Annotated in this window: 58 protein-coding genes, 1 tRNA gene and 1 pseudogene (2 of these 60 only partly in view); 33 read left to right on the forward strand and 27 right to left on the reverse strand. The window is 69.5% G+C overall.

The features are described 5' to 3' along the window. Nucleotides 1-330, reverse strand: the start of a protein-coding gene (locus PYV02_RS03670) for a DMT family transporter (RefSeq protein WP_275756302.1). 645 nt of this gene lie to the left of the window's left edge; only the first 330 of its 975 coding nucleotides appear in the window; it begins with the start codon at nt 328-330; its stop codon lies beyond the left edge, outside the window. A 23-nt stretch (nt 331-353) separates the two neighbouring features. Between PYV02_RS03670 and PYV02_RS03675 the strand changes: the two genes are divergently transcribed. Then, nucleotides 354-430 (forward strand) — tRNA-Thr (locus PYV02_RS03675). A gap of 48 nt (nt 431-478) precedes the next feature. Here the strand turns inward: PYV02_RS03675 and PYV02_RS03680 are convergent. After that, on the reverse strand, nt 479-904 hold the full coding sequence (locus PYV02_RS03680; protein WP_275756304.1) for a MarR family winged helix-turn-helix transcriptional regulator: 426 nt from the start codon (nt 902-904) through the stop codon (nt 479-481). Nucleotides 905-953: 49 nt separating this feature from the next. Between PYV02_RS03680 and PYV02_RS03685 the strand changes: the two genes are divergently transcribed. Next, entirely contained in the window at nt 954-1,328 is a 375-nt protein-coding gene (locus PYV02_RS03685; RefSeq protein WP_420833595.1) for a VOC family protein, read from the forward strand. A gap of 9 nt (nt 1,329-1,337) precedes the next feature. Here PYV02_RS03685 and PYV02_RS03690 read toward each other — a convergent pair whose 3' ends face one another. The 3 genes from PYV02_RS03690 to PYV02_RS03700 all read right to left on the reverse strand — a co-directional run bounded on the left by PYV02_RS03690 (nt 1,338) and on the right by PYV02_RS03700 (nt 3,391). Beyond that, a complete protein-coding gene (locus tag PYV02_RS03690; RefSeq protein WP_275756308.1) occupies nt 1,338-1,688 on the reverse strand; it encodes a YciI family protein in 351 nt (116 codons plus the stop codon). Further along, nucleotides 1,685-2,359, reverse strand: coding sequence for a dihydrofolate reductase family protein (locus PYV02_RS03695; protein WP_275756310.1), 675 nt, complete (start codon nt 2,357-2,359; stop codon nt 1,685-1,687). The genes PYV02_RS03690 and PYV02_RS03695 overlap by 4 nt, the downstream gene beginning before the upstream one ends. Nucleotides 2,360-2,488: 129 nt before the next feature. After that, nucleotides 2,489-3,391 (reverse strand): DsbA family protein, encoded by a 903-nt coding sequence (locus tag PYV02_RS03700; RefSeq protein WP_275756312.1) that lies wholly within the window; start codon nt 3,389-3,391, stop codon nt 2,489-2,491. A gap of 230 nt (nt 3,392-3,621) precedes the next feature. On the opposite strand from PYV02_RS03700, the gene PYV02_RS03705 reads away from it, so the two are divergent. The 3 genes from PYV02_RS03705 to PYV02_RS03715 all read left to right on the forward strand — a co-directional run bounded on the left by PYV02_RS03705 (nt 3,622) and on the right by PYV02_RS03715 (nt 8,317). Beyond that, nucleotides 3,622-4,722 (forward strand): ABC transporter ATP-binding protein, encoded by a 1,101-nt coding sequence (locus PYV02_RS03705; protein ID WP_275756314.1) that lies wholly within the window; start codon nt 3,622-3,624, stop codon nt 4,720-4,722. A 64-nt stretch (nt 4,723-4,786) separates the two neighbouring features. Next, nucleotides 4,787-6,079, forward strand: a complete 1,293-nt coding sequence (locus PYV02_RS03710) for a DUF4032 domain-containing protein (protein ID WP_275756316.1) — start codon at nt 4,787-4,789, stop codon at nt 6,077-6,079. A 3-nt stretch (nt 6,080-6,082) separates the two neighbouring features. After that, entirely contained in the window at nt 6,083-8,317 is a 2,235-nt protein-coding gene (locus PYV02_RS03715) for an MMPL family transporter (RefSeq protein WP_275756318.1), read from the forward strand. Nucleotides 8,318-8,466: 149 nt separating this feature from the next. Here PYV02_RS03715 and PYV02_RS03720 read toward each other — a convergent pair whose 3' ends face one another. From PYV02_RS03720 to PYV02_RS03730, 3 genes are all read right to left on the reverse strand, one after another. Further along, nucleotides 8,467-9,348, reverse strand: a complete 882-nt coding sequence (locus tag PYV02_RS03720) for a type IV toxin-antitoxin system AbiEi family antitoxin domain-containing protein (RefSeq protein ID WP_275756319.1) — start codon at nt 9,346-9,348, stop codon at nt 8,467-8,469. 223 nt (nt 9,349-9,571) lie between these two features. Then, a complete protein-coding gene (locus PYV02_RS03725) occupies nt 9,572-10,828 on the reverse strand; it encodes a dihydrolipoamide acetyltransferase family protein (protein WP_275756321.1) in 1,257 nt (418 codons plus the stop codon). Then, on the reverse strand, nt 10,828-13,017 hold the full coding sequence (locus tag PYV02_RS03730) for an alpha-ketoacid dehydrogenase subunit alpha/beta (protein WP_275756323.1): 2,190 nt from the start codon (nt 13,015-13,017) through the stop codon (nt 10,828-10,830). Before PYV02_RS03730 ends, PYV02_RS03725 begins: the two co-directional genes overlap by 1 nt. Before the next feature lie 119 nt (nt 13,018-13,136). Here PYV02_RS03730 and PYV02_RS03735 point away from each other — a divergent pair, with 119 nt between their 5' ends. The 7 genes from PYV02_RS03735 to PYV02_RS03765 all read left to right on the forward strand — a co-directional run bounded on the left by PYV02_RS03735 (nt 13,137) and on the right by PYV02_RS03765 (nt 19,917). Further along, nucleotides 13,137-13,667: a VOC family protein gene (locus PYV02_RS03735; protein WP_275756326.1), complete on the forward strand. Its 531-nt coding sequence runs from the start codon at nt 13,137-13,139 to the stop codon at nt 13,665-13,667. Between the two features lie 2 nt (nt 13,668-13,669). After that, entirely contained in the window at nt 13,670-14,335 is a 666-nt protein-coding gene (locus tag PYV02_RS03740) for a GntR family transcriptional regulator (protein ID WP_275756328.1), read from the forward strand. 26 nt (nt 14,336-14,361) lie between these two features. Then, complete coding sequence (locus tag PYV02_RS03745; protein ID WP_275756330.1) at nt 14,362-15,738, forward strand: NADP-dependent succinic semialdehyde dehydrogenase; 1,377 nt, start codon at nt 14,362-14,364, stop codon at nt 15,736-15,738. 126 nt (nt 15,739-15,864) lie between these two features. After that, entirely contained in the window at nt 15,865-16,899 is a 1,035-nt protein-coding gene (locus PYV02_RS03750) for a sugar ABC transporter substrate-binding protein (protein WP_275756332.1), read from the forward strand. Nucleotides 16,900-16,904: 5 nt separating this feature from the next. Next, nucleotides 16,905-18,440 (forward strand): sugar ABC transporter ATP-binding protein, encoded by a 1,536-nt coding sequence (locus tag PYV02_RS03755; RefSeq protein WP_275756334.1) that lies wholly within the window; start codon nt 16,905-16,907, stop codon nt 18,438-18,440. Beyond that, nucleotides 18,437-19,456 (forward strand): ABC transporter permease, encoded by a 1,020-nt coding sequence (locus tag PYV02_RS03760; RefSeq protein WP_275756335.1) that lies wholly within the window; start codon nt 18,437-18,439, stop codon nt 19,454-19,456. Before PYV02_RS03755 ends, PYV02_RS03760 begins: the two co-directional genes overlap by 4 nt. A 68-nt stretch (nt 19,457-19,524) precedes the next feature. Beyond that, on the forward strand, nt 19,525-19,917 hold the full coding sequence (locus PYV02_RS03765; protein WP_275756337.1) for a nuclear transport factor 2 family protein: 393 nt from the start codon (nt 19,525-19,527) through the stop codon (nt 19,915-19,917). Nucleotides 19,918-19,968: 51 nt separating this feature from the next. On the opposite strand, the gene PYV02_RS03770 is transcribed toward PYV02_RS03765, so the two are convergent. Then, complete coding sequence (locus PYV02_RS03770) at nt 19,969-20,997, reverse strand: ketopantoate reductase family protein (protein ID WP_275756339.1); 1,029 nt, start codon at nt 20,995-20,997, stop codon at nt 19,969-19,971. A 138-nt stretch (nt 20,998-21,135) separates the two neighbouring features. Between PYV02_RS03770 and PYV02_RS03775 the strand changes: the two genes are divergently transcribed. Together PYV02_RS03775 and PYV02_RS03780 are read left to right on the forward strand one after the other, a co-directional pair. Continuing rightward, on the forward strand, nt 21,136-21,447 hold the full coding sequence (locus tag PYV02_RS03775) for a Dabb family protein (RefSeq protein ID WP_275756341.1): 312 nt from the start codon (nt 21,136-21,138) through the stop codon (nt 21,445-21,447). After that, nucleotides 21,444-22,505 carry a zinc-dependent alcohol dehydrogenase gene (locus PYV02_RS03780; RefSeq protein WP_275756343.1) on the forward strand — a complete coding sequence of 354 codons (1,062 nt, stop codon included), beginning with the start codon at nt 21,444-21,446 and terminating at the stop codon, nt 22,503-22,505. The genes PYV02_RS03775 and PYV02_RS03780 overlap by 4 nt, the downstream gene beginning before the upstream one ends. A gap of 26 nt (nt 22,506-22,531) precedes the next feature. On the opposite strand, the gene PYV02_RS03785 is transcribed toward PYV02_RS03780, so the two are convergent. Beyond that, entirely contained in the window at nt 22,532-23,176 is a 645-nt protein-coding gene (locus PYV02_RS03785; protein WP_420833591.1) for a cupin domain-containing protein, read from the reverse strand. A gap of 307 nt (nt 23,177-23,483) precedes the next feature. On the opposite strand from PYV02_RS03785, the gene PYV02_RS03790 reads away from it, so the two are divergent. Then, nucleotides 23,484-24,866: a M24 family metallopeptidase gene (locus PYV02_RS03790; RefSeq protein ID WP_275756345.1), complete on the forward strand. Its 1,383-nt coding sequence runs from the start codon at nt 23,484-23,486 to the stop codon at nt 24,864-24,866. Then, nucleotides 24,818-25,732, forward strand: a pseudogene (locus tag PYV02_RS15360) (NAD(P)-dependent oxidoreductase); the annotation flags it as partial. The gene PYV02_RS03790 and the pseudogene PYV02_RS15360, both read left to right, overlap by 49 nt. A gap of 27 nt (nt 25,733-25,759) precedes the next feature. On the opposite strand, the gene PYV02_RS03805 reads toward PYV02_RS15360, so the two are convergent. After that, the gene (locus tag PYV02_RS03805; RefSeq protein WP_275756347.1) at nt 25,760-26,467 is read right to left on the reverse strand and encodes an SDR family NAD(P)-dependent oxidoreductase; all 708 of its coding nucleotides are present in this window, start codon (nt 26,465-26,467) and stop codon (nt 25,760-25,762) included. A gap of 196 nt (nt 26,468-26,663) precedes the next feature. On the opposite strand from PYV02_RS03805, the gene PYV02_RS03810 reads away from it, so the two are divergent. Then, complete coding sequence (locus PYV02_RS03810; protein ID WP_275756349.1) at nt 26,664-28,025, forward strand: amidohydrolase family protein; 1,362 nt, start codon at nt 26,664-26,666, stop codon at nt 28,023-28,025. Between the two features lie 68 nt (nt 28,026-28,093). Here the strand turns inward: PYV02_RS03810 and rlmB are convergent, their stop codons facing one another. The 4 genes from rlmB to PYV02_RS03830 form a co-directional block, all read right to left on the reverse strand. After that, nucleotides 28,094-29,098, reverse strand: coding sequence for a 23S rRNA (guanosine(2251)-2'-O)-methyltransferase RlmB (gene rlmB / locus PYV02_RS03815; protein WP_275756351.1), 1,005 nt, complete (start codon nt 29,096-29,098; stop codon nt 28,094-28,096). Further along, nucleotides 29,095-30,477 carry a cysteine--tRNA ligase gene (gene cysS / locus PYV02_RS03820; RefSeq protein ID WP_275756353.1) on the reverse strand — a complete coding sequence of 461 codons (1,383 nt, stop codon included), beginning with the start codon at nt 30,475-30,477 and terminating at the stop codon, nt 29,095-29,097. The genes rlmB and cysS overlap by 4 nt, the downstream gene beginning before the upstream one ends. A gap of 73 nt (nt 30,478-30,550) precedes the next feature. Further along, a complete protein-coding gene (ispD, locus tag PYV02_RS03825) occupies nt 30,551-31,705 on the reverse strand; it encodes a 2-C-methyl-D-erythritol 4-phosphate cytidylyltransferase (protein ID WP_275756355.1) in 1,155 nt (384 codons plus the stop codon). Nucleotides 31,706-31,755: 50 nt separating this feature from the next. Next, nucleotides 31,756-32,238, reverse strand: coding sequence for a CarD family transcriptional regulator (locus PYV02_RS03830; protein WP_275756356.1), 483 nt, complete (start codon nt 32,236-32,238; stop codon nt 31,756-31,758). 98 nt (nt 32,239-32,336) lie between these two features. On the opposite strand from PYV02_RS03830, the gene PYV02_RS03835 reads away from it, so the two are divergent. After that, on the forward strand, nt 32,337-32,831 hold the full coding sequence (locus tag PYV02_RS03835) for a hypothetical protein (protein WP_275756358.1): 495 nt from the start codon (nt 32,337-32,339) through the stop codon (nt 32,829-32,831). A 306-nt stretch (nt 32,832-33,137) separates the two neighbouring features. Here PYV02_RS03835 and PYV02_RS03840 read toward each other — a convergent pair whose 3' ends face one another. Beyond that, nucleotides 33,138-33,818 carry a response regulator transcription factor gene (locus tag PYV02_RS03840; protein WP_275756360.1) on the reverse strand — a complete coding sequence of 227 codons (681 nt, stop codon included), beginning with the start codon at nt 33,816-33,818 and terminating at the stop codon, nt 33,138-33,140. Further along, on the reverse strand, nt 33,815-34,969 hold the full coding sequence (locus tag PYV02_RS03845; protein ID WP_275756362.1) for a sensor histidine kinase: 1,155 nt from the start codon (nt 34,967-34,969) through the stop codon (nt 33,815-33,817). The genes PYV02_RS03840 and PYV02_RS03845 overlap by 4 nt, the downstream gene beginning before the upstream one ends. 170 nt (nt 34,970-35,139) lie before the next feature. Here PYV02_RS03845 and phoU point away from each other — a divergent pair, with 170 nt between their 5' ends. The 3 genes from phoU (at nt 35,140) to PYV02_RS03860 (ending at nt 37,189) form a co-directional block, all read left to right on the forward strand. Next, nucleotides 35,140-35,793, forward strand: a complete 654-nt coding sequence (phoU, locus tag PYV02_RS03850; RefSeq protein ID WP_275756364.1) for a phosphate signaling complex protein PhoU — start codon at nt 35,140-35,142, stop codon at nt 35,791-35,793. Between the two features lie 17 nt (nt 35,794-35,810). Next, nucleotides 35,811-36,737, forward strand: a complete 927-nt coding sequence (locus PYV02_RS03855; RefSeq protein WP_275756365.1) for an alpha/beta fold hydrolase — start codon at nt 35,811-35,813, stop codon at nt 36,735-36,737. A gap of 248 nt (nt 36,738-36,985) precedes the next feature. Then, the gene (locus tag PYV02_RS03860) at nt 36,986-37,189 is read left to right on the forward strand and encodes a hypothetical protein (protein WP_275756367.1); all 204 of its coding nucleotides are present in this window, start codon (nt 36,986-36,988) and stop codon (nt 37,187-37,189) included. On the opposite strand, the gene PYV02_RS03865 is transcribed toward PYV02_RS03860, so the two are convergent. Then, on the reverse strand, nt 37,186-38,061 hold the full coding sequence (locus PYV02_RS03865; protein WP_275756369.1) for an SDR family oxidoreductase: 876 nt from the start codon (nt 38,059-38,061) through the stop codon (nt 37,186-37,188). The two genes, PYV02_RS03860 and PYV02_RS03865, sit on opposite strands and share 4 nt — an antisense overlap. 11 nt (nt 38,062-38,072) lie before the next feature. Then, nucleotides 38,073-38,588: a MarR family winged helix-turn-helix transcriptional regulator gene (locus PYV02_RS03870; RefSeq protein WP_275756371.1), complete on the reverse strand. Its 516-nt coding sequence runs from the start codon at nt 38,586-38,588 to the stop codon at nt 38,073-38,075. A gap of 68 nt (nt 38,589-38,656) precedes the next feature. Between PYV02_RS03870 and PYV02_RS03875 the strand changes: the two genes are divergently transcribed. Both PYV02_RS03875 and PYV02_RS03880 read left to right on the forward strand, forming a co-directional pair. After that, entirely contained in the window at nt 38,657-39,988 is a 1,332-nt protein-coding gene (locus tag PYV02_RS03875; RefSeq protein WP_275756373.1) for an L-serine ammonia-lyase, read from the forward strand. A 3-nt stretch (nt 39,989-39,991) separates the two neighbouring features. Next, the gene (locus PYV02_RS03880) at nt 39,992-40,429 is read left to right on the forward strand and encodes a (deoxy)nucleoside triphosphate pyrophosphohydrolase (protein ID WP_275756375.1); all 438 of its coding nucleotides are present in this window, start codon (nt 39,992-39,994) and stop codon (nt 40,427-40,429) included. Here the strand turns inward: PYV02_RS03880 and PYV02_RS03885 are convergent. After that, a complete protein-coding gene (locus PYV02_RS03885; protein WP_275756377.1) occupies nt 40,349-41,431 on the reverse strand; it encodes an SRA domain-containing endonuclease in 1,083 nt (360 codons plus the stop codon). The two genes, PYV02_RS03880 and PYV02_RS03885, sit on opposite strands and share 81 nt — an antisense overlap. Nucleotides 41,432-41,540: 109 nt before the next feature. Here PYV02_RS03885 and PYV02_RS03890 point away from each other — a divergent pair, with 109 nt between their 5' ends. The 3 genes from PYV02_RS03890 (at nt 41,541) to PYV02_RS03900 (ending at nt 44,049) form a co-directional block, all read left to right on the forward strand. Beyond that, nucleotides 41,541-42,449, forward strand: coding sequence for a nuclease-related domain-containing protein (locus PYV02_RS03890; protein WP_275756379.1), 909 nt, complete (start codon nt 41,541-41,543; stop codon nt 42,447-42,449). A gap of 55 nt (nt 42,450-42,504) precedes the next feature. Then, entirely contained in the window at nt 42,505-42,648 is a 144-nt protein-coding gene (locus tag PYV02_RS03895; protein WP_275756380.1) for a hypothetical protein, read from the forward strand. A 99-nt stretch (nt 42,649-42,747) separates the two neighbouring features. Beyond that, nucleotides 42,748-44,049, forward strand: coding sequence for an HNH endonuclease signature motif containing protein (locus PYV02_RS03900; RefSeq protein ID WP_275756382.1), 1,302 nt, complete (start codon nt 42,748-42,750; stop codon nt 44,047-44,049). A gap of 116 nt (nt 44,050-44,165) precedes the next feature. Here PYV02_RS03900 and PYV02_RS03905 read toward each other — a convergent pair whose 3' ends face one another. The 3 genes from PYV02_RS03905 to PYV02_RS03915 are packed head-to-tail and all read right to left on the reverse strand — an operon-like array spanning nt 44,166 to nt 45,601. Next, entirely contained in the window at nt 44,166-44,906 is a 741-nt protein-coding gene (locus PYV02_RS03905; protein ID WP_275756384.1) for a phosphoglyceromutase, read from the reverse strand. Beyond that, nucleotides 44,903-45,268, reverse strand: coding sequence for an NAD(P)H-binding protein (locus PYV02_RS03910; RefSeq protein WP_275756386.1), 366 nt, complete (start codon nt 45,266-45,268; stop codon nt 44,903-44,905). Before PYV02_RS03910 ends, PYV02_RS03905 begins: the two co-directional genes overlap by 4 nt. Before the next feature lie 9 nt (nt 45,269-45,277). Continuing rightward, on the reverse strand, nt 45,278-45,601 hold the full coding sequence (locus PYV02_RS03915) for a hypothetical protein (RefSeq protein ID WP_275756388.1): 324 nt from the start codon (nt 45,599-45,601) through the stop codon (nt 45,278-45,280). Nucleotides 45,602-45,669: 68 nt separating this feature from the next. On the opposite strand from PYV02_RS03915, the gene PYV02_RS03920 reads away from it, so the two are divergent. Further along, nucleotides 45,670-46,446 (forward strand): class I SAM-dependent methyltransferase, encoded by a 777-nt coding sequence (locus PYV02_RS03920; protein WP_275756390.1) that lies wholly within the window; start codon nt 45,670-45,672, stop codon nt 46,444-46,446. Between the two features lie 54 nt (nt 46,447-46,500). On the opposite strand, the gene PYV02_RS03925 is transcribed toward PYV02_RS03920, so the two are convergent. From PYV02_RS03925 to PYV02_RS03940, 4 genes are all read right to left on the reverse strand, one after another. Next, entirely contained in the window at nt 46,501-47,613 is a 1,113-nt protein-coding gene (locus PYV02_RS03925; protein ID WP_275756392.1) for an FUSC family protein, read from the reverse strand. A 1-nt stretch (nt 47,614) separates the two neighbouring features. Next, nucleotides 47,615-48,643: a CAF17-like 4Fe-4S cluster assembly/insertion protein YgfZ gene (ygfZ, locus tag PYV02_RS03930; RefSeq protein WP_275756394.1), complete on the reverse strand. Its 1,029-nt coding sequence runs from the start codon at nt 48,641-48,643 to the stop codon at nt 47,615-47,617. Continuing rightward, nucleotides 48,633-49,229, reverse strand: coding sequence for a heme-binding beta-barrel domain-containing protein (locus PYV02_RS03935; protein ID WP_275756396.1), 597 nt, complete (start codon nt 49,227-49,229; stop codon nt 48,633-48,635). The genes ygfZ and PYV02_RS03935 overlap by 11 nt, the downstream gene beginning before the upstream one ends. A 150-nt stretch (nt 49,230-49,379) precedes the next feature. Further along, entirely contained in the window at nt 49,380-49,556 is a 177-nt protein-coding gene (locus tag PYV02_RS03940) for a hypothetical protein (RefSeq protein ID WP_275756398.1), read from the reverse strand. Between the two features lie 55 nt (nt 49,557-49,611). On the opposite strand from PYV02_RS03940, the gene PYV02_RS03945 reads away from it, so the two are divergent. The 6 genes from PYV02_RS03945 to pstA all read left to right on the forward strand — a co-directional run. Further along, complete coding sequence (locus PYV02_RS03945; RefSeq protein WP_275756399.1) at nt 49,612-50,307, forward strand: response regulator transcription factor; 696 nt, start codon at nt 49,612-49,614, stop codon at nt 50,305-50,307. Nucleotides 50,308-50,391: 84 nt separating this feature from the next. Next, nucleotides 50,392-52,563, forward strand: coding sequence for an RNA degradosome polyphosphate kinase (locus tag PYV02_RS03950; protein WP_275756401.1), 2,172 nt, complete (start codon nt 50,392-50,394; stop codon nt 52,561-52,563). After that, nucleotides 52,560-53,504, forward strand: a complete 945-nt coding sequence (locus tag PYV02_RS03955) for an NUDIX hydrolase (RefSeq protein ID WP_275756403.1) — start codon at nt 52,560-52,562, stop codon at nt 53,502-53,504. Before PYV02_RS03950 ends, PYV02_RS03955 begins: the two co-directional genes overlap by 4 nt. A gap of 134 nt (nt 53,505-53,638) precedes the next feature. Then, the gene (locus PYV02_RS03960) at nt 53,639-54,730 is read left to right on the forward strand and encodes a phosphate ABC transporter substrate-binding protein PstS (protein WP_275756405.1); all 1,092 of its coding nucleotides are present in this window, start codon (nt 53,639-53,641) and stop codon (nt 54,728-54,730) included. 130 nt (nt 54,731-54,860) lie between these two features. Continuing rightward, entirely contained in the window at nt 54,861-55,802 is a 942-nt protein-coding gene (pstC, locus tag PYV02_RS03965) for a phosphate ABC transporter permease subunit PstC (protein ID WP_275756407.1), read from the forward strand. Further along, nucleotides 55,802-56,020: the 5' portion of a phosphate ABC transporter permease PstA gene (gene pstA, locus PYV02_RS03970; protein WP_275756409.1), read on the forward strand. The gene runs 867 nt beyond the window's last position; the window shows 219 of its 1,086 coding nt (coding positions 1-219); its start codon is at nt 55,802-55,804; its stop codon lies beyond the right edge, outside the window. Before pstC ends, pstA begins: the two co-directional genes overlap by 1 nt.

A 56,020-nucleotide genomic window follows, 5' to 3' on the forward strand; every position in this document is an offset into this window, starting at 1 on the left:
CGCCGCGGTGAGCCCCTGCGAGAGCACGAACAGCCCGCCCGCGGCGCCGCCGGCCGCGTACCACCAGGGCGTGCTGCCAGTGCGGATGCGGTCGACGATCGTCGCGACGCCGCGGCGTGCCCCGGGAATGACGAGCACGATCACCACCATGATCAAGAACCCGGATCCGAACGAGATCACCGCGGCGAGATAGCCGTCGCCGAGTTCCCGACCCAGTTGCCCGTTGATGCGGGACTGCGCCGCGACGAGGCCGCCGCACACTACGGCGCCGATCATGGCGAGGCTGACGGCGAGGGGCGAATGGTGCTCGGGCACGGCGGAAGAACTCACTTGGCTACTATGGACCAGTCCACGCCCCCTTAGCTCAGCTGGCCAGAGCAGCGCTCTTGTAAAGCGCAGGTCGTCGGTTCGAATCCGACAGGGGGCTCCATCTCGCCGGTGGTCGAGCGAGGTCGAGACCGGCGCCGTGCCTGCCAACTCACTCGCCGAGCGCGCCGATGCACGCCGCGAGTCCGCCGGCCAGCGCTTCGCGCTCCCCCGCGGTCAGGCCCGACAGCATCCGCTGCTCGACCTCGTCGACGAGCGCCTGCGCGGCATCCAAGGCATGGACGCCCTCAGACGTCAGCACGGCGGGCAGGGCGCGCCCGCCGTCGGCCTGGGTGGGCCGCGCGACGAGGCCGCGGTCGATGAGCTGTTGCAGCATGACGTTCATCGACTGCCGGGTCACGAAGGTACGCCGAGCGAGCACCGCGGCCGAGATGCCGGGTTCGCGACGCAAATGGTGCAGACAGGAGTAGTGCGAAACCGTGAGCCCGAGCGGGCTCAGCGCCTCCTCCATGCGCAGGTGGAGCAGCGACTGCGCGTGCTTGAGTGCGTATCCGATCGATGCCGAAGCCTTGCTCATGTCAGTATTCTGACATACAGTGGATGTAAGTAACCTGACATAGGAGCACATCGTGACCGTGACCGGCCCAGACTTCATCGCCCTCCAGGTGCGCGACCTCGAGCGCGCCGCCACCTTCTACGAGGATGCCGTGGGGCTCAGCCGCGCCCCGTTCTCGCCGCCGCATGCGGTCGTCTTCGACACGCAGCCCGCTTTCGCGGTTCGCGACCCCGCGCCAGGCGTGGACCTGGATGCCGGCCCTCTCGGCCTGGGCGTCGCGTTGTGGCTGCACGATCCCGACGCCGTGGCGCTGCACGCCAGGCTCGTCGCCACGGGCGCCGTGGTGGTGCAGCCGCCCTTCGAGGGCCCGTTCGGCACGACCTTCGTCTTCCAGGATCTCGACGGCTATCACGTGACCGTGCATGATCGCGCGACCCGAGGCTGACGGCGCGGCTCAGGACTCCGGGTCGTACCCGAACACCCGCAGCTCCTGCGGGCACCGGCACGCGGCGGCGATCTTCGCCGCCCACTCCACCGCGGCCTCGCGCGACGGCAACCTGAGCACCGTGTGTCCGCCGGCCAGCCCGCTGAACTCGGGGTAGGGGCCGGGCGTCACGGTGCCGTCGGCGGAGACGCGCACGGGCTCGACGGACTCGTCGATGCCGCCGCCGAAGACGTACACGCCGGCATCCTTCGCCTCCTGGATGACGGCGTGCGAGTCTCGTACCACGTCGTCGAACTCCTCCGGTCGAACGACCATCGCGGCGCTCGGGAACGAGATCAGGTAATGCAGATCGGTGGTCATGACTCTCCTTCGACGGCCTTGCGGTTGAAGACGTAGTGCACGACGCCGGACGGCGACGCCGTCGCCTCCACGTCGAATCGTTGCTCGAGGCCCTCCTGCCCGTCCCAGACGCGCACGCCGCGGCCGAGCAGGATCGGCACGACGACGACATGCAGGTGGTCGACGAGGTCCGCATCAAGGAACTCCCGAACGACGGTCGGTCCGCCGCCGAGCCGCACATCGAGGCCGCCGGCCAGCTCGGTCGCGAGTGCGAGCGCCTCGTGGGGCGTGGCATCCCGGAACAGGAAGGTCGTCTCCCCCATCACCAGGTCGGGGCGTTCGTGGTGGGTCAGCACGACGACGGGCGAGTGGAATGGCGGCTCCTCGCCCCACCAGCCACGCCACGACTCGTCCTGCCACGGCCCCGTCTGCGGGCCGAACTTGCCGCGCCCCATGATCTCCGCGCCGATGCCGACGCCGGTCGCCGCCGCGAACACGTCATCGACACCCATCGTGCCGCCCCCGACCGCCTCGTCGTCGTGGCCGGTCATGCTCACGAACGTGCGCGTGGAAAAGAACCAGCGCATCAGCCTGTCACCCGCGTGGCCGAACGGCGCGTCGACCGCGGGGTTCTCACCGGTGGCGAATCCGTCGAGCGAGACGGCGAGGCTGTGCACACGAAGCCTGGTCATGCCACCGACGCTACTGGCCGATGTAAACGTTGTCCACATCGGGCCGGTGCGGACGCCAGACGAACGGCCCGCAAACGACTCGGGCGCCCAACCGAGACCGGCGGGCGCCCGAGGCTGAACGGCCGAATGCTACGGGGTCGGCGTGGGGGTCGGGGTCGGCGTCGAGTTCTCGACGAACGAGCTGCCGGCGACCTGCACGACGAAGGCCTGGAACGACGCGAGGTCGTTGACGGCGCCCTCGTACTTGACGCCGTTGACGATCACGGTCGGGGTGCCCTGCACCTTGTCGACGTTCGAGTTCGGGATCGGGCCGTTGAGGGCCCGAGCCGTGGCACTACCGACCCAGTTCTTGAACTGCTGGTCGCGGATGCACGTGGCGATGTCGTCCGCGTTCTCGACGCCGGCCTCCGTCGTCAGGGCGACGAGCTCGTCGTCGCTGAGTCCCGTCGTGTTCTCCGCGGGCTGGTTGGCGAACAGCAGGTTGTGGAACGCATAGAACTGGCTCGGCGACGAATCCGCGACGCACGCTGCGGCATTGGCGGAGCGAGTGGAGTACTTCGTGCCCTGCGACGCGCGGTCGAGGATCGCGATCGGGTGGATCTCCACGGTCGTGTTGCCGTTGTCGAGCAGGCTCGAGATGTACTCGCCGTTGGTCTGCTCGAAGGAGCCGCAGATCGGGCAGAGGTAGTCGACGTACATCTGGATATCGAGCACGCCTGCGGCCTCATCGCGCTCATGGGGCACCGGGTCTTCGCCCGCGGCGAGCGCGGGGGTCTCCGTCGCGACCGCGCCCTTGGTGAGCTGGATGCCGTCACTGGCCATGTTCGCGGGGCCGGGGCCGGCCGGCCGCACCGAGTTGAAGATCACGAGGGCGATCACGGCGACGATCGCGAGCGAGGCCAGGATGATGCCGCCCTGCAGCAGCACCTTCGTGCGGCGATCCTTCTTCCTCTGCTCTTCGCGCAGGATGCGAGCCTTCTCGCGCGCGGCATCGCGGCGCTCGTTCTTGGTCAGGCGGCTGTCGGAACTCAATCGAACCTCGTCTGCTGTGTCGTGAGGGCGCGCACGACGCGTGCGCCTTGGGAATTCTATGAGCAATCGGCTGGGAATCCCCCATGCTCGGGCTGAATGCGGGCCGTACCCGGCTCAGCGCGCGATGCGCGGGAGTGCCATACTGTTCGTTGGTGTCCTCTCGGGGCACCGCATTCCATTCACTACGGATCGTCCGGCACGTACCTGCCGGTGAAGGAGCAGTAATAGTCATGGCATCAGTCACGTTCGACAAGGCCACCCGGCTCTACCCGGGATCCACCCGACCGGCCGTCGACCAGATCGATCTCGAGGTCGCCGACGGCGAGTTCCTCGTGCTCGTCGGCCCCTCCGGTTGCGGAAAGTCCACCACCCTGCGCATGCTCGCTGGCCTCGAAGAGGTCAACAGCGGCCGCATCCTGATCGGTGACAGGGATGTCACGGACGTGCCCCCGAAGGATCGCGACATCGCGATGGTCTTCCAGAACTACGCCCTCTACCCGCACATGACGGTCGCCGAGAACATGGGCTTCGCGCTCAAGATCGCCGGCGTCAACAAGGAGGAGCGCGCCACCCGCGTGCTCGAGGCCGCCAAGCTGCTCGACCTGGAGCCCTACCTCGGTCGCAAGCCGAAGGCGCTCTCCGGCGGTCAGCGTCAGCGCGTCGCCATGGGCCGCGCGATCGTGCGCCAGCCGCAGGTGTTCCTCATGGACGAGCCGCTGTCGAACCTCGACGCCAAGCTGCGCGTGCAGACCCGCACCCAGATCGCCTCGCTGCAGCGCCGCCTCGGCGTCACCACCGTCTACGTCACGCACGACCAGACCGAGGCGCTGACCATGGGTGACCGCATCGCGGTGCTTAAGGACGGCATCCTGCAGCAGGTCGGCACCCCGCGCGACCTCTACGAGGCCCCGCAGAACGTGTTCGTCGCTGGCTTCATCGGCAGCCCCGCGATGAACCTGTTCGACGCCGAGGTCGTCGACGGCGGCCTGAAGTTCGGCACCGCGGTGGCGAAGGTCGACCGCGAGACCCTGGGCGAGACCAAGGCCAAGAAGGTCACGATCGGCGTGCGTCCCGAGGACGTGAAGGTCTCGAAGACCGGCGACGGCCTGCCCGTCGAGGTGGATGTCGTCGAGGAGCTCGGCGCCGACGGCTACCTCTACGGCCACACCGATATCGAAGGCAACCGCGTCGACATCGTCGTGCGCGTCGATGGCCGCTCGCACCCCGACGCCGGCGACAAGGTCGTCATCACGCCGGAGCCGAACCACATCCACGTGTTCGACTCCGAGTCCGGCCTGCGCCTGACCAAGAAGGCGATCGCCGCGGCGTAGTCACTCGACGATCGGGCTTGTCGAGATCGGATCTCGGCAAGCCCGATCACCGTTAAGGAGCACGATGGCCGGTTCACTGAACATCACGGCGGCAACCGTCGACCCGGCCCTGCTCGACCTGCCGTGGAACCTCCCGCTCGACGTGTGGCCGGAGGATTCGATCGCCACCCTGCCCAAGGGCATCTCGCGTCACCTCGTGCGCTTCGTGAACCTGAGTGGTTATGTCGTGGCGATCAAGGAGACCTCGGCGGAGCTCGCCCGGCGGGAGTACGACACGCTTCGCGCGCTGCAGCGCCTCGATCTGCCCTGCGTCGAGCCGGTGGCCGTGATCACGAACCGCACGGATGACGCGGGCGAGCCGCTCGAGTCCGTGCTGGTCACCCGCCACCTGCGGTTCTCGCTGCCGTATCGGGCGGTGTACTCGCAGAGTCTGCGGCCGGAGACGGCCACCCGGCTCGTCGACGCGCTCGCGGTGCTGCTCGTGCGCCTGCACATCTCCGGCTTCTTCTGGGGCGACGTCTCGCTCTCCAACACCCTGTTCCGCCGCGATGCCGGGGCGTTCGCCGCCTACCTCGTCGACGCCGAGACCGGCACGATCTACGACGGGCTCTCCGACGGACAGCGCGAGAACGACCTCGAGATCGGTCGCATCAACATCGCGGGCGAGCTGCTCGACCTGCAGGCCGGCGGCCGACTCGAGGAGCACATCGACCCGGTCGAGATCGCCAACGGCATCGTCGCCCGCTATCGCACGCTCTGGAAGGAGCTCACCGGCTCCGAGGAGTTCGATCAGTCCGAGCGCTGGCGCATCAACCAGCGGGTCGAGCGCCTGAACGACCTCGGGTTCGACATCGAGGAGCTCGCCATCAAGACGGACGAGACCGGCACGCAGGTGCGCATCCAGCCGAAGGTGGTGGATGCCGGGCATCACTCACGACGCCTGCTGCGACTGACCGGACTCGACGCGCAGGAGAACCAGGCCCGGCGCCTGCTCAACGACCTGGACTCCTACCGCGCCGCGTTCGAGAAGCAGGACCTCGACGAGGAGGTCGTCGCCCACGAGTGGACCGCGCGAGTGTTCGAGCCCGTGATCCGCGCGATCCCGAAGGAGCTCAAGGGCAAGCTCGAACCCGCCGAGATCTTCCACCAGCTGCTCGATCACCGCTGGTACCTCTCGCAGAACGAGCACCGCGACATCCCGCTCGCCGAGGCGGTGTCGAGCTACATCGACACGGTGCTGCGGCACCGGCGCGACGAGGCGACGATGATCAACCCGCCGACCGGCACGTTCACGGCACCGATCTCGGTCATCACCGCGCCGGAGCCCGAGGAAGACGACTGGCGCAGTAAGGTCTAGGCCGTGACCCCCACGGAGCCGACCGGTGCCCTCGCGGCCACGAGTCGGCTCGCGGCGCGGCATCCGTTCGTCACGATCGCGGCCTGGGCCGTGGTGCTGGCGGTCTCGATCCTCACCGCGCTCTCCGGCATCGGGGGCGAGAGCCTCTTCGACCGGCTCGACAGCGCGGCGCCGACCGCACGTGGCGAGAGCACCGACGCCGACGACCTCCTGGCCGGCACCGGTGAGCAGGCGCAGTCCCTCTCGTTGGCCCTGGTCGGTGTGGACCCGACGGATGCCACGGCCATCGCCATCACCGCCGACCTCGCCGATCGCGTGGCCGCCCTCGACCATACCGAGCTGCTCGACCCGCTCGCGGCCCCGCGCCTGCCGGACGGCAGCCCGCTGCCGGCCCTCGCCCCGCTCTTCGCGGAGGACGGCGACGGGTTCCTCATCACCGGCACGGTCACGGGGGTGGATGGCGGCGCGCCCGACGAGGACGAGCGGGACGCACTGCAGACCGAGCTCGAGGCCACAGCGACGCAGCTGCGCGAGGAGTTCCCGAACGCCACCGCGGAGGTCGGCGGCACCTCCCTGCTGGTGAGCTCGATCATCGCCATCTCCGAGCAGGACCTGCGGCGCGGCGAGTCCGTCGCGCTCCCGATCGCACTGCTGGTGATGCTCGTGGTGTTCGGCGGTTTCCTGGCGGCGGGCATCCCGCTCGTCGGCGCCGTCGTCTCCATCGTCGGCGGGCTCGGGGTGCTGTTCGGCTTCACCTTTGTCACCGACATCGACACGACCGTCGTCAACGTGGTCACCGCCGTCGGGCTGGGGCTGTCGATCGACTACGGCCTGCTGATGGTGAGCCGGTTCCGGGAGGAGTACCGGGCGGAGCTCGGGGCATCGTCCCCCTCCGTACACCGGGAGCACCTCATCGAGGCGATCGCGCGCACCGCGGCGAGCGCGGGACGCACCGTCACCTACTCGGGTATCACCTTCGCGATCGCGTCGCTGAGCCTGCTCGCGTTCGAACCGCGCCTGATGCGCGCGGTCGGTCTCGGCGCGCTCGCGGTCACCGCGCTGGCGATCGCCTCCGCGATCACGCTCGTGCCCGCGCTGCTCGCGCTCGCCGGTCCGCGACTGGCGCGTCCCGGCGCGCTCACCCGCATCCCCGGTCTCGGGCGGGTGCTGAGCCGGTTCGGCGATGTGGCGCCCGCCGAGGGGTTCTTCTCCCGGCTCACGCGGCGTGTGCAGCGGCACCCCGCGCTCATCACCATCGCCTGCGCCGCGGTGCTCGTGCTGCTCGGCAGTCCCCTGGCGAGCCTGCGGCTGGCGAACACGAGCGTCGATGCGCTGCCGCAGAGCTCCACCCAGTACGCCTTCGTCGACACCCTGCGCGAGCACTTCCCGCAGGCCGCCTCGCCACGGGTGGCCCTCGTCACCGAGACCGAGGCGGATGCGGTCGCCTGGGCCGAGCAGGTGCAGTCGCTGCCCGCGGTGCAGTCCGTCGCTCCCCCGGTGGCGGCCGGGGACGGCTGGCGGGTGAACGTGCGGGTCGACCCGGCCGACGGCATCCCGCTCGTGGAGCGGATCCGGGCCGAGCGCCCGGACTTCCCGGCCTGGGTGACCGGCACGGATGCCCGTACCCTCGATCTCTCGCAGGCGCTCCTGCGCGGGGTGCCGCTCGCCGTGCTCATCGTCGCCCTCGGCACGTTCGTGCTGCTGTTTCTGATGACCGGGAGCGTGGTCATCCCGATCAAGGCGCTCATTGCGAGCGCGCTCTCGCTCGGCGCCTCGATCGGCGTGCTCGTCTGGGGCTTCGAGCAGGGCAACTTCGCCGGGATGATGGGGTTCAACGCCGCCGACGTGCACGGTGTCGACGTGCTCGTGCTGGTGCTCACGTTCGCGTTCGGCTTCGGGCTCGCGATGGACTACGAGCTGTTCATCCTCTCCCGCGTGAAGGAGCTCAAAGACGCCGGAGCCAGCGACGAGGAGGCCATCGCGCTGGGCCTGCAGCGCTCCGGCCGCATCATCTCCTCCGCCGCGCTCATCATCATCGTCGTCTTCGCCGGCTTCGCCACCGGCGACCTCATGGTGATCAAGCAGCTGGGCACCGCCCTCGCGGTCGCCGTGCTGCTCGACGCCACCCTCGTACGCTGCCTGCTGGTGCCGGCCCTGATGACGTGGCAGCGCCGCATCATGTGGTGGTCACCACGCTGGATGAAGCGGCTGCACGCCCGCTTCGCGCTGACGGACTAGGCAGCGTCGCTCGCCACCTCGCATCATTCAGGAGGCTCTGTGGTGGGTGTGGCTGACGTGGGTGCGGCAGACCACGCAACGCGCCGATTCACCCTCCGGTCACACGAGCTCCTGAATGTTGCCAGGCGGCGGGGGATGAGGGGGCGCGTTCAGCGCTGCGCCAGCGCCGCGAGCACCACCCGCTCGCACCAGGCCCAATCGGACGCCACGCGCAGATAGCTCAAGCGGATGACGGTGTAACCGCGTGCCACGAGTTCGGCGTCCCGCCGTCGGTCCTCCTCGAACGCGTCGGGATCCTGGTGATAGGTGCGGCCGTCGACCTCGACCACCAGCCACCCGTCGATGACCATGTCGACGCGTCCGGCGCCGGAGACCTCGGCCTGCTGCACGATCGAGAGCCCGAGGCGCCGCAGCCGACGACAGGCCAGGGACTCGATTCCGGATTCCGCGCCGACCGTCGCGAGCGCGGCAAGGCGACGCGAGCGAGCAGGCTCGCGCGCGAACATCCCGAGCAATACCGGTCGGGTGATGTGCAGCTTGGTCAGCGCGGAGTCCAGACAGGCGAGTGCGGTCTCCTGGTCGCACCATCGCACCGTCTGCCGAAGCGCGGTGGCGAGATCCACGCGCCAGCATTCAGGACCGAGTTCCGGCACCGCGCCGTCGCGCATCCAGTGCAGGCGGATGCGCGCGCGGGGCCGGTCAGACCAGACCGAGGTCGTGAAGCTCGGCGGCACCGCCGTGCGCAACCGCGACGAATGATCACCGACCACGACGTGGATGATGCGCGAGAAGCCACCCCAGAGGCCGTAGCTCTGTGCGGCGGTCGGACCGGCGAGCCGACCGCCGACCCGTGCGGCCACGACGGCGGCGTGCGACGTCTCCGGTACGACGTACCGAGCCTGCCGCACCCGTCGCACGGATCCGTTGCGAACGGCACGGGTGATCGCGTAGCCGTCGATCCCTGCCGCGATCAGCTGCTGCCGGGTCGCGACCCCACCGACACTTCTGACCACCGAGGCCGGGTCTCGCATGCAGAGAGCATCGCGCCGAAGCAGGGTGCCGATGCGCCCGTGGGTCGGATCGGTGGATCCCCCGGGGCTGTGGAACACGGCCGTAATTCAGGAGATCGCGTGGCCAGTGGTGCTCTCGGCGGCTCGTGAGGTCACTCGCGCCTCAACGACCCCACCAGCCTCACAACCTCCTGAATGAAGCCAAGGGGGCCAAGGGGGGCAATGGGGCCAAGGGGGCCAAGGCCTAGAGCAGCATCCCCAGGGGGTTCTCGATCAGGGCGACGAACGCCGCCATCCACTCGGCCGCGACCGCGCCGTCGATCACCCGGTGATCGGCGGAGAGCGTGACGGTCATGACCGTGCCGACGGCGAGCTCGCCGTTCTCGACGACCGGCTGCTGCTTGGCCGCGCTGACCGCGAGGATGCCCGACTGCGGCGGGTTGAGGATCGCCGAGAACTCGTCGACGCCGTACATGCCCAGGTTGGAGACCGAGAAGCTGCCGCCCTCGAGCTCGTGCTGCTGCAACCGACCGGCACGCGCGCGCTCCGCGAGATCGACGACCGAGGCCGCGACCGCGCCGAGCGAGAGCGAGTCGACGCCGCGCACCACCGGGGTGAGCAGCCCGCCGTCGATCGCGACGGCGACCGCGAGATCGACATGGTCGAACCGGCGGATGCCGTCGCCGAGCCAGATCGCGTTCGCCGCGGGCACGCGCATGAGCGCCCCCGCCACCGCCTTCAGCACGAAGTCGTTGACGGAGATCTTGCGCGGAGCGGTCTGGTTGATCTCCGCCCGCAATGCGAGCAGCTTGTCGACCCTGCAGTGCGCGGTGACGTAGAAGTGCGGCACCGTGGTCTTGCTCTCGGTGAGTCGGCGCGCGATCGCGCGACGCATCCCCGTCAGCGGCACATCGGTGTAGCCGCCCTCGGCCGGCGCTGCCGGCGCAGGTGCGGCCTTCGGCTGGGGTGCCGGTGCTGCCTCGAGGTCGCGGCGCACGATGCGGCCGCCCGGTCCGGTGCCGACGAGCTGCTCGAGCGCGATGCCGCGCTCGCGAGCCAGTCGCCGCACGATGGGGCTCGCGAAGTGACGACCGCCGCTCGCAGCGGCGGCGTCGGGTTCGGGTGCCGTCTCCGGCTCCGGCGCGGCGGGGGCCGCGGTGACGGTGGGCTCCGGCGCGGGGGCCGGAGAGGCGGCGGGGGGCTCGGCGGCGGCGCCGACACCCGCGGCGGCGAGGGCGGCGTCGAGCGCGTCATCCCCCTCCCCCGTGGCCAGGATGACGGCGATCGGCGCGCCGACCTCGATGTTCTTGCCCGGCTCGGCGAGCAGGCGCCCGACCGTGCCGCCGGTCTCGGCGGCGTACTCGACCACGGCCTTCTCAGTCTCGATCTCGGCGAGCGGCTCACCGACTGCGATCGACGAACCGACCTCGGTGAGCCAAGTCTGGATGGCACCCTCGGTGGCCCCCGCGAGCGCGGCGGGCATGCGCACGACGGTGGCCATCAGCGTGCTCCCATTCCGCGACGGATCGTCTCGATGCCGGCGACGACCTCCTCGGTGCGGGCGATCGCCGCACGCTCGAGCACCTTGGAGATGCTCGGGGATGCCTCCCCTCCCGAGACGCGCTCGATCGGCTGGTCGAGCCAGTCGAAGTAGCGCCGCTGGATCTCGTCGGCGAGCCAGCCGCCGTAGGAGGTGCCGCGTGCACCCTGTTCGACGATGAGCACGGCGTTGGTCTTCTTGATGGACTCGCCGATGGTGTCCCAGTCGATCGAGGCGCGGTCGAGCCAGCGCAGGTCGATGAGGTCGGCGGAGACGCCGGTCTGGTCGATCGCCTCGATGGAATGCGCAACCATCGAGAGGTAGCTGATGATCGTCACGTCGTCGCCCGTGCGGCGCAGCGCCGCCTTGCCGGGCGGCAGGATGTAGTCGAGGTCGCCGGCCGGCACCCTGTCGGCCGTGTTGTAGAGGTCGACGTGCTCGATGACGAGCACCGGGTCGTCGAGCGCGAGGGCCGCGTTCATGAGTCCCACGTAGTCCGCAGCGGTCGAGGGCGCGACGATGCGCCACCCGGGCGCGGTCGCGAAGATGCCCGCGGGATCCATCAGGTGCTGGGAGCCGTAGCCCGAGCCCATCGCCACCTTGGTGCGCAGCACGAATGGCACCGGGTTGTCGCCACCGAACATGTGCCGCGCCTTGCCGACCTGGTTGAACACCTGGTCGGCGGCGACCCACATGAAGTCGGGATACATGAACTCGACCACGGGACGGTAGCGGCCGTCGAGGGCGAGCCCGCCCGCGAGTCCGGTGAAGGCGTTCTCGCTGATCGGGGTGCCGAGCACGCGTTCCGGGCCGAACTTCTTGGCCAGGCCCTTGGTCGCGCCGTTCGTGCCGCCGGCGAGGCGGTGCACGTCCTCGCCCATCACGACGATGCGGTCGTCGACCTCCATGCGTCGCTCCATGACCCCGGCGACGGCGTCGACGAACTTCGTCTCGCGCCACTCGCCCGTGTGGTCCAGCGGGTCGGCCACGGTCAGGCTCGCCAGCTCGCTGCCGTCCCCGCGCACGCCGACGTTGACGAATCCGGGGTCGGGCCACAGGTCCGGCCGGATGCGACGCTTGCCCTGCTGGTCGGGATCGGCTTCGAGCAGCTCGGCGATGGCCGCGGTCATCGCCGCCTGCGCTCGGGCGCGCAACGCCGCGACGCCGGCCTCGTCGATCAGACCGAGCTTGATCATCTCGCGCGCCATGCGGTCGAGGGGGTCGCGGGCACGCCACGCTGCCTCCTCCTCCTTGGTGCGGTAGCCGAAGGCGCTGCCCGGGTACGGGCCGTTCTGGTGGAAGAAGCGGTAGACCTCGGCCTCGACGACCGCGGGGCCCTGGCCGGAACGCATGTGCTCGGCGGCCTGTTCCATTGCGAGGTACACCGCGAGCGGGTCCATGCCATCGACGCGCCAGGCACGGATGCCGAAGCCCTGCGCCCGAACCGAGAACCGCGGATCGGCCGAGGCCTCGTCGGCCTTGGTCGAGACGGCATAGAGGTTGTTCTCGATGAAGAAGCACACGGGGAGCTTCCAGGTGGCGGCGAGGTTCATCGCCTCGAGCACCGAGCCGATCTGGGATGCGCCGTCGCCGAAGTAGTTGATCGTGAGGTCGGTGGCGCCCGAGTGCTTCTGCGCCCAGGCGTTGCCTGCCGCCATCGGTGCGCCACCGCCGACGATCGCGTTCGTGCCGAGCGCGCCCGCCTCGAACCACTGCAGGTGCATCGAGCCGCCGCGACCGCGGCAGTAGCCCTGGGCGAGACCGAGGATCTCGGCGAGGGTGCGCTGCAGCACCTCCTGCACATCGGCCGAGACGTCGGCGGCGGGATCGATCGCGCCGCCGGTGACGTGGTTGATGGCCTTGGCGAGGAACTGGTGGTGGCCGCGGTGCGAGCCGTTGACGGCATCCGTCGATCGCAGACCGACGATGGAACCGACCGCACCGCCCTCCTGACCGATGCTGGAGTGGGCGGGGCCGTGCACGAGGCCCTCGCCGGCGAGTTCGAGCACCGTCTCCTCGAACGCGCGGATCAGATGCAGCTGGGCGAGCATGGTGCCCAGCAGGGCGGGGTCGGCCGCTTTCCAGTCGGTGGCGGTGGTCGAGAGCTCGATCCACTCCACTCCGGTTTCGAGACGTCGCTGTCGGGGCATGGCAGTACGGTACCCCAGGATTGTTTCCAATTCAATGCTGTATTGCGAGATGCACTGGATTTTCCCGGCGCTCGGCGCCAGAATGTATCCAATCAAGCTTCGAGTCGAAGGAGACGGTGATGAGTGGACTGCCAGGCATGCGAGGCATCGACCACATCGGCATCACCGTGCCGGATCTCGATGAGGCCGAGCGCTTTCTCGTCGACGTGCTCGGCGCCCAGCACATCTACACGCTCGGCCCGAAGCAGGCCGACGACGACTGGATGCAGGTGACGCTGGGCGTGCATCCGCGCACCGTGATCCGCGAGATCCGCTTCTACCGGCTCGGCAACGGCAGCAACATCGAGACCTTCAAGTACGAGGCCGCCGACGGCCAGGCGCCGCAACCGCGCAACAGCGACATCGGCGGTCATCACCTGGCGATCTACGTCGACGACATGGATGCCGCGATCGCGCACCTGCGCGCGCACGACGTCGAGATCATGGGTGAGCCCACCGCCAGTGCGGGGCCAGCGGCGGGCCAGCGCTGGCTGTACTTCCGCAGCCCGTGGGGCATGCAGTTCGAGCTCGTGAGCTTCCCGGGCGGCAAAGCCTACGAATCGGGGGCCGAGGTCAAACTCTGGCACCCCGGGCATCCCGCAGAATGGTGACCATGACCGACGTCGCGCCCGCCCGCCACGGGGCCGCCGGCGTTCGCATCGCCGACGGGCTGCGGCGCGCGATCCTGTCCGGCGAGTACGAGCCGGGTGCCCGCATCCGCCAGGACGATCTGGCGGACCTCCACGGCGCGAGCCGGCTGCCGGTGCGCGAGGCGCTGCGGATGCTCGAAGGCGAGGGTCTGGTCACCCTGGTCGCGAACACGGGGGCCTGGGTCTCCAGCCTCAGCCTTGCCGAGTGCGAGGAGATGTACCAGATGCGCGAGCGCATCGAGCCACTGCTGCTGCGCTACAACGTTCCGCTGCTCAGCGAGCAGCAGATCGACGAGCTCGAGCGGCTCGCGACCGTCATGGAGGGCGCGAACGACCTCGAGGACTTCATCGCGCTCGACCGCGAGTTCCATCTCTCGAGCTATGCCGTTGCCGAGACGAGCGTGCTCGGCGACACCGTGCTGCGGCTCTGGAACCGCACCCAGCACTACCGTCGCGCGTTCATGCGCGTCTTCCGCACCGAGGGCGACCGCAGCGTGCACCTCGAACACCATCTTCTGGTCTCGGCGATCCGCCGCCGCGACCTCGACGAGTCCGAGCGCGTGCTCACCGGGCACATCCGGCGCACGCGACTCGAACTCGCCCGGCACCCCGAGGTCTTCTCCGCCTAGGAGAGCCCAACCCACGAAGGAGCACCATGGCCATCGCCACCATCAATCCCGCCACCGGCGTCACGGAGAAGACCTTCGAGGCGCACGACGCCGCCGAGGTCGAACGTCGCATCGCCCTTGCGGATGCCGCGACGAAGGCCATGCGGCAGACCTCGTTCGCCGAGCGTGCAGCCTGGATGCGCGCTGCCGCCGACCTGCTCGAGGCCGACGCCGACGACATCGCCGTCATCATGACCACCGAGATGGGAAAGCCCCTCGCGCAGGCGAAGGCCGAGGCCCTCAAGTGCGTGAAGGGCATGCGCTTCTACGCCGAGCACGCCGAGGGATTCCTCGCCGACGAACCGCTCGACGATCCGTCGAAGGTCAACGCCTCCGCCGCCTACGCCGTCTACCAGCCGCTCGGCGCCGTGCTCGCCGTCATGCCGTGGAACTACCCGCTGTGGCAGGTCATCCGCTTCGCGGCACCCGCCCTCATGGCCGGCAACTCCGGCCTGCTCAAGCACGCCTCCAACGTTCCGCAGTCCGCGCTCTACCTCGACACGCTCTTCGAGCGCGGCGGGTTCCCGGCCGGCGCGTTCTCGACGCTGCTGATCGGGTCGCGCGAGGTCGCCGCCGTGATCCAGGACAGGCGGGTCAAGGCCGTGACGCTCACCGGTTCCGAGCCGGCCGGCCGCGAGGTCGCCGCCAATGCGGGCGGGCAGATCAAGAAGGCCGTGCTCGAGCTGGGCGGCTCCGACCCGTTCATCGTCATGCCCTCGGCCGACCTGGAGAAGGCCGTCACCACCGCCGTCACCGCACGCGTGCAGAACAACGGCCAGTCGTGCATCGCCGGCAAGCGCTTCATCGTGCACGCCGACGTCTACGACCAGTTCGCCGGCCTGTTCGCCGAGAAGCTCAAGGCCCTGGTCGTCGGTGACCCCATGGATGCCGCGACCCAGGTCGGCCCGCTGGCCACCGAGTCCGGCCGTGACGAACTGGCCGAGCTCGTGGACGACGCCGTGAAGCACGGCGCGACGGTGCTCACCGGCGGACGCGCCCCCGAGCGGCCCGGGTGGTTCTACGAGCCCACCCTGATCGCCGACCTCCACGACGGCATGCGGCTCGTGCTCGAGGAGGCCTTCGGGCCCGTCGCATCCCTCTATCGCGTCGAGAGCCGTGAAGAGGCGCGCGACATCGCCAACCAGACCACCTTCGGCCTCAGTTCCGCGGTCTGGACGACGGATGCCGACGACGAGGAGTTCTTCGTGAACTCTCTCGATGCCGGCGCCGTGTTCATCAACGGCATGACCATCTCCTACCCCGAGCTGCCGTTCGGCGGCATCAAGGACTCGGGCTACGGGCGCGAGCTCGCGGCCGCGGGCATCAGGGAGTTCTGCAACCTCAAGACGGTCTGGAAGGGCTGAGCGACGCAGCAGGCTCGCTGTTCATATTTCACTCGGAGTGCACGGGTTGTATAGTGACGCTTGAAAGTACCAGCCGGGATCGCTGACGATCTCTGGTTCAGTTGCGGTTTCAAAGGAGAAATCACCATGAGGCAATCACAGTCCGTGCGGTTCCGGCGCCCGTTGGCCATCGCGGCCGCGGCCACCGCGGCATTCGCACTCGCAGCCTGCTCCACCCCCGCGTCCGACGGCGGGGACTCCTCGTCCGAGGAGACCCTCCAGATCGCGTACATCTCGTTCGCGGTCGCCAACACCTACGACGAGCCGATGCTCGCGGAGGCCCAGAAGGTCGCCGACGCGAACAACGCCGAACTGACGGTGTTCGACGGCAACCTCGACCCCGCCACCCAGGGCACGCTGATCGAAGACGTGATCGCCTCGGGCCAGTACGACGGCATGATCGTGCAGCCGATCTACGGCCCCGCGATCTACGACGTCGTGAAGGAAGCCATCGACGCGGGCATCACGGTCGTCAACATCGACCAGATCCTCGGCGACGACTTCACGAGCGGCGCGACGCAGCTCGAGGGCCTCTCCGCGAACGTCGTGTTCGTCGGTTCGATCCTCGGAGAGAAGTTCGGCAAGGAGACGGTCGCCGCGTGCGCGTCGCAGAACCTCGACCCGTGCAACGTGGCGTACCTGCACGACCTGAAGACCTCCGCGGTGAGCATCGCGCTGTGGGACGCCTTCAACGAGGTCACGGCCGGCACCCCCGTCAAGGTCGTCGCCGAGGGCGAGACCTTCTGGAACCCGGCGGCCGCGCAGACTGCCGTCGCCGACATCCTGACCGCCAACCCGGACATCGACGCGATCGTCACGTCTGACCAGGGACTGCAGGGCGCGGCCCTCGCGATCGAGGCGGCCGGCAAGTCGCTGACCGACTACCTGCTGGTCGGGTACGGCGGATCGGTCTGGGGCCAGGAGCACGTCGCCGACGGCACCGTGTTCGCCGACGTACTGATGGCGCCGGCCACGACGGGCCGACTCGGCATGGAGGCGCTCATCGACGCGCTGCGCAACGGCAACAACCACGGCGATGTCGACCCGTTCGCGGACTTCCCGAACAACGGCGTCATCACCAAGGACACCGCCGACCAGTTCACCGGCGAGTGGGCCGGCTAAACACAATGCCCCATACGGCATCGTCCGACGCCCCGCAGCACGTTATCGAGCTGCGGGGCGTCGGCAAGTCCTTCGGCGGCCTGCCCGTGCTCAGCGACATCGACCTGCGGCTCGAGCCCGGCTCGGTGCACGCGCTGGTCGGTGAGAACGGCGCCGGCAAGTCGACGCTCAGCAAGATCATCGCGGGCATCTACACCGCCGACACCGGCGTGCTCCTCGTCGACGGTGAGGAAGTGAGCTTCAGCACCCCGCGCGAGGCGCTCGACCGCGGCATCGCGACCATCGCGCAGGAACTCGCTCTCGTGCCCGGACTCTCCGTCGCGGAGAACGTCTTCCTCGGACGCGAGCCCCGCACTGCCGGCTGGGTGAGCCGCCGCAAGCTGCGCAAGGCCTACGTCGAACTGGCCAAGCGCACCGGCTTCACGCTCGACCCCGACACACCGGTGGGGTCGCTGCGCACCGCCGACCAGCAGAAGGTGGAGATCCTCCGCGCCCTCGCGCGTGGGGCGTCGCTCATCATCATAGATGAGCCGACCGCCGCGCTCTCGGCGCACGACACCGAGCTCCTGCACGGCGTGGTGCGTCAGCTCGCGGCATCCGGCCATACGGTGCTGCTGATCTCGCACTTCCTGTCGGAGGTGCTCGAGCTCTGCGACACCGTCACGATCCTGCGCGACGGCCGACTGATCCGCACGGCGCCGGCCGCCGACGAGACCGAGTCGACCCTGATCGAGGGGATGCTCGGCCGCACGCTCGGCTCGGTGTTCCCGCCCAAGCCGCCGACCCCGCATGACGGGGAAGAGGTGCTCACGGTCACCGACCTCGTCGGGCCGGGCGTGAACGGCGTCTCGCTCTCCATCCGCGCCGGGGAGATCGTCGGCCTCGCCGGCCTCGTCGGCGCCGGGCGCAGCGAGATCGCGCACGCCATCTACGGATCGGCGCGACGCTCGGGTGGAACCGTCGAGGTCGCGGGCCGCGAGTGCGGCGCGTCGGTTCCCGCCGCGCTCGACAACGGCATCTTCCTCATCCCCGAGTCGCGCAAGGAGCAGGGGCTCGTGCTCGGACGACCCATCCGCCAGAACGTGACGCTGTCGAATCTCGGCCAGGTCGCCACCGGCGGCTGGTTGCGGCCGGCCCGCGAGCGGCGTCAGGCGCGCGACATGCTCGATCGGGTGACCGTGGCCGGCGACGACCGCAGGAACGTCAACGCCCTCTCCGGCGGCAACCAGCAGAAGGTGCTCTTCGCACGCGCGCTACAGCGCCCCCGGAAGGTGCTGATCGCCGACGAACCGACGCGCGGCGTCGATGTCGGCTCGCGCCGCGCCATCTACGACCTCATCGTCGACCAGGCGGCACAGGGCATCGGCGTGCTGGTCATCTCCTCCGACGTCGAGGAGGTGCTCGGCCTGGCGCACCGGATCCTGGTGATCCGCGGCGGCCGCGTCGTCGCCGAGTTCTCGGGCGAGAACATGACCGAGGAGAACATCATCACCGCGGCCTTCGCGGATCCGATCACGACGGAGAACACCCGAGCATCATGAGCAACGACACCTCACTCCAGACCCCCGCAACCGGCATCGCGTCGCGCAACTTCGTGCAGCGCATCCCGTGGCGCTCCGTCGCGATCGTCGTTCCGTTCCTGGCGGTCTTCATCGCGCTGTCGATCGGCAGCCCGGCGTTCCTGAGCTTCCAGAACATCGGCAACGTGCTCGACCGGCAGTCGGGCATCCTCATCATCGCGGCGGCGAGCACCCTCGTGCTCATCGCGGGCGGCATCGACCTGTCGATCGGTGCCACCTACATGTTCACCGCGGTGATCTGCGGCACGATCATCGTCAAGGTCGGCGGCGTCGCCGGTGCCGGGCTGGGCATCGCCGCCGGCGTGCTCGCGGGCCTGCTCGTCGGCATCGCGAACGGCCTGATCATCACCTACCTGAAGATCAATGCGCTGATCGCGACGCTGGCCATGAGCTTCATCATCCTGGGCGCGACGAAGCTCGTCTCCCAGTTCGGCAAGCAGGGCGTCGGGCAGATCCGCGTCGACGTGCCCGAGTTCCGCTGGCTCGCGACGACCGAGCCCCTGGGCATCTCGCTTCCCACCTGGATCGCCTTCGTGATCCTGGTGATCCTGGGCGTCGTGCTGTGGCGCACCACCTTCGGCCGCTACATCTACGCGGCGGGCGGCAACGCGGAGGCGGCACGGCTCGCGGGCATCCGGGTGAACCTGGTGCGCATCTCCACCTTCGCCCTCGCCGGCCTCGCAGCGGGCATCGCGGGCGTGCTCGACCTCGCACGCACGCCGTCGGTGCCGGAGAACGACGCGATCGCGACCACGCTCACGTTCACGGTGCTCGCCGGCATCGTGGTCGGCGGCACGTCCATCCTCGGCGGCGAAGGGGCCGTCTGGCGCACCGTGCTCGGCATCCTGTTCATCGCGATGCTCTACAACGGCTTCACCCTGCTGCGGGTCGATCCGCTGTTCCAGGGGATCGCGCTCGGCACGATCATCCTCGTCGCCGTCGGCTTCGACGCGTGGTCGAAGTACCGCCGACGCTGAGTTCTGGGCGAGCACGACCATGCCGCACACCCGGCGACCCGATATGAGAACGAGAGGACGGGCGAGTCATGTCACTCACTGTTGACGAATGGATCGATGGCTACCGCAGGGCATGGGAGAGCCGCGACGCGGATGCCGCAGCGGCACTCTTCACGGCGGACGCGAGCTACCGCGAGACCCCGTACTCCGAGGCCGCCCGCGGGCAGGACGGCGTGCACGCGTACTGGACGCGGGTGACCTCGACCCAGGACGAGGTGACAATGCTCACCGGCACCCCGGTCGTGCAGGGCGACCGCGCCGCCGTCGAGTGGTGGGTCACCATGCTCAACGGCGGCGTCGAGGTCACCCTCGCCGGCGAGTTCCTGCTGCGATTCGACGAGAACGGTCTCTGCCGTGAACTGCGCGAGTACTGGCACTTCAGCGAGGGACGCCTGACGCCGCCGGACGGCTGGGGCCGGTAGCCGTCGCGCACGCGCCGAAGCACGTAGGCCTGCTGCTCACCCTGCCGTAGTTCAGACGAGCGCCCGGGCCATCTCCGCCAGCAGGGAGGGGTCCGGGTGCAGCTCGCCGTGCTCGATGCGGTGGGCGAGCTGCACGACCGCCGCGTTGACGGGGGTGGCCACCCCCACCTCGAGCCCGCGCGCGACCACGTGACCGTTCAGATCGTCGACCTCGCTGTGCCGACCCTTCTCCCAGTCCTGCAGCACGGTGGTCGTCGCGCCCGGCACGACGAAACCGGCGAACAGCTTGTCGGTCATGATCTCCACGACCTCGTCGGGGTTCGCGATCTCCTGCTCGGTGAGCCCGAAGATGGGCAGCACGGGATGCCCCAGCGCCACGCCCACGGCGAGCGCCTCGTTGCCCGCCGCGACCATGACCTCCCGGTAGCCGGGAGTCTGCAGTGCATCCAGCATGGGCAACCCGAGGATCGCCGAGGTGACCAGCAGCGTGCTGTTGCTGACGAGCTTCATCCACTTCGCGGCCTGGATGTCGTCGAAGCGCTGCACGGTGCCGGAGTGGCGCAGCAGCGCGGCAACCTCCTCGGCGCGATCGACGGGCCCGCCCGGCAGGGCGCCGACGGCGAACCAGGATCGGGGCACGCCGGTGTGGCGGTGCACGACGCCCGGCTCGTCCATGGTCGCCGAACACTCGATCACGGCACCGACGGTGCGCTCGGCGCCGACGACCGACTCCACGGTCTGGGCGGTCATGCCGTTCTGCACGCCGACCATCAGCCCGTCCGCGGCGAGGTAGGGGCGCACCAGCTCGGCAGCCCAGCGGGAGTCGTAGGCCTTCATGAGCATGAGCACGACGTCGAACTCCTGCTTGAGTTCGGCGACCTCGCACAGGTGCATCGTGCGGGGCCGCACGTGCAGTTCCCCCTCGGGCGAGAGGATGCGCAGGCCATCGGCGCGCATCGCCTCCACGTGCGCCGGCCATTGCTCGATGAGCACCACGTCGCGGCCGGCCGCCGTGAGGTCCGCTCCGATCGAGGCACCGTTCGCTCCGGCACCGAGCACTGCAATCCGCGGGTCGCTCATCGGCTCCCTTTCCGTCGTTGGCGAGCACGAGAATACAGCATCGATGTACACGCGCCGCCGGGATCCTGGTACTTTGGAGCCAGAATCGCAGCAACGTTAATCATTGCTGGACACCTCGACGAGGAGAGCAGGAGACCAATGATCCTCCACATCGCAACGTTCCGCTGGAAGGACGAGGTCACCGAGGCCGACGTCGCCGCGCTCACCGAGGCCCTGTTGGCGATGGCGACGAACATCCCGCAGATCCGCTCTTACGCGGCCGGCACCAACCTGCACCTGCGCCCGGCGGGCGCCGACTACGCGGTCGCCGCGATCGTCGACGACGCGGCCGGCCTCGACGCCTACCTCGATCACCCCGACCACAAGGCGGTCTACGAGAACTTCATCGGATGGATGCTCGCCGAGCGCAGCGCAGCGCAGCTGCCGATCGCCGAGGGCTCGTTCGCATGACCGGCATGCGCGCCGCGGTGCTCCACGCCACCGGCGACCTGCGCGTGGAGGAGAAGCCGGTTCCCACGCCCGGCCCGGGTGAGGTGCTCATCCGCGTCGCGGTCTGCGGTGTCTGCGGCAGCGACGCGACCGAGTTCGGGCGCGAGCTCGTGCTCGCCGCGCCGCCGGTCGCGCTCGGCCACGAGTTCGTCGGCGTCGTCGAAGCGGTCGGCGACGGGGTGACCCTGCCGATCGGGGCGCACGTCGTCAGCGGTGCCGGCATCTCCTGCGGCGAGTGCAAGCCGTGCCGCCTCGGTAGGACCAACCTCTGCCGCAGCTATACGACCATCGGCTTCCACCACGACGGCGGACTCGCCGGCTACGTGATCTCGCCGGCCAGCATCGTGCTGGATGTCACGGACACCGGACTGCCCCTCGACACCCTCGGCCTCACCCAACCGATGGCGATCGCGGTGCACGCCGTACGACGCAGCGGCCTGACCGCGGGACAGGACGCCGTGATCCTCGGCGTCGGCGGGATCGGTGCGTTCATCACCGTCGCGGCCGCGGCGACCGGGGCCCGCGTGCTGGTCGTCGACCTGAACGACGAGCGGCTGGAACTCGCGCTACGGTTGGGCGCCACGGCGACGCTCAAGGCGGGCACGGCATCCCTCGCGGACCGGCTCGCAGAGCTCGACATGGATGTCGACGTGTTCTTCGAGGTCAGCGGCTCCGCACCGGGGCTGGCATCCGTGCTCGAGGCGGCCAAGCCCGGCGCGACGATCGTGCCGGTCGGCATCCAGCGCGGCGAGCCGGCGCTGCCCCTGGGCCGATGGACGCTCAACGAATACCTGATCGTCGGCACCGTCGCGCACGTGTTCAAGGACGACTTCCCCGAGGCCGTGCGTCTGCTCGGCACGAGGCCGGACTGGTCCGACATCGCGAGCGAGGTCATCCCGCTGGATCAGGTCGCCGACGAGGCGCTCCAACCGCTGCTGGAGGGGCGCACCACGCAGATCAAGACGCTCGTGGACCCGTGGATCACGGCATCCCGACCCGCGGTGCACCGCCGGGACTGAACGGCAGCAGCCGGAACCGAATGGGATCAGACGGCGAAGTCGTCCATCGCGCGCAGCACGTCGACAGCACTGCCGACCGTGCCGCCGGGCAGGGAGGATTCGCTGCCAGGCGCATCGCGCATCGCCTGATTGTGCTGGCGACGACCGAAGACGAACCAGACGCCCTTGGCGATGGTCTTGCCGCGATTCGAGTACAGGTGCGGACGCACCGAGTCGAACTGCAGCGAGTCCCCCGGGCCGAGCGTGTAGGTGTCGAAGTCGAGGTGCAGCGTGAGCTCCCCCTCGAGCAGGTACGCGTACTCGATGCCCGCGTGGCGCATGAGCTTGTCCTCGACCGAGCTGCTCGCCCCGGGCTGATAGGTGACGAGCAGGGCGTCGGCGGGACCGCCCGCGCCGGCGGCCAGTCGCTCCCAGCGCACGCCGTTCTCCATCTCGATCACGGGGTTGTCGGCGGCGCGCTGCACGTTCGGCTGCGGGATGCCCGCTGCACCCGCGATCGACGGCTGGCCGTCGTCGGGGGTCGTGATGCCGAGCAGATCGTCGAGCGAGACCCCCAGGTGGTTGGCCATCGCATAGAGCGTCGCCACCGACGGCTGCGTCTTGCCGATCTCGACCTGCGAGATGAGACTCGCCGAGACTCCGAGCGATTGCGCGACACTGCGCAGACTCAATCCGCGTTGCGTTCGTGCCTCGCGGAGACGTGCACCGAGACCGTCCGGCATGCTTGCTCCCAAAATGAATCGAATCTGGGCCGCCCAAACCATCGCCGGTCCGGCTGCTGCTGCCATTGTAGAGGTGGACTGTCCACGGCTTGTCAAGTGGCAGACGATGCGCGGGGGCGCGCCGGCGGTCTCAATCTGCGACAGTCGGCGCTCGAGGAGATTGCCTGAGGACGGGACGAATGCCCCCTTCGAGTGTTAAGCTGTGCTGTACGACCGTGAAGTGCGGCGTGATTGTTTGGGGACACAGGAGGACTCGATGAAGAGCACCGGCACGACCGGAATGAACGCCGTCGACTGGGAGGAGCGCGTCAACTTCGAGCGACTCCGCGACGAGCGGCTCGCGCGTCTCAAGGCGCAGCTCGATCGCTCCGACCTCGGCGCCGTGCTCGCGTTCGACTTCTCGAACATCCGCTACATGAGCGCGACCCACATCGGCACGTGGGCGATGGACAAGCTCATCCGATTCGCGCTGCTGACGCGCAACACCGATCCCATCGTGTGGGACTTCGGCTCCGCGGCCAAGCACCACAAGCTCTACAACCCGTGGCTGGACACGACCACGGCGGAGATGGACGCCGATCCCAACTCGCCGCACGAGGGCGCCAAGCGCCCCCGCCTGGAGAGCGGCGCCCGCGCCGGCATCTCGACGCTGCGCGGCGCGTTCCCGCCGGACGCGGGCATCGCCGAGGGCGTCGCCAAGAAGGTCAAGCGCGAGCTCGAGAAGTTCGGCGTCGCCGACCAGCCGCTCGGCGTCGACGTGATCGAGCTGCCGATCCTGTTCGCCCTGCAGAAGGAGGGCATCCAGGTCGTCGACGGCCAGCAGGTCTTCATGGAGGCTCGCCGCATCAAGACGCACGACGAGATCCGCCTGCTCACCCAGGCCGCCTCGATGGTGGATGCCGCCTACGAGAACCTCTACGAATTCCTGCGCCCGGGCGTGCGCGAGAACGAGGCCGTCGGGGTCGTCGCCAAGACGCTCTACGACCTCGGCTCGGAGTACGTGGAGGGCGTCAACGCGATCTCCGGCGAGCGCTGCTCCCCGCACCCGCACGTGTTCTCGGACCGGCTGATCCGGCCCGGCGACCCGGCGTTCTTCGACATCCTGCACAGCTTCAACGGCTACCGCACCTGCTACTACCGCACGTTCGCGGTGGGCTCGGCGTCGAACGCGCAGCGCGACGCCTACACCCGTGCACGCGAGTACATGGATCGCGCGATCGCGCTGGTCAAGCCCGGCGCGACCACCGCCGACATCGTCGCGGTATGGCCGAAGGCCGAGGAGTTCGGTTTCCCGGACGAGGAGGCCGCCTTCGCCCTGCAGTACGGTCACGGCGTGGGTCTCTCCATCTGGGAGAAGCCGATCTTCTCGCGACTCACCTCGTTCGATCACCCCGAGGAGCTGCAGGAGGGCATGGTCTTCGCCCTCGAGACCTACTGGCCGTCGGCCGACGGCTGGGGCGCCGCCCGGATCGAGGAGGAGGTCGTCGTCACGGCCACCGGATGCGAGGTCATCACCAAGTTCCCGGCCGAAGAGCTCATCGTCGCAGGCAAGCGGTACTACACGATCGATGGACCGCTGAACCTCAACCGGGACTCGCAGTCCCACCTGAACACCACGTGGGGGCGCGGCAACGCATGAGCGCGCTCGGCTTCCTCGGCCTCGGTTCGATGGGCAGCGGTATGGCCCGGCGTCTCGTCGACGCCGGGCATGACGTCACCGTCTGGAACCGGTCCCCCGCGGCGGCCGACGCCCTCGTGGCCGCCGGTGCGCACCGCGCCACCGAGGCATCCGAGGCGCTCGCCGCGGATGTCTCGTTCTCCATGCTCGCGAACGATGCCGCCGTGGAGTCGGTGTTCGACGCCGAGACCATCGCATCGATGGCCGGTCGCACGCACGTGATGATGGCCTCGATCAGCCCCTCTCTCGCCGGGCGGCTCTCGGCGGGGTTCGCGGAGGCCGGCGCCACCTACGTCGCCGCTCCCGTGCTCGGCAGGCCGTCGGTGGCCGCCGAGGGGCAGCTGAACATCCTGGCGGCCGGCCCGACCGCGGCCCTGGACGCCGTCGAGCCGTATCTCGCCGTGCTCGGCAAGCGCACCTGGCGGCTCAGCGAACAGCCCTCGGTGGCGAACTCGGTCAAGGCCGCCGTCAACTACAACATCATCCACGCCCTGCAGGCGCTCGGCGAGACCGTGGCGATGACCGAGCGGCAGGGGGTCGACCCCGTGCTGTTCACGGAGCTGCTCTCGAGCACGCTGTTCGGCGGGGTCGTGTACACGGTCTACGGCGACCTCATCGCCCGCAGCGACTACGAGAACCCGGGCTTCCACATCGAGCTCGGTCGCAAGGACCTGGCGCTCGCGCAGGAGGTGGCCGAGGCATCCGGTGTGCACCCCGCGACGCTGCCCGCGCTCATCGAGGTGTTCGACCGTGCCCTCGCCGACGACGAGCTCAAGAACTACGGCTGGGAGGCCATCGCCGAGGTCAGCCGGCGCGACCTGCACTGAGCGGGTCGGCCGGCTTCGGCATCCGGATCAGGTGATCGCCCAGCCGCGGTCCACGTAGAGGTTCACTGCCGAGACGCCGCGGTTGCGCAGCAGGAACTGGGTGGCGCCCACCACGTCCTCCATGGTGGCGAGCTTGCCCCCAGGGGTGCGGTTCTCGTACTGCTCGAGCACGCCGGCGGGCTTGCCCGCCCAGAACGGGCTGTCGCCGATGATGCCGGGATGCAGGGCGTTCACGCGGATCGGCGCGAGCTCGAGCGCGAGCGTGTTGAGCAGGCCCATGACGCCGCCGTTGATCGACGAGACGGTCGTCGATCCGGGGTACGGCAGGTCTTTCGCGCGGCCGCCGAACAGCACGATCCCGGTGTCGACCGAGGGCTCGAGTCGGTCGAGCAGTGCGTGCACGGTCTCGGTGTAGCCCACGAGCTTGAGGGTCACCAGCCGGATCGCACGCTCGATGTCGTAGTCGCGGATGGTGTTCTGGTCGCGCTCGATCGCGGCCAGCACGAGTCCGTGCACCTGACCGATCGGCTTGAGCTGCTCGGCGATCGTGTGGGGCTCGGAGATGTCGAGCGCGACACCGGTGGCCTGCGCACCGAGGGTTGCGGCGATCTCGTCGGTGCGCGCCTGGTCGCGGCCGGTGATCACGACGCGGTCGCCGCGGGCAATGCAGTCCTTTGCGATCTCGAGGCCGATGCCGGACGTGCCGCCGGCGATGACGATGGTTCTGTCGCTCAAGTTGCTTGCCTCCGTTGGATGAGTTCTGGTCGATCGGGGATCGAGAACCAAGTGGCACTGGACATCACTGTGCAGCAGCACTTAACCTTAGTCGGCACGCCCGTACATCATCAAGGAGGATGACGCCACAATGTCCGGTACCCCCACGCCCAAGTCAGGCCAACCGATCGTTTTCCGCAACGGCATCGTCCTGACCATGGATGACTCCCACACGGTGCTGCCCGAGGGTGACGTGCTCGTCATCGACGGCAAGATCGCCGAAGTCGGTGTGGACCTCGCCGTGCCGGATGGCACCGTCGAGATCGACGCCAAGGGCGGCATCGTCATGCCCGGCATGGTCGACACCCACCGCCACATGTGGCAGACCGCCATGCGCGCCTACGGCGCCGACTGGACCCTCACGCAGTACTTCGTCTGGTACTACCTGCAGCACGGCATGAAGTTCCGTCCGCAGGACTACGCGGCCGGCAACCTGATCTCCGCGCTCGACGCCGTCGAGTCCGGTGTCACCACGAGCGTGGACTGGTCGCACGGCTTGCGCACCGTCGAGCACGGCGAGGCCGCGTTCGACGCGCTCGTGAACTCCCCCGGCCGGTTCGTCTTCGCCTACGGCAACATCCACCAGTCCCCGTGGGAGTGGACCGCAGATCCGGCCGTGCAGGCGCTGCTCACCAAGTCGCGGGATGACTCGCGCATGTTCGGCACGCAGATCGCGTTCGACGTGCCCAACCAGGACGACAACTTCCCGGAGCTCGCCGCCTACCAGGTGGCGAAGGAGCTCGGTCTGCGCGTGACCACGCACTCCGGCGTGTGGGGCGCGACCAACGACTGGGGCATCAAGAACGCCTACGACGCCGGCGTGATGGAGGAGGGCTTCACCTACGTGCACGCCGCCTCGCTCTCGGCGGACTCGTACCTGAAGATCGCGGCCACCGGCGGCAACGTCTCGCTCGCGACCGAGTCGGAGGACACCTGCGGCCAGGGCTACCCGCCGATTCACCAGCTGCGCAAGTACGGCATCCCGGTGTCCCTCTCGGTGGACACGAGCGTGTGGTTCAGCGCCGACCTGTTCTCCGCGATGCGGGCCACGGTGAACGCGGACCGCGCGCTCGAGCACTACCTGGCCCACCAGCTGGAGCCGGCGGAGACCGTCACCCACGTCAAGCTGCGCGCCGAGGAGGTCGTGCACATGGCGACCCGCGGCGGCGCGCTGGCGATCGGCAAGGAGAAGGAGATCGGGTCGCTCGAGAAGGGCAAGCTCGGCGATGTCGTGCTGCTCAAGAACGAGGACTCGCCGACCTGGGCGCCGCTCATCAACCCGTGGGGCCAGGTCGTCTACCAGGCCCAGCGCGGCGACGTGCACACGGTGCTCGTCGGCGGCGAGGCCGTCAAGTGGGAGGGCAAGGTCATCGCCGGCGACCTGAAGGGCGTCAAGGCCAAGCTCGACGACACCGTCGCCTACCTCGAGCGCGAGGTCGGCGACGACTGGATCGCAGGGCAGTTCCCCGAGATCCCCGAGCGCGAAGTGCTCTTCAACCCGTACCAGTACAAGAAGTAACGCCTAGCTCGCGCCGAGTGGCGGGAGGATATCGCGATCGCCCGCGATGCCCCCGCCACTCGTCGTGGTTAAGCCCTCGTGACGGCGATCTGGTAGAGCGCCACGCTCGCGGCGATGCCGGCGTTCAGCGATTCCGTGCCGGAGCTGATCGGGATGGAGACGATCGCATCGCAGTTCTCCGTCACCAAGCGAGACAGCCCCTTGCCCTCGCTGCCGACCACGATCAGCACGGGCTCCTTGGCCAGCTGCAGGTCGGGCAGACTCATCGAGCCGCCGCCGTCGAGGCCGAGCACGAAGACGCCGCGCTGCTTGTAGCTCTTGATCATCGCGGTGAGGTTCGAGGCCATCGCGACCGGGGTGCGTGCCGCCGCTCCCGCCGACGTCTTCCATGCGGATGCCGTCAGCCCCACCGAGCGGCGCTGCGGCACGATGACGCCCTGCCCCCCGAACGCCGCGACCGAGCGGATGATCGCGCCGAGGTTGCGCGGGTCGGTGACACCGTCGAGCGCCACCAGCAGCGGCACCTGGCCGCGGGAGACGATCTTGTCGAGCAGTTCGTCGGGGTGCGCGTACTCGTACGGCGGCACCTTGAGCACGACGCCCTGATGCACCGAATCGAAGCCGGCGAGCCGATCGAGCTCCGGTCGCATGATCTCCAGCACGGGGATGCCGCGCTTGGTCGCCAGCGACAGGATCTCCTTCACGCGGTCGTCGTACTCGATGCGCGAGGCCACGTAGAGCGTCGAGGCCGGGATCTTGGCACGCAGCGCCTCGAGCACGGAGTTGCGGCCCGTGACCATCTCGGCGTCGTCGCCCTTCGCGGAGCGGCCGCGCTGGGTGCGCTGCGGAGCATCCGTGCTGCCCGCGGCCTTCTTGCGACCGCCCACGGTCGCCTCGTAGCGCTCCTGTGCCGCCTTGCGCTTGCCCGCGGGGTGGTACGGGCGGTCCTCCGCCTTCGGGGTGGGCTTGCGGCCCTCGAGGGCCTGCCTGCCCTGTCCGCCGGAGCCGACCTGGGGCCCCTTCCGCGTCTTGCGCACGGCGCCGGGGCGCGGCTTGTTGCCGGGTGATTTCACTGCAGACTCCAATGTGTTCCGCCGGCGCCGTCTTCGACGGTGATGCCCGCTGCGGCAAGTTCATCACGAATCCGGTCGGCGACGGCGAAATCCTTGTTCGCCCGCGCCGCATTCCGGTCCGAGATCAGCGACTCGACGAGCGAGGCGAGCGCCAGTTCGGTGGGTTCGGATGCCGCGGCACCCCACTGCGGTGACAGCGGGTTGATGCCCAGCACCTCGCTCATCGCGAGCACGGCGCCGCGGGCGGAGGCCACGGCATCCGCATCCCCCGCGTCGAGCGCGGCGTTCCCGGCCCGTACGGTCTCGTGCAGCACGCCGAGGGCGGCGGGCACGGAGAGGTCGTCGTCCATGGCGGCGGCGAAGGCATCCGGGATCTGCTCGGCCGCGGTGTGACTCGCGGCGCTGCGGGTGAGGAAGGTGCCGATGCGGTCGAGCGCGGCCTCGGCCTCGGCGAGCGAGCCGTCGTGGTAGTCGATCGTGGAGCGATAGTGCGCCGAGCCGAGGAAGTAGCGCACGACGATCGGCTGTGCGCGCCCCAGCAGGTCGGCGGCATAGACCGAGTTGCCGAGCGACTTCGACATCTTCTGGCCGTTGACGTTCACGAGGCCGTTGTGCACCCAGTAGCTGGCGAACGGATCCCCCGCCGCGGTCGACTGGGCGAGCTCGTTCTCGTGGTGGGGAAAGCGCAGGTCGAGCCCGCCGCCGTGGATGTCGAACGCGGCTCCCAGGTAGCGCGAGCTCATCGCCGAGCACTCGATGTGCCAGCCGGGGCGTCCGGCACCCCACGGCGACTCCCAGCGCGCGGTAACCGGCTCGGTGGGTTTCGCGCCCTTCCACAGCGCGAAGTCGCGGGGATCGCGCTTGCCGCGCGGATCCGCGTCCGTCGCGGCCTCCATGTTCTCGGGTCTCTGCCTGGTCAGCTCGCCATAGGCGGGCCACGACGCGGTGTCGAAGTAGACGTCACCCTCGGCCGCGTAGGCGTGGCCTGCGTCGATGAGGCGCTGGATGATCTCGATCATCTGCGGGATGCTCGCGGTCGCCCGCGGCTCATAGGTGGGCGGCTGGATGCCGAGCGCGGTGTACCCCGCGGTGAACTCGAGCTCCATGCGGTAGGCCAGCGCCCACCACGGCTCGTCGTCGGTGGCGTTGTCGAGCACCTTGTCGTCGATGTCGGTGACATTGCGCACGAGCGTCACGTCGAAGCTGCGGTAGTTGAACCAGCGCCGCCAGAGGTCGTAGACGAGCGCGGAGCGCAGGTGGCCGATGTGCGGGCTCGACTGCACCGTGGGTCCACAGACGTAGATGCCGACCTTGTCCGCGGTCAGCGGCACGAAGTCGACGAGCGCCTGCGCCTTGGAGTCGTAGAGCCGGATCGTCACGGGGCAAGTTTACGGGGGTCGCGGTCCACGAGACCGGGATCTCGGTTGCGCATCGATCACCGGGCTCGCTCGGTCATCGATGCAGCAGCGCGGTGGCGATCACCGCGACGCCTTCGCCCTTGCCCGTGAAACCCAGACCGTCGGAGGTCGTGGCCGACACGCTCACCGGCGCCCCGACCAGCGTCGAGAGGTGCGCCTCCACCTCGGTTCGCCGCGCGCCCAGGCGCGGGCCGTTGGCCACGAGCTGCACCGCGACGTTGCCGACCTGGTAGCCCGCGCCGATGACGAGCGCGACGGTCTCGGTGATGAAGACGTCACCGTGCGCGCCCGCGAACCGCGGGTCGTCGGTGCCGAACTTGCTGCCGATGTCGCCGAGGCCGGCCGCGGAGAGCAGCGCGTCGCAGATGGCGTGGCACATGGCATCCCCGTCGGAGTGCCCGGAGAGGCCCACCTCGTCGGGCCAGTAGAGGCCGCCGAGCCACAGCGGCTCCGCGGCGTCGTAGGCGTGCACGTCGATACCGATTCCGGTGCGGGTCCCGGCCGCACTCGGCCATCGTTCGGTCATCGTCTCCCCCAGGTGTCGTTCGGCGCGGTGCAGGTCGGCGGGCGTGGTGATCTTGAAGGCCGCGGCCTCGCCGGCGACGGCGTGCACGGTGTGGCCCGCCGCGGTGAACAGCGCCGCGTCGTCGGTGAACTCCTCGTCGGCGTCCAGGTAGGCGGCGACCAGTTCGGCGCGCGGAAAGCCCTGCGGCGTCTGCACGTGCACGAGGCTGGAGCGGTCGACCGTCTCGAGCACCGTGGCATCCGCGTCGACGCGCTTGATCGTGTCGCTCACCGGCAGGGTTGGGATGACCCCCGCCCCCGTCTCGCGCACCGCCGACGCCACCCGGTCGAACTGCCCGGCCGTGGTGAGCGCCCGAGCCGCGTCGTGCACGAGCACGACCTGCACGTCGGGTGCGACCATCACGAGTCCGGCCGCGACGGAGTCCTGACGCGTGGCGCCACCGGGCACGATCACCACGTCGTCGCGAGCGATCGCACGGGCGGCATCGAGGTGGCTGGTGGGAGCCACGACGATGACCTGAGCCGTGGCATCCCAGTCGTGCACGGTGCGCAGGGCGCGCTGCAGGATCGGTTCGCCGGTCAGGTCGACGAAGGCCTTGGGCATGCCCGCGTCAAGACGTGCGCCGCTGCCGGCGGCCACGACGATCACGGCGACGGTTGGCATGTGACGAGCCTACGACCGCGCGCCGCAGGGGCGGCGGCGCGCGAGGGAACTCAGGAGGCGAGCACCTCGTCGAGCACGGTGGAGGCCTTCTCCTCGTCCGTCTTCTCGGCGAGCGCGAGCTCGGAGATGAGGATCTGGCGGGCCTTGGCGAGCATGCGCTTCTCGCCGGCCGAGAGGCCGCGGTCCTGATCGCGACGCCAGAGGTCGCGCACGACCTCGGAAACCTTGATCACGTCGCCGGAGGCGAGCTTCTCGAGGTTGGCCTTGTACCGGCGGCTCCAGTTGGTGGGCTCCTCCGTGAACGGGGCGCGCAGCACCTCGAAGACCTTGTCGAGGCCTTCCTTGCCGATCACGTCGCGAACGCCGACGAGGTCGACGTTCTCGGCCGGAACCTCGATCGTCAGGTCGCCCTGGGTGACGTTGAGCTTGAGGTACAGCTTCTCTTCGCCACGCACCGTGCGCTTCTTGACTTCGGTGATGGTTGCTGCGCCGTGGTGGGGGTAGACAACGGTCTCGCCAACCTCAAAAAGCATGGGGGTCCTTTCGAAAGACGACCAAGTTTACCACAGTGAGGTTCGAGTAAGGCTGCCCTAACTCCGTTCACCGCGGCCTCGTTCGGTAGGATGACGCTGTGACAGCACGCACTCGCGCGGCCAGGGCCGCAGCCGCCCTCATCCTCGCCGGTGCCATGCTCGTCGGCACCGCGGGATGCACCTTCCTCACGCCCACCGCAACGCTCACGGAGTACGTGCCCGGCGAAGGCATGAACCTCACCGTCGGCGACATCGCGATCCGCAACGCACTCGCGTTGCCCAACGAGGACGGCAGCGTCGTCTCCCTCGTGGTCACGATCACGAACCGCTCGTCGAACGGCACCAAGCTCAACCTGCAGTACGACAACGGCGACGAGCAGGTCGATGAGACGATCATCGTGGGCGGCGGCACGACCGTCGTCTTCGGCGGCACGCCCAAGCAGAAGCAGTTCCTGCTGCAGACCACGGATGCCATGGCCGGCAGCCTGCTGCCGATCTACGTGCAGCACGGCGACGACCCCGGCAAGGTGCTGCTCGTGCCCGTGCTCGACCCGAACCAGCCCGAGTACGAGGGTCTCGCCCCGCGCGAGTAGTCGCGCTCGGGCCCGGTCGGCCCCTCCCGACCCGTCGAGCACGTCTCGGCTCCCGGTCGGATGCCGCTCCTCCGTGCGGCGATGCGACCGCGCCGGCGCGCTCCGGGCTCTTGGCCGGTTCGAACCCCTCGGCAGACTCGGAAAACCAAGGACATTGTCCTTGAACTCCCGAGTCTGTGCCGACCCTTCCCGCGAGCGAGGGCATCGCACCAGTGCGGGGGCGTCGCGCGGGCGGACGGACGAGCGGACGTGCGGGCGAGCGGGCGGGCGCAGGTGCCAGCCCCGCCGGGGGCAACCAGACGCGCCCTAGGCTTCGAACCGGTAGCCGAGCCCGCGCACGGTCACGAGCATCACCGGCTCCGACGGCACCTTCTCGATGCGCGAGCGGATGCGCTTGATGTGCACGTCGAGTGTCTTGGTGTCCCCGAAGTAGTCGGCACCCCACACCCGGTCGATGAGCTGTCCACGCGTGAGCACGCGACCGGCGTTGCGCAGCAACAGCTCGAGCAGCTCGAACTCCTTGAGCGGCATCGCGGTCTCCACCCCGTCCACGGTGACGGTGTGCCGTTCGACGTCCATGCGCACGGTGCCGGCTTCGAGGATCGCGTCGTCCGTGTCATCCGTCTCCACGCGGCGGCGCAGCACGGCACGGATGCGCGCCAGCAGCTCGCGGGTCGAGTAGGGCTTGGTGACGTAGTCGTCGGCTCCGAGCTCGAGCCCGACCACGATATCCACCTCGGAGTCCTTGGCGGTGAGCATGATGATCGGCACGCTCGAACGGTTGCGCAGCTCGCGGCACACCTCCGTGCCCGGCAACCCCGGCAGCATGAGGTCGAGCAGCACCAGGTCCGCTCCGGCGCGATCGAACTCGGCGAGCGCGGACGGGCCGTCGGCGGCGATCGCGGTCTCGTATCCTTCTCGCTCCAGCAGGAACGCGAGGGGCTCGCTCAGGGAGGATTCGTCCTCCACGATCAGGATCTTGGTCATGCACGGGCCTTCTCTTGGGGTGTTGCGGATGCCGCCGCCGAGGGCAGGCGGATGGTGAACGTGGAGCCGCGACCGGGCTGCGACCAGACGCGGATGTCGCCGCCGTGGTTCTGCACGACGTGTTTGACGATGGAGAGCCCGAGCCCCGTGCCGCCGGTGTTGCGGCTGCGAGCCGGGTCGCTGCGGTAGAAGCGCTCGAAGACGCGCTCCACCTCGTCCTCGGGGATGCCGACGCCCTGGTCGGTCACCGCGATCTCGACGACGCCGTCGCGGTCGGAGACGCCGATGCCCACGCGCGAGCCGTCCGGGGAGTACTGGATGGCGTTGGCGATCAGGTTGTTGAGCGCCACCCCCAGCAGAGCCTCGTCGCCGAACACCTCGGTGCCACGGTCCCCGCCGCTGGCCAGCGTCACGTTGTGTCCCTCGGCGACGATGCGGTTCTGATCCACCGCGGCGGCGACCACGGTGTCGATGTCGACGAGGTCGGCCTTGGTGAGGGCATCCGTCGCCTGCAGGCGGGAGAGTTCGATGATCTCCTGCACGATGCCGGCGAGACGCTCGGACTCCTTGGTGAGACGCTTGGCGAAACGCTTGACCTGATCCGGCTCCTTGGAGGCGCTCACCAGGGCCTCGGCGAGCAGCGAGACCGCGCCGATCGGGGTCTTCAGCTCGTGCGAGATGTTGGCCACGAAGTCGCGCCGCACCTCTTCGAGGCGGTAGGACTCGGTGCGGTCCTCGGCGAGCAGCAGCACGTAGCGGGCGCCGAGACGCGCCACGCGCACGGAGAGGTGGATCGTGGCATCCCCGAACGGACCGCGGCTCAGCGACAGCTCCTCGGTGATCGGCTCCCCGCCGCGGCGCACGCGGTCCACGAGCGCGCTGAGCTCGGGATGCACGAGCGCGCCGTTCCACACGAGCCCGAACGCCATCGCCCCGGGCGACGCCTTGATGACCGTGTTGGAGGGGTCGAGCACGATGCCGGCGGACTCGAGCGCGTCGAGCACCTGGTCGACACCGTCGGGCACGGCCGTGGACACCACCTGGGCCGCGCGATGCCCCCGACGGGCGGCCGCGAGAACCACGCCGAAGACGCCGGCGCCCAACACCACGCCGAACGCCAAAGCGGCTGGTACCAGCCACTGGAGGTCCATGGGGTCTAGATTAGTGAGTCATCAGTGGAGTGCTCACCCGATGTCCACTCGCGGGCAGGGCGCTTCAGTGGATGTTCAGGCCGGCATCACCCGCCGTTAACCTGGCGCGGGCACAGTTGCCTCAAAGCCATGCGGGTTCGTCGTGCCCGTGTTGAAGGGACGAAAACAGCGTGCGCGAAGTCTTCCAGCAAGAACTGCGTGAGGTGCAGGACCGCCTCGTCGAGATCGCGGGGCTCGTCGCCGAGTCCATCGAGAACGCCACCCGCGCCTTCAACGAGTCCGACGTCTCCCTCGCCGAGGCCGTGATCGCCGACGACGAGAAGATCGACGTCGCCGCCGCCGAGCTCGACGAGCTGGCCATCAACATCCTGGCCCGCCAGCAGCCGGTCGCCCGCGACCTGCGCATCGTCGTGAGCGCGCTGCGCATCAGCGCCTCGCTCGAGCGCATGGGCGACATGGCCGAGCACATCGCGCAACTCGCGCGCTACCGCTTTCCCGACAAGGTCGTGCCGAAGAGCCTGCGCGGCACCTTCAGCGAGATGGGCCAGCTCGATGTCGCGATCGCCAAGAAGCTCGTCGAGCTGCTGCGCTCCGAAGACGTCAAGCTCGCGGAGGAGATCCGCAACGAGGACGACAAGATCGACGCGCTGCACCTGAGCGTGTTCGACAAGGTGCTCGGCGAGACCTGGAAGGGCGCGGCCGTCGACACGGTGGATGCCACGCTCGCCTCCCGTTACCACGAGCGTTTCGCAGACCACGCGGTCTCGATCGCGAAGAAGGTGCAGTACCTCGCGACCGGTGACTGGATCCCCAGCGACATCTGAGTCGGTACCCTAGCCCCGTGCCCACCGAGATCGAACTCGCGGCCGAGTACCGCGCCGCCGAGACCCGTCTGCTCGCCGACTTCGGCCTGACCGCCGCTGAGCGCATGGTGGATGCCGGCGATGCGCAACTGCACGTCATCGACATCCCGGGCGACCCCGCGCGTCCGCCGGTGGTGCTGCTGCACGGCATCGCCTCGGTGACCGCCGCCGCGGTGCCGCTGATCCCGGGCTTCGGCGGTCGCCGGGTGATCGCGCTGGACTGGCCCGGCCACGGGTTGTCGTCGGCGACGACGCTGCACCGCCACGACATCCGCACCGCGCCGGTGCGCTGGCTGCAGGCGGTGATCGACGCGTACGAACTCGAGACCTTCGAGCTGGTCGGACACTCGATGGGCGGGCAGTTCGGGCTCTACTACGCGCTGGCCCACCCCGAGCGAGTGCGCAGCCTCACCCTGCTCGGCGCACCGGGCGCGGCGTTCGCGGAGATGCATCCGCCCGCCGGCATGCGCATCATGGCATTCCCGGGTGTCGCCGGCCGGATGCTGCGCCGCCCCGTCACCCGCGCCGAATACCAGGACAACAGCGCCATGACCCTCGGCCCGGGCGCGGTCGAGCCGTGGCCGCCGGAACTCGTGGACTGCGGCTACCTCGCCTCCCAGCGCGAGGCGTTCTTCACGAGCCTGCCCTCGTACTTCAAGGCGATCGCCTCGCCGCTCGGCGTGCGGCACGGTGCCGTCGTCACGCAGACGCAGCTGGCGACGCTGCCAATGCCGGTGCTGCTGCTCTGGGGGGATGCCGACGTCTTCCTCACCGTGGCCCGTGCGACCAGGTCGATCGCCGCGATCGCCGACGCCGCGGTCGTGGAGTTGCGCGGCGGTCACGCACCGTGGCTCAACGCGCCCGAGGAGGCCCGCGCGGCGGTGGCGCGGTTTCTGGGCGGCTGACCACGGCACTCCGCGGCGCCGACCGACCCGCACCTGGCGGGAGGTGGCCCCGTTTGGCGGGAGAAAACCCCGGTCCGGCGGGAGCTGTTGACGGTTGGCGGGAGCAATGACCCCCGCCAACCGTCAACAGCTCCCGCCAGAACGAACCGGGGCCGAGACTTCTCCCGCCACATCGAGGCCAGGCTGGCACTCCTCCCTCCAAGAGGCGCACACTGGATGCACCGCCACACCGACCCCGGAGGCCACCCATGAGCGACCCGATCGACACCCCCTCGACGAAGCCCGCGGGCGGCGGAGCGGAATCCGTGCCCGACCCGATCGAGCCCGAGGCGCCATCCCACGACCTCGACCCGGATCCCGAGGTTCCGGCGCACCGGCACGACCTCGACGAGGAGGCGATCGTCGACGAGCCGGGGTTGGATGAGGCGCTGGAGAACGACGAGATCCTCTAGCCGCGGCGCTCCCCCGCGGACTTCTTCTTCGCCGCGAACTCCTTCGTCAGCCTGAGGTAGCGACGCAGCCCCCTCAGCGGAACGGCGCGCGGCCAGTCGTCGCTGCGGAAGTAGGCGTCGGTGCCGCCGTCGACGAAGACGAGGCTGCCGGTCATGAAGTCGGCGGCGGGGCTCAGCATGAACACCACCCAGTCGGCGATCTTGCCGGCATCCCCGTATCCACCGAGCGGAATCGGGAAGGCCTCGATCGCACCGGACATCTCGGGGTCGTCGAGCTGGCTCTGCAGCAGCGGCGTGAGGATCGCCCCGGGCGCGATCGCATTGAGGCGGATGCCCGCGCCCGCCCACTCGTCGGTGACCGCAGCGCGGCGCAACCAGCGGCTGAGCGCGATCTTGGTGGTGCCGTACATGATGCCCGGCGCGTTGTCGCGGAACAGCCGCTTGAGCGTCTTCACCGCCTTGTCGACGTCGTCGTTGAGCAGCGCGTTCACGGCGCTCTTCGGCACGAGCGGGGTCGTGGTCGTGGAGTTCGACGAGAACACCACCACCTGCGCGGAACCGTGCGCCGCGAGCGCCGGCCGCCATGCCTTCAGCAGCTCGACCGCACCGCGGTAGTTCACCTCGGCGAGCACGCGCTCGCGACCCGGCCCCGGGCCGAGACCGGCGGCGAGCACGGCGCCGTCGAGCGTGCCGCCGACGCGATCCAGCACGGCCGCCGCGGCGCTCGCCCGGCCCTCGGCGGTGGAGAGGTCGGCGGTGATGTCGGCGTCGCGCAGGTCGACGCCGATGACGGTGTGTCCGGCATCCCGCAGCCTCTCGGCGGTGGCCTTGCCCATGCCGGATGCCGAGCCGGTGACGGCGTATGTGCCCATGTGGTGCTCCTTCAGTTGTCGGGTGGTGCGGTGCGGGTGGACGCGTCGGAGGCGACGGCGTCCGCGAAGCGGTGCATGAGGTGCGCCAGTCGCTGGCGGTCGGCGGCGGGCCAGTCGGCGAGCAGGTCGGCCATGAGGGCGTCGCCGGCCTCGAACAGCTGCTGGGCGACCGCGCGACCGTGGTCGGTGAGGGTGACGATGGATGCCCGCGAGTCCCCCGCATCGGCCACCCGCACCGCGAGCCCGGCCGCCGCGAGCCGGTCGAACAGGCGGCTGCCTGCGGGCGGAGAGATGTGCAGCTCGGCGGCGAGCACCGACGGCCGCCGCGGCCCCTGCGTGGCGAGGCTGAACAGGGCGGGGATGGCGTTGTCGTCGTCGGGGATGCCCCCGCCGCGCGCGAACGCGCGCTGGTAGGGGGCGCTCGTCCACACCGTCATCACGCGCACCAGTGAGCCGGCGAGGTCGTCGCGGTAGGCCAGGACGAGGGGGGCTGCGGCCGCCGCACCGCGGTCGAGCTTGCGCGCCATCGCCCCTCCTTCAGTACTTCCTGAGTGGAAGTATATGCCCGGGTGTTCCCGACGCGTACGGTTGAGTCGTGACTGCGTACGTCTCCGCCTTCGAGCTCTTCTCCATCGGGGTGGGGCCCTCCAGTTCGCACACCGTGGGGCCGATGCGCGCCGCCCGCGACTTCGCCGCCCGCATCCCCGCGGACACCGAACGCGTCACCTGCGTGCTCTACGGCTCCCTCGGCGCCACCGGCCTCGGCCACGGCACCCCAGACGCGATCGTCAGCGGCCTGGCCGGCAACGCGCCCGAGACGGTGGACCCGGCGGCGGTGCGGGGTGCGTGGCAGCGGGCGTCCGAGGCCGGGCAGCTCGAGGTGGGCGGGCGCGTGGTGCCCTTCGAGCGGAGCGATGTGACGTTCGAGGCGTTCGTGCGGTTGCCGGGGCATCCCAACGCCTTGAAGCTCACCGCCCACGGGCCGCAGCCGTTCGAGGCGACCTACTACTCGGTGGGCGGCGGGTTCATCGAACGCGAGGGCGAACCCGCCCGGGTCGGGCACCGGTACCCGTTCGCCTTCCGCAGCGCCGACGGCCTGCTGGCGCTGTGCGCCGAGCACGAGTCGAGCATCGCCGGGCTCGCCCGCCGCAACGAGGAGTCGGCGCGCACCCCCGACGAGGTCGACGCCGGTCTCGACGCGATCTGGCAGGCGATGAACGGATGCATCGACCACGGCCTGCACTCCCCCGGCTTCCTGCCCGGCCAACTGCACGTCAAGCGCCGCGCCGCCGCCATCCGCGAGCAGCTCGAGGCGGACCCCGACAAGTGCCTGCCCGGCGACTGGCTGGGCATCTTCGCGCTCGCCGTCAACGAGGAGAACGCCTCCGGCGAGCGCGTCGTCACCGCCCCCACCAACGGCGCGGCCGGCATCCTGCCCGCGGTGCTGCGGTATTGGGTGCAGTTCGTGTGCGACGCGGATGACCCGCGGCCGGGCATCCGCGAATTCCTGTTGACCGCGGCCGCCCTCGGGTCGCTCTTCAAGGCCAACGCCTCCATCTCCGGCGCGGAGGGCGGCTGCCAGGCCGAGGTCGGCTCCGCCTGCGCGATGGCCGCCGCGGGCCTCACCGCCGTGATGGGCGGCACCCCAGCCCAGGTGGAGAACGCCGCCGAGATCGCGATGGAGCACCACCTGGGACTGACCTGCGACCCCGTCGGCGGTCTCGTGCAGATCCCGTGCATCGAGCGCAACGCGATCGCGGCGTCCACGGCGGTCACGGCCGCGCGGCTCGCGCTGCGCGGGGACGGCTCGCACTACGTGTCGCTCGACATGGTCGTGGAGACGATGCGGCAGACCGGGCAGGACATGTCGACGAAGTACAAGGAGACCAGCGAGGGCGGGCTGGCTGTGAATGTTGTGGAGTGTTGAGGGGTGATTGACGTTGTCGCGGCGATCATCGAGCACGAGGGGCGGTACCTGGCGTGCAGGCGGCGACCCGAGCGCGGTGGCCTGTGGGAGTTCCCGGGCGGCAAGGTCGAGCAGGACGAGAACGCGAACGAAGCCCTGGCACGAGAGATCCACGAAGAGCTGGACATCGACATTGCTGCCTTCGGCCTCTTCACCACCGTCGAACTGGTCGAGCAAGATCTTCGGCTGCTCTTCATTCGCGCGCAGCCCATCGACATGCTCCCTGTTGCCAGCACGGACCATGATCGGCTCGAGTGGCTTGGCATCGACCAGCTCGCTTCGGTCGACTGGGCCTCAGCAGACCGCGTCGCGGTCGACCGCCTAGTCCGATTCCACCACGGCGAATCCATCATCGCGGCGGTAGACAAGGATGATGCCGAGCTCGTCAATGAGGTCGACTAGATCCTGCTCAGGGCGCCCCGGCAGCAGGATAACCGGAAGTGCGGTGATCTGTTCCGACTTCGCGATGTGGACATAGTCGAGCACCTGTCCGATCGCGGCACGCACGAAAGCACGCCCACTTGACTTCTTCGCCTCGACGATCCAGCTGCGGCTTGGGACGTAGAGGTCCGGCTCGATGCGCGAGGACCCGACGGGCAGTCGAAGGAGCTTCGGCACGTGTCCTGCTTCAATGAGCCACTCCCCGAAGCTCCTCTGGAGCTCAAACTCGACGCGCGAGACGACTCGATCGCCCAATTCGGGGAGTTCGGGCTGCGGGACCACGATGTCGGAGAACTCGGGCGGGGTCCACTCGCCAACCCACATGTAGTTGGCGGCGCCACCATAGGTCGGCAAGAGCGTCAAGTCCGCATGAAGCGGTACCAAATTGAAGATGATGCCTTCGCGCGGCTCCCCGTCCACGTCAGGAATGGTCTCGAGCTTGTAGACCGGGTCACCAGTGGTGAACGCACCCACATAGGTCGCCGCGGTGCCTTTCGTCGTGAAGAGGCGGATGGTCTTGCCTGTCAGCGCCGCATCTCTGAGCGCGAGGTTTCCACGAATGAATGTCTGTGGGCCATGTTGACCCTCGCCCGTGTAGAAGTAGGATCCGTTCTCTCTGAGCCCCTCGTGCTTGTTGTACCCGTACCGGGCGCCGCTCACGGGATCCGTGAAAATAAGTATCTCTGGTGCGCTGCGGGGCGTGGAGATCCCACCCTGCTGCTGACCGCCGTACGCCTCGTGGACCTGACGGCGGCGGACCGTGTCACCAATCTCGAGTGACCATTCGCGCGGACCCCTGTCACTCTTGAGGACCGCGAGCGCCGCCGCGAACTGCTCCTCGCTGAGCTCCCATCGACTGACGCCCAGAGGAAGAGTCCCGTAGAGCGAGCGCAGCACAGCACGGACCCGCTTCTGGCTACGCCCGGCAGCGAGCGCGAGGTCTGCTGGCGCAAGAGTCGTCACGAGCGCGACCCTAGCCGTGTCGTCGGGGAGAGCGCACCCCCAGTGCGGGGCTGACCCACCCCCGAACTCGGGCTACAGCATCCGCCCCTTGAGGCGCGAGACTCGCAAGGTGAGCGATCTTCGCCAGCGAGTTCCGGGGCATTCGCTCATCGATGAACTCCTGCGCCAGTGGGACCTCGGCACGATCCGGGTCGACCCGGCCAACGGTGCCGTGGTGATCGATGACGAGGCGACCGGGTGGTTCCGCGGCGTGCTCTGCGAGCGCCGTGTGGCCGAGATTCTCAGCCCGCTCGGGCCGAGCTGGACGGTACTGCATTCCGTGCCCGTGGGGCGTGGAACATCCGACATCGATCATGTGGTGATCGGGCCACCCGGCGTATTCACGATCAACACCAAGTACAGCCCCGGGCGCGACGTGTGGGTTGGTGGCTACGGCATGTACGTCGGAGGACACAAGCAGCACTACATCAGCAACTCGATCGCGGAAGCCAAGCGCGCCTCGATCCTGCTCTCGCGGGTAGCGCGGATGACCGTCCCCGTCGTCGGCATCATCGCGTTCATCGACCCCGGCCACATCACCGTCAAGGCACCGGCGGGCGGTGGCCCATACGACCCCGAGATCATCGTGACCGGATCCCGCGGCCTCTACGCCTCCCTGCAGCGCACCCGCGAGTTCAGCGACGAGCAGCTTGCGACGATCGTGGATGCCGCGAGCCGGGCATCCACCTGGCACACCCGGCCACAGCCCTCCACCGTCGGGCACCACATTACGCGCGAGTTCGAGGCGCTCGAGGAGGCGGTGGGCACGCACGTGGGGGCGGCGGTGCCAGTCAACCGAGGCACGCAGGCCGCAGAGGGCCCTACGCGGGGCGCGGCGCGTCCTGCATCCATACGATCGCGCGGTGGGCGGCCAGGGCGCAAGCGACCGTCGATCGTCGCCGAGCTGGCACGACTGGCGGCGGTAGGCGTCGGGCTCTACGTCATGGTGCAGGTCGTGCAGGCGGTGGCCAGCCGCTGACCCCTTGGCAAACCCCGCTCTCGGGTGTGGACTGGGAGCGACCGAAGGAGCAACCATGAGCGACCGCGAGACCGAGGAGTGGGGCGCGGGGGTCGACCGTGACACCGGCGCGCGCGTCGGCGATACCGGCACCCCCGACATTGATGAGGAGGACGACCAGGCCGAGGTCGACGACGAGTTGTCGGAGAACGACGGGTAGGCGCCGCCTCCTCTCCTCCACAGCCAGCCCCGCGATGACTTCTCCACGAGTATTGCTCAGACACTAGAACATACGTTCGAACCTTGGGACAATGGTCTCGTGACCATCGCAGCCGTGCTCGAGCTCCCGCCCCTCGCGGCGGCGAGCGACGACGCGCTGCTCGCCACCCAGCGTTCGCTCGCCGAGGTGCGTCGGCAGGTGGATGCCGCGGCCTCCCGCGTGGCCGACGAGATCGCACGGCGCTCCCGCCCCGAGCTCGGGTACGACGGCCTCGCCCAGCGCCTCGGCGCCCGCACCCCGGCACACCTCGTGCAGCGCATCACCGGCACCTCCGTGCGCGAGGCCGGCACCCTCGTGCGCGCCGGTGCGATGCAGACGGATGCCGCACCCAGCTGGCTGCAGCAGGTCGGCCAGGCCGTCGCCGCCGCCCGCATCTCGCTGGATGCCGCCGAGGTCATCCGCTCCGGCCTCGGCACCCCCACCGACGCCATCCCGGCCGCCGAACTCGAGCGCGCCGCCGCGACGCTCCTGGTCGAAGCGCCCACCCTCACCCTCGAGCGGCTCGCCGCCCGCGCGCGCGACCTGCGGGCCGCGCTCGACCTCGGCGCCGTCGCATCCCGCGAGCAGGCGATGCGCGAGCGTCGATACCTGCACCTCACCCCCATGCCCGACGGCATGACCCGCATCAGCGGCCTGCTCGATCCCGAATCCGCCGCGATCGTCACCGCCGCGGTGGATGCCGCCACCTCCCCGCGTCGCGGCGGCCCCCGCTTCGTCGACCCGACCGAACGCGCCCGAGCCGAGACCATCGCCGCGGACCCCCGCAGCACCGAACAACTCGCCCTCGACACCCTCATCGAGCTCACCCGGCTCGGCACCGCCGTCGCCCCGAACGCACTCCTCGGCGCCAAGCGCCCCGCGGTCACCCTCCACGTCACCGCCGACGACCTGCGCACCGGTCGCGGCATCGCCCGATTCGAGGGTCAGTCGGCCCCGATCAGCATCGACACTGCGGCGCGGATGGTGTGCGAGGTCGGCGTGCTCCCCGTGCTGTTCGAGGGCGGCCAGGTCGTCAACCTCGGTCGGGAACAGCGCCTCTACACCCGCCGCCAGACCCTCGCCCTCGCCGCCCGCGACGGGGGATGCACCTTCCCCGAGTGCGAGCGACCACCCAGCTGGACCGAAGCCCACCACATCAACGAATGGCGCCGAGATCGCGGCGGCACTGACATCGCCGACGGTGTGCTGCTGTGCAGGCACCACCACCTGCTCGTGCACAACAACGGCTGGCGGGTCACCCGTGACGGCGCTGACTACGCCTTCGTGCCGCCGCCCGAACTCGATGCCCGGCAGCGACCGATACCGGCACAGCGTCGCGCGCTCGTGGCGCGGGCGAGTTGAGCGTGCAGGCCACCGAGGCCTCGCGGAGCAGCACCAGCGCGGGCCGGCCGGCGGACCGACCGACGAGCGTCAGCACTCTGCACCGCAGCCACCGCGCCCACGCGGGCGCAACGCCCCTACTTCTTCGCGCCCTGCGCCGCCACCGCAGCAGCGCCCGCCGCCGCAGCCTCCGGGTCGAGATAGCGCCCCGGCCCGAGCGGCATGAACGCGTCATCCAACTCGTAGACCAGCGGAATGCCGGTCGGAATGTTCAGCTCCGCGATGTCCGCGTCCGAGATGCCGTCCAGGTGCTTCACGAGCGCGCGCAGCGAGTTGCCGTGCGCGGTCACGAGCGGGGTCTTGCCCGCGGCGAGCGCCGGGGTGATATCCGAGAACCAGTACGGCAGCATCCGGTCGATCACGAGCTTGAGCGACTCGGTGCGCGGCACCTCGACACCCGCGTACCGCGGGTCGCCCACCTGCGACCACTCGGAGTCGTCGTCCAGCGGCGGCGGCGGCACATCGAAACTGCGCCGCCACTCCATGAACTTCTCCGGCCCGAACTTCTCCAGCGTCTCCGCCTTGTCCAGGCCCTGGAGCGCGCCGTAGTGGCGCTCATTGAGCCGCCAGCTGCGCTCCACCGGGATCCACAGCCGGTCCGCCTCCTCCAGCGCGATGTTCGCGGTCTGGATGGCGCGCGTCAGCAGGCTCGTGAACAGGATGTCCGGCGCCAACCCCGACTCCCGGATCAGCTCTCCGGCGCGCTTCGCCTCGGCCGCGCCCTGCTCGGTGAGCCGCACATCCACCCAGCCGGTGAAGAGGTTCTTGAGGTTCCAGTCGGACTGGCCGTGACGCATCAGGATCAGGGTGTGAGTCATGCTCCAAGCGTATCGAGCGCGGCGACCGGGTTCGGCACGAGCGACCAGTCCAGGCCCGAGGCGCGCACCGCGTCATCCAGCTCGCCCGACACCGCGATCAGCCGCCGCACCCCCGCGGTGTGCATGCCCGCGATGAGCGCATCCAGGCTCAACCGTGCCACAGGACTGCCGCCGCGCAGCGCCGAGACCACCACCGTCTCGCCCTCGAGCGCCTCGGCCAGGGATGCCGCGAACTTCACGTCCCCCGTCACCACCCGCACCCCGGCCGGCTGCGGGGCCGCGCGCCGCACCATCACCGTCACCGGCACGCCCCGCGCGAGCGCCGCCGCCACCAGCTGCGGGGCCGCACCGATCACGAGCATGGGCTGCCGCTACTCGATCACCGTCAGCGCGATGAACAGCACCACCCCGAGGGCCACCGCCGCCATCGCGAGCATGAGCGCGGCGAGCAGACCCAGCCGCAGGCGCTGGCGACCCACCCACGCGCGCACCACCAGCATCCCCGCATAGAGCAGTGCGACGATCGCCGCCGCCCAGTAGCCGAGGGGATGCAGCGACCCCATCGCCACGAGCAGCGCGAACGCGATCGCGGCGAACAGCCCGCCCACCACCAGCCAGATCGTGCCGTTCGAGGTGGTCAGCGAGGGCTGGTTGCGGATCCACGTGGGGTCGGGCTCGCGGCCGGAGTCGGTCATGCCTCGACGCTACGCCGGTTCGGGCGCGCGGTGGGGTCGGGGCCGACCGGTTCGGGCGAGAATTGACCATGCCCATCGGCCAGATCACGCGCGGCACCACCGGCACCAACCGCCTGCGCCGCATCGACCGCTGGATCGCCCAGTTGCCGGCGCTGCGCCGCGCGGCGCGACCGCTCGTCGTCGACCTCGGGTATGGGGCATCCGCGACCACCACCCTCGAACTGCACCAGCGACTCGCCAAGGTGCGCCCCGAAGTCGCCGTGCTCGGCCTGGAGATCGCGCCCGAGCGGGTCGCCGCCGCGAAGCCGTTCGAGCGGCCCGGGGTGACCTTCGCGCTCGGCGGCTTCGAGGTGCCGGGCGAGTCGGCGACCGTCATCCGGGCGCTCAACGTGCTGCGGCAGTACGACGAGTCCGAGGTGCTCGACGCCTGGCGTCGCATGGTCGCACGCCTGCAGCCGGGCGGCGTGCTCGTCGAGGGCACCTGCAACGAAGTGGGCCGCGTCGCCAGCTGGGTGGATGTCACGGCCGACGGCCCGCAGACCCTCACGGTCTCGCTGCGCCTGACGGACCTCGAGTCGCCCTCGGTGGTCGCGGAGCGCCTACCGAAGGTGCTGATCCACCGCAACATCCCCGGCGAACCGGTGCACGACTACCTCGCCGACCTCGACCGCTGGTGGCGCGTGCACGCCCCGCTCGGCGTCTACGGCGCTTCGCAGCGCTGGGTCGCGGTCGCCCAGTCGATGCGGGATGCCGGCTGGCCCGTCGTCGGCACCAAGTCGCGTTGGCGACTCGGTGAACTCACGGTCGCGTGGCAGGCGGTGGCCGCGAACGGGTTCGCGTGGTGAGCGCGGCCCCAGATGAGCCACAGCGCGGGTTAGCGCGGTGAACCGCCGCGCGGCCTAGACCGGCGGCAGCAGGCTCCGCGCGTCATCGATCGGCATGCCCGCGCCGACGAGCAGGTCGACGACGAACGGTCGCAGCATCAGCAGCAGCGCGGAATCCCGCAGGTGCGCGTCGGGCAGCACCTCCGCGGGGTCGAGTCGGCGCGCGACATCCGTCAGCAACGAGCGCGCGGCGCCCGAGAGCTGCGGGTCGTCGAGCTCCTCGTCGAGCAGACGGATGCCGGTGCGCAGCTGCCCGAGCAGTTCCGCCAGCGCCGGTCGCGGCTCGCCATCGCGCACGAGGAACTCCACCCTGCGCGCGACGACCCGCAGGTGACGGGTGGCGAGGTCGGCGGCCGCGAGCACCCGCTGCTCCTTCACCAGCAGCGGTAACCGCGAACGCAGGAACGGGGAGATGCGGGCGATGGCGACGGCGCTGTCGAGACTCCCCTTCCAGGCATCCACGACCGGCTGGGTGCGGCGCATCCGCTCGAGGGCGAGCTCGCCGGTGGCGGTGTCGGCGTGCAGGAGCGCGTCGAGCACGGTGGCGAGTCCCTCGTCGATCAGGGCGAACAGTCGGCGGCGCTCCCGGGCCGCAGCCCGGGCCGGGTCGCGCGGGATCAGGGCGGTGGCGAGCAGGGCGATGGCACCGCCGATCGCGGCGTCGAACGTGCGGCCGAACGGACCGCCGTCCGGCACCGGCAGGATGAGCACGAGCGCCGACGGCACCGCCGCCGCGACCGCGAAGGCGGGGTTCGGCGAGACCGCGCGGCCGATCACGAACACCACGAGCAGCACGACCACGAGCTGCCACAGCCCCTTGCCGAGCACGAGCGAGAGCCCATCGCTGAGCGCAACGCCGAGCAGGATGCCGATCACCGTCTCCGCGACGCGCTGGGGCCTGGCATCCCGAGCGAAGCCGAGCGCGTTGATCGTCACCGTGATCGCGAGGATCGGATAGGCGTGCCCGAGCCCCCAGTGCGCGATCGAGTACGAGGCCGTAACCGCGGCGACGATCTGCAGGATCGCCGGCAGCGACTCCCACACCCGTTGGCTCGCCATGCGCACGTCGAGCCGACGTCGCACCTGGCGTTCCAGCCGGCGCAGCGCGTTCGAGTCCGGATGGCTCATATCACCGGGTGACGGCACCGAGCCGCGGCAGTCGGGGCACGTTGGCCTCGGCCCCGGCGGAGGGCGGCACGATGACCTCCTGCGCCGCCGCGATGTCCCCGTGTTCGGCGGAGTGCACCACGAGCGTCGCCGTCGGGTCGACGTTGCGCTTGATCACCGCGAGCGCGATCGGTCCGAGCTCCCAGTGGTGCGCGGCGGACGTGATGCGACCGACCTCGCGCGGGGCGGGGGTCTCGGCGGGCTCGACCACGGCGGACTGGACCGCGTCAGGCTCGACCACGGCCTGTTCGACCACCGGGTCGCCGGGGTTCGGCAGCACGCCGTCGAGGTGCAGCAGCACGAGCCGACGCGGCGGATGCCCCAGGTTGTGCACCTTCGCAACCGTCTCCTGCCCGCGGTAGCAGCCCTTGTTCAGGTGCACCGCGGAGCGCAGCCAGTCCAGCTCGTGCGGAATCGTGCGCTCGTCGCCCTCGGTCGCAAGCCTCGGACGCCACGCCGCGATGCGCAGCGCCTCGAGCGCGGCGAGGGATGCCACGGGCCGATCCGGCAGGCTCGTGACGAGCACCTCGCGGTAGTCCCACTCCCCCGGCTGCCCGGTCGCGTAGCTGTGCCCGCCGACGACGATCTCCGGCCACGGGTCGCGCCAGGTGACCACGCCGTCGAGCTCGCCGAAGGTGCCGACGGTGATGAAGTCGGCCGAGCGGTCGGCGACCTCCACGCGCAGCATGAAGCGCATCCGGTCGAGCCAGGCGGCGAGCGCGGGTGCCTCGTCGACGAGCAGCCAGGTGGTCTCCCCGTCGTCGACCACGCGCATGGCGTGCTCGACGCGACCGCTCGGATCCAGCAGCAGGGTCTCGGCGGACTGGCCGGGCTGGAGGTTCTTCAGCGACTGGGAGGTGAGCGAGTCCAGCCAGCTCAACCGGTCCGGGCCGGTGATGGTGACGACGCCGCGACCGGGCAGCGGCACGATCGCCTCGCCCGCGAGCAACTCGCGCTGCTCGAGGAAGGGGTTGCCGGCGCTACTCGACACGTGCCAACCTCCCGCTCGCGTGGGTTCGCAGTTCCTGCCCGAGCGCGGCGATGTCCCACGCCCACAGCAGATGCGCGTCGACCAGGCCGTAGAGGCGAGTGGCGGCGCTGTACTCCTTGGCGCCGGCGGTGCGCAGCACGGCATCCGTCGCCAGGTCGATGCGGGGGCCCGCGGCGCGACCGATGTAGAACTCGGTGACCCCGCCCGGATGCACGATCGACGCCTCGATCTCGAAGTCGCCGCCCGGGGTGCGCAGCGCCTCGACCTCCTCTGCCGTCGTGTAGGGCCGAGGCCCTTCGCCCGGCAGCATTCCCGGACCGGGGTCGCCCGGCAGCAGTGGGCGATGCAGGCGCCAGTACCCGGTCTCGGTGACGTAGGGGGTGTGCGCCTCGTCGAGCAGCCAGGTGTACGAGGTGTAGTTCAGGTGCGGCAGACCGTCGTGCGTGAAGCTGATGCGCTGACCGAACTCGAGGCCCCGGGACTCATCGCCGACCTTGTAGTCGACCACGCCGGATCCCTCCCACAGGCCGATCAGCCAGGAGATGGGGGCGAGCTCTGCCGGAACGCTCGCGTCGAGTTCGATCACGGCGCCGACCGCGCCTAGCTCTGACCCTTGAAGAGGTTGAGCACGACGACGACCGACACGAACCCGATGGCGAGGGTCGCGAGCCCCAGAAGGCCGACGAAGAAGAGTTCGAGCGCGAGCAGCATGCTTCGATCCTATCCGATGGGGGCCCTAGCCGATGAGGACGAGGACACCGGTTGCGATGGCGAGCACGACGACCGTCGAACTCATGATGATCGTCGAGCGGGTCACGAAACCGTGGATGCGACCCATGAGGATCTGCACGACGAAGGTGAGGATCACGACGACGGCGAGTGCGACGCCGAGGCCGGTGTACATCCACTCCATACACCCGATCATATGGCTGCGCCTAGACTGTCCCCACACACGTTGGAGGCCCCGCTTGGCGCAGCTGTTGATCCTGACCTCTGCGGTCGACAGTGAAGTCCTGCCCGCACTCGGCCTGCTCAGCCACACGACGAAGCAGATTCCGGCATCCCCCGCCTCGTTGATCTCCGCGCCGACCTGCGATCTGATCTTCGTGGATGCCCGCCAAGACCTCGCGAGCGCGAAGTCGCTGTGCAAGATCCTGAACACCACGGGCGTCACGGTGCCGCTGATCCTGATCCTCACGGAGGGCGGCCTGACCGCGGTCTCGGCGGACTGGGGCGTCGACGATGTGATCCTGGTCAGCGCCGGTCCCGCCGAGGCGGATGCCCGCATCCGCCTCGCTCTCGGACGCCAGGCGCAAGACAACTCCAGCTCCAAGATCCAGGCCTCGGGCGTGGTGATCGACGAGGCCTCGTACAGCGCGAAGGTGCACGGTCGCCCGCTCGACCTCACGTTCAAGGAGTTCGAGCTGCTGCGCTTCCTCGCCACCCACCCCTCCCGGGTCTTCACCCGCGAGCAGCTGCTGAGCGAGGTGTGGGGCTACGACTACTTCGGCGGCACCCGCACGGTCGACGTGCACGTGCGGCGGCTGCGCGCCAAGCTCGGCGACCTCGAGTCGCTCATCGGCACGGTGCGCAACGTCGGCTACCGCTTCAACGTCTACGACGACGACGCCACCGAACGCCTGACGCCCGCCGCGAACTCCTGAGGTCGCGCGTCGCGCCGACCCCCGGGCGGGCGCCCGCGTCCACAGTTCACCCCGCGTTTACACGCGTACTGACAGGATTGTCCGATGGACGGCAATCTCGTTGAACCCGGCGCAGCGACCGACTCACTCGATGAGGTCGACTTCGAGGAGTCGTCGAGCGTCGACGACGGAACGTTGCCGCCCGACCGCTACCTCGACCGCGAGCTGAGCTGGCTGGCGTTCAACCAGCGCGTGCTCGAGCTGGCCGAGGATCCGGGGCTCCCGCTGCTGGAGCGCGCGAACTTCCTGGCGATCTTCGCGAGCAACCTCGACGAGTTCTTCATGGTGCGCGTCGCCGGCCTCAAGCGCCGCATCGCCACCGGTCTCGCGGTGCCCACGAACATCGGCACGCCGCCGGCGCAGGTGCTCGCGGATGTCGCGGCCCGCGCCCACGAGCTGCAGGAACGACACGCCCGCGCCTTCCGCGACAGCGTGAAGCCCGACCTGGACGCGGCCGGCATCCACATCGAGGGTTGGGCCGACCTCAACCAGGCGGACCGCGAGCGCATCGACGAGATCTTCTCCAGTCAGATCTTCCCGGTGCTCATGCCGCTCGCGGTGGACCCGGCGCATCCGTTCCCGTACATCTCGGGGCTCTCGCTCAACCTGTCGATCCGGGTGCGCAATCCGAAGACCGGGCGCGAGGAGTTCGCGCGCCTGAAGGTGCCGTCGGTGCTGCCGCGGTTCGTCGAACTGCCGGATGACGCGAGCGGTCAGGTGCGCTACATCCCGCTCGAGGATCTCATCTCCAACCACCTGGACGAGCTGTTCCCGGGCATGGAGATCATCGCCCACCACGAGTTCCGCGTCACCCGCAACGAGGACGTCGAGGTCGACGAAGACGAGTCAGAGAACCTGATCAAGGCCCTCGAGAAGCAGCTGCTGAACCGCAGGTTCGGTCCCCCGATCCGGCTCGAGATCACCGACGACATGGATGAGGTGACCCTCGGTCTGCTCATGAGCGAGCTGCGCATCACCGAGCAGGAGGTCTACCGCCTGCCGGCGCCGCTCGACCTCGGCGGGCTGTTCCAGCTCACCCGCATCGACCGCCCGGCGCTCAAGTACCCGCGCCACGTGCCGGTGACCGCCGTGCAGCTGCTGCCGAGCGAACCGAACGCCGAGCCCGACATCTTCGCCTCGATCTCGCGCGGCGACGTGCTGCTGCACCACCCCTACGAGTCGTTCTCCACCAGCGTGCAGGCCTTTCTCGAGCAGGCGGCCGCGGACCCCGACGTGCTCGCGATCAAGCAGACCCTGTATCGCACCTCGGGCGACAGCCCGATCGTCGAGGCGCTCATCGACGCGGCCGAGGCGGGCAAGGCGGTGCTCGCGCTCGTGGAGATCAAGGCTCGATTCGACGAGTCGGCGAACATCGCCTGGGCGCGCAAGCTCGAGAAGGCCGGAGTGCACGTCGTCTACGGCATCGTCGGCCTCAAGACGCACTCGAAACTGGCCCTGGTGGTGCGCCAGGAGGGCGGGGTGCTGCGCCACTACAGCCACATCGGCACCGGCAACTACAACCCCAAGACCAGCCGCATCTACGAAGACCTGGGGCTGCTGACCGCGAGCGACACCGTCGGCAAAGACCTCACCCGCCTGTTCAACGAGCTCTCCGGCTATGCCATCGAGAAGAAGTTCAAGCGCCTGCTGGTGGCTCCGCTGCACCTGCGCAAGGGGCTGCTGAAGCGCATCGAGATCGAGACCGAGAACGCGCGCCAGGGACTGCCCTCGGGCATCCGGCTCAAGCTCAACTCGATCGTGGACGAGGCGATCATCGATGGGCTGTACCGCGCGTCCAACGCCGGGGTGCCCGTCGACCTGGTCGTGCGCGGGATCTGCGGCGTCAAGCCCGGGGTGCCGGGGCTCAGCGAGAACGTGCGGGTGCGCAGCATCCTGGGCCGCTACCTCGAGCACGCCCGCATCTTCTGGTTCCACAACAACGGCGAGCCGCAGGTGTACATCGGCAGCGCGGACATGATGCACCGCAACCTGGATCGCCGGGTCGAGGCCCTGGTGCGCATCACGAGTGCGGATCACCTGCGCGAGCTCGACGACCTGTTCGAGCTGGCGCTGTCGGATTCGACGAGCTCGTGGTGGCTCGACGGCGACGGGCAGTGGACGCGCCATCACCTCGACGCGCACGGCGCACCCCTCGAAGACATGCAGAATGTCCTCATGAGGCAGATCTCGGCAAGGAAGCGCGGCGGCACCCGGTGACCGGACCGCAGCCGCCCGTGCTGGCGGCCGGTGCCGTCTGCTGGCGCATGGTCGACGGCACGGCCCGCGTCCTGCTCGTGCACCGCGAGGGCCACGCGGACGTGTCGCTGCCCAAGGGCAAGGTCGACCCCGGTGAGACGCTGCCGCAGACGGCGGTGCGCGAGATCCTCGAGGAGACGGGGCTCGCGATCACCCTGGGCGCCCCGCTCGGCACGGTGGAGTACTCCCTGCCGAGCGGTCGCGACAAGGTGGTCTACTACTGGTCGGCCGAGGTGAGCGAGCACGCGTTGCAGCTGGCGAAGTTCCAGGCGAACGACGAGATCGCCGCCCTCGAGTGGCTGCCGCTCGAGAAGGCCCGCAAGAAACTGACCTACGAGCACGACCGGGATGTCATCGACCGGTTCGCGAAGCGCCTCAAGAAGAACCGCGCCCGCACCTTCGCCATCGTCGCGGTGCGGCACGGCAAGGCGGTGGCGCCGAGCAGCTGGGACGGCCCCGATGCGACGCGACCGCTCATGCACCGCGGTTCGGATCAGGCCGCCGCGATCGCGGGCGGCATCGCGGCCTACAGCCCCGAGCGCATCATCTCGAGCACCGCGGCACGCTGCCTGGCCACGGTCGCCCCGCTCGCCGCCGCCACGGGCCTGCCGGTGAAGGCGACCCCGGCGATCAGCCAGGACGCCTACGAGGGCGGCACCGATGGCGTGCACGAGATCGTCGCCAAGCGGTTGAAGAAGCGCACGAGCGTCGTGCTGTGCAGCCACGGACCCGTGCTGCCCCAGATCATCGGCGAGCTCGCCGCCCAGACCGGCACCGAACCGGACGAGGCGCTGCGCCGCGCCGCCGCGCTCGACACCGGCGACTTCACGATCGTGCATGTGGCACGGCGCGGCATGCGAAAGCACGGCATCGTGGCGGTGGAGACGCACTCCCCCGCTTGACTCGCCGGGTGTTGCCCTGTCGTTTACCTTCCGTTCACCAACGGGGACGAGCGTGGTCACTCTCCGTGCATACGTTGTGCTCGGGTCATCACGGCCCGACCAAGAAAACACAACACATCCCCGAAGGGAACACAGTGAACTTCAAGCGCCTTGGCACCATCGGTGCCATTGCTATTGCAGGCACCATCCTCCTCGCGTCCTGCGCGGCGAACGAGGGCGGCGAGACGGCCGCTCCGAGCGACCTCTCCGGCACGATCGACGGCGCCGGCGCGTCGTCGCAGGGTTCGGCCCAGGAGGCCTGGATCGCGGCCTTCCAGACCGCCAACCCCGATGTCACGATCAACTACGACCCCTCGGGCTCCGGCGCCGGGCGTGAGGCGTTCATCGCCGGCGGCGTGAGCTTCGCCGGCACCGACTCCGCGCTCAAGCAGGAGGAGATCGACGGTGGTTTCGCGGGCTGCACGCCCGACACCGACTACCTGCAGGTTCCGGCCTACATCTCCCCGATCGCCGTGATCTTCAACGTCGAGGGTGTTGACGAGCTCAACCTCGACTCGGCGACCCTCGCCAAGATCTTCAAGGGCGAGATCACCAGCTGGGATGACCCGGCCATCGCCGCGCTCAACGAGGGCACCACGTTCCCGTCCGCGCCGATCACCGCCGTGCACCGTTCGGACGACTCGGGTACCACGAAGAACTTCGCGGACTACCTGTTCAAGACCGCTCCCGACGTGTGGGACGCCGAGCCGGCCGACCCGTTCCCCTACGCGACCGGTGAGGCCGCTCAGGGCACCTCGGGCGTCGTCGACGCGGTCACCAACGGCACCAACACGATCGGCTACGCCGACGCGTCGAAGGCCGGTGACCTCGGCACCGCCGCGATCCTCGTCGGTGACGAGTTCGTGAACTACACGCCGGAGGCCGCTGCCGCCGTCGTCGCCGAGTCGCCCGCCGGTGACACCAACAACGGCACCACCGACCTTGCGATCAAGCTCGACCGCAAGACCACCGACCCGAGCCACTACCCGCTCGTGCTCGTGAGCTACATCATCACCTGCACGGACTTCGTGGACGCCGAGGTCGCGCCGCTCGTCAAGGCCTACGTCGGCTACATCACCAGCGAAGCGGGCCAGGCTGAGGCCGCCGCTTCCGCCGGTGCCGCGCCGCTGTCGGCCGACCTGTCGGCCAAGGTCGCGACCGCGCTCGAGGCGATCGTCGTCAAGTAGTACCCCGCAGTGACTGTCGGGCTGCGGTCGGCGCGCTCATTGCTCGCCGGCTCGCAGCCCGACAGACTGTGATCACCCTTTCAACTTCATCACCCGATCCCCGCCCATCGAGCCCAGCAGGAAGACAGGAATGACGGCCGCAACCTCGTCGCCCAGGGCCAAGCTCCGCCCCGCCGACCGCATCTTCTCCGGATCCACGATCGTCGCCGGCAGCCTCATCCTCGCCGCGCTCGCCGCCGTCGCGGTGTTCCTGGTGGCACAGAGCATCCCGGCCCTGGTCGCCGATCCGGCCGACCTCAAGGGTTCGCCCTCGAGCTTCTGGGCCTACGTCGGCCCGCTCGCCTTCGGTTCCGTGTGGGCGGCGTTCCTCGCCCTCATCATGGCGCTGCCGGTCTCGTTCGGCATCGCGCTGTTCATCTCCCACTACGCGCCGCGCCGGGTCGCCCAGGGTCTCGGCTATGTCGTCGACCTGCTCGCCGCGGTGCCCTCCGTGGTCTTCGGCCTCTGGGGCATCAAGGTGCTGGCCCCGGCGGTGCTGCCGCTCTACGACTGGCTGGTCACCAACCTCGGCTTCATCCCGTTCTTCACCCCGCCGGTCACCGGCACCGGCCGCTCGATCCTCACGGTCGCCATCGTGCTCGCGGTGATGATCCTGCCGATCATCACCGCCGTCACCCGCGAGGTGTTCCTGCAGACCCCGCGCCTGCACGAGGAGGCGGCACTGGCCCTCGGCGCCACGCGCTGGGAGATGATCCAGATGGCGGTCATCCCGTTCGGCCGCCCCGGCATGATCTCGGCCTCGATGCTGGGCCTTGGCCGCGCGCTCGGTGAAACCATGGTCGTCGCGATGGTGCTCTCCCCGTCGCCGGGACTCATCACCTGGATCCTCACCGGCTCGCAGAACTCCTCGACCATCGCGGGCAACATCGCCCTCAACTTCCCGGAAGCGCACGGTGTGGACGTCAACGCGCTCATCGCGACCGGCCTGATCCTGTTCGGCATCACGCTCGTGATCAACTCGATCGCGCGCTTCGTGATCAACCGCCGCAAGGCCTTCTCCGGGGCGAACTGATGACCACGACGACCAACACCCCCAAGGGGATCGTGAACTCCCTCACCACGGCACGCCTGCCCAAGTGGGCTCCGTGGGCGGTGCTCGGCACGAGCTGGCTCGTGATGATCATCGTGTTCGCCCTGATGTCCGCCGCCAACGGCCAGGAACTGAACATCGTCGCGGCGATCGTGCTCGGCACGATCCTGTTCGACGTGGCGATCTTCGTGCTGGCCTAC

Source organism: Antiquaquibacter metalliresistens, assembly GCF_029211225.1.
GTDB classification, from domain to species: domain Bacteria; phylum Actinomycetota; class Actinomycetes; order Actinomycetales; family Microbacteriaceae; genus Rhodoglobus; species Rhodoglobus metalliresistens.

Bases quoted from the DNA above. Each gene is read 5' to 3' on its own strand.
- PYV02_RS03730 (WP_275756323.1), bottom strand. From the start codon at position 13,017: ATGCCCCGACAGCGACGTCTCGAAACCGGAGTGGAGTGGATCGAGCTC.
- PYV02_RS03760 (WP_275756335.1), top strand. From the start codon at position 18,437: ATGAGCAACGACACCTCACTCCAGACCCCCGCAACCGGCATCGCGTCG.
- PYV02_RS03735 (WP_275756326.1), top strand. From the start codon at position 13,137: ATGAGTGGACTGCCAGGCATGCGAGGCATCGACCACATCGGCATCACC.
- PYV02_RS03770 (WP_275756339.1), bottom strand. From the start codon at position 20,997: ATGAGCGACCCGCGGATTGCAGTGCTCGGTGCCGGAGCGAACGGTGCC.
- PYV02_RS03870 (WP_275756371.1), bottom strand. From the start codon at position 38,588: ATGGCGCGCAAGCTCGACCGCGGTGCGGCGGCCGCAGCCCCCCTCGTC.
- PYV02_RS03925 (WP_275756392.1), bottom strand. From the start codon at position 47,613: ATGAGCCATCCGGACTCGAACGCGCTGCGCCGGCTGGAACGCCAGGTG.
- PYV02_RS03690 (WP_275756308.1), bottom strand. From the start codon at position 1,688: ATGACCACCGATCTGCATTACCTGATCTCGTTCCCGAGCGCCGCGATG.
- PYV02_RS03915 (WP_275756388.1), bottom strand. From the start codon at position 45,601: ATGACCGACTCCGGCCGCGAGCCCGACCCCACGTGGATCCGCAACCAG.
- PYV02_RS03790 (WP_275756345.1), top strand. From the start codon at position 23,484: ATGAAGAGCACCGGCACGACCGGAATGAACGCCGTCGACTGGGAGGAG.
- PYV02_RS03950 (WP_275756401.1), top strand. From the start codon at position 50,392: ATGGACGGCAATCTCGTTGAACCCGGCGCAGCGACCGACTCACTCGAT.
- PYV02_RS03940 (WP_275756398.1), bottom strand. From the start codon at position 49,556: ATGGAGTGGATGTACACCGGCCTCGGCGTCGCACTCGCCGTCGTCGTG.
- PYV02_RS03720 (WP_275756319.1), bottom strand. From the start codon at position 9,348: ATGCGAGACCCGGCCTCGGTGGTCAGAAGTGTCGGTGGGGTCGCGACC.
- PYV02_RS03705 (WP_275756314.1), top strand. From the start codon at position 3,622: ATGGCATCAGTCACGTTCGACAAGGCCACCCGGCTCTACCCGGGATCC.
- PYV02_RS03845 (WP_275756362.1), bottom strand. From the start codon at position 34,969: ATGGACCTCCAGTGGCTGGTACCAGCCGCTTTGGCGTTCGGCGTGGTG.
- PYV02_RS03920 (WP_275756390.1), top strand. From the start codon at position 45,670: ATGCCCATCGGCCAGATCACGCGCGGCACCACCGGCACCAACCGCCTG.
- pstC (WP_275756407.1), top strand. From the start codon at position 54,861: ATGACGGCCGCAACCTCGTCGCCCAGGGCCAAGCTCCGCCCCGCCGAC.
- PYV02_RS03780 (WP_275756343.1), top strand. From the start codon at position 21,444: ATGACCGGCATGCGCGCCGCGGTGCTCCACGCCACCGGCGACCTGCGC.
- PYV02_RS03725 (WP_275756321.1), bottom strand. From the start codon at position 10,828: ATGGCCACCGTCGTGCGCATGCCCGCCGCGCTCGCGGGGGCCACCGAG.
- PYV02_RS03695 (WP_275756310.1), bottom strand. From the start codon at position 2,359: ATGACCAGGCTTCGTGTGCACAGCCTCGCCGTCTCGCTCGACGGATTC.
- PYV02_RS03765 (WP_275756337.1), top strand. From the start codon at position 19,525: ATGTCACTCACTGTTGACGAATGGATCGATGGCTACCGCAGGGCATGG.
- PYV02_RS03910 (WP_275756386.1), bottom strand. From the start codon at position 45,268: ATGCTCGTGATCGGTGCGGCCCCGCAGCTGGTGGCGGCGGCGCTCGCG.
- PYV02_RS03755 (WP_275756334.1), top strand. From the start codon at position 16,905: ATGCCCCATACGGCATCGTCCGACGCCCCGCAGCACGTTATCGAGCTG.
- PYV02_RS03865 (WP_275756369.1), bottom strand. From the start codon at position 38,061: ATGGGCACATACGCCGTCACCGGCTCGGCATCCGGCATGGGCAAGGCC.
- ispD (WP_275756355.1), bottom strand. From the start codon at position 31,705: ATGCCAACCGTCGCCGTGATCGTCGTGGCCGCCGGCAGCGGCGCACGT.
- PYV02_RS03710 (WP_275756316.1), top strand. From the start codon at position 4,787: ATGGCCGGTTCACTGAACATCACGGCGGCAACCGTCGACCCGGCCCTG.
- PYV02_RS03750 (WP_275756332.1), top strand. From the start codon at position 15,865: ATGAGGCAATCACAGTCCGTGCGGTTCCGGCGCCCGTTGGCCATCGCG.
- PYV02_RS03895 (WP_275756380.1), top strand. From the start codon at position 42,505: ATGAGCGACCGCGAGACCGAGGAGTGGGGCGCGGGGGTCGACCGTGAC.
- PYV02_RS03840 (WP_275756360.1), bottom strand. From the start codon at position 33,818: ATGACCAAGATCCTGATCGTGGAGGACGAATCCTCCCTGAGCGAGCCC.
- PYV02_RS03740 (WP_275756328.1), top strand. From the start codon at position 13,670: ATGACCGACGTCGCGCCCGCCCGCCACGGGGCCGCCGGCGTTCGCATC.
- PYV02_RS03810 (WP_275756349.1), top strand. From the start codon at position 26,664: ATGGATGACTCCCACACGGTGCTGCCCGAGGGTGACGTGCTCGTCATC.
- PYV02_RS03680 (WP_275756304.1), bottom strand. From the start codon at position 904: ATGAGCAAGGCTTCGGCATCGATCGGATACGCACTCAAGCACGCGCAG.
- PYV02_RS03860 (WP_275756367.1), top strand. From the start codon at position 36,986: ATGAGCGACCCGATCGACACCCCCTCGACGAAGCCCGCGGGCGGCGGA.
- PYV02_RS03830 (WP_275756356.1), bottom strand. From the start codon at position 32,238: ATGCTTTTTGAGGTTGGCGAGACCGTTGTCTACCCCCACCACGGCGCA.
- PYV02_RS03905 (WP_275756384.1), bottom strand. From the start codon at position 44,906: ATGACTCACACCCTGATCCTGATGCGTCACGGCCAGTCCGACTGGAAC.
- PYV02_RS03745 (WP_275756330.1), top strand. From the start codon at position 14,362: ATGGCCATCGCCACCATCAATCCCGCCACCGGCGTCACGGAGAAGACC.
- PYV02_RS03775 (WP_275756341.1), top strand. From the start codon at position 21,136: ATGATCCTCCACATCGCAACGTTCCGCTGGAAGGACGAGGTCACCGAG.